At 58.3% G+C, this 56,727-nt stretch carries 53 protein-coding genes (1 of these 53 only partly in view); 33 read left to right on the top strand and 20 right to left on the bottom strand.

Features of this window, described 5'->3' with window-relative positions; translation table 11 throughout:
* The 4 genes in view from U2949_RS06335 to U2949_RS06320 are tightly spaced (at most 6 nt apart) and all read right to left on the bottom strand, a layout consistent with a single transcriptional unit that may run on beyond the window.
* Positions 1 to 744, bottom strand: the 5' portion of a protein-coding gene (locus tag U2949_RS06335) for an alpha/beta hydrolase (RefSeq protein WP_321286713.1). The gene continues 36 nt to the left of window position 1, outside the view; the window shows 744 of its 780 coding nt (coding positions 1–744); it begins with the start codon at positions 742 to 744; the stop codon falls past the left edge of the window.
* A 6-nt stretch (positions 745 to 750) separates the two neighbouring features.
* On the bottom strand, positions 751 to 1,902 hold the full coding sequence (locus tag U2949_RS06330) for an ABC transporter substrate-binding protein (RefSeq protein WP_321286711.1): 1,152 nt from the start codon (positions 1,900 to 1,902) through the stop codon (positions 751 to 753).
* Positions 1,899 to 2,684, bottom strand: coding sequence for an ABC transporter ATP-binding protein (locus U2949_RS06325; protein ID WP_026484031.1), 786 nt, complete (start codon positions 2,682 to 2,684; stop codon positions 1,899 to 1,901). The genes U2949_RS06330 and U2949_RS06325 overlap by 4 nt, the downstream gene beginning before the upstream one ends.
* Positions 2,685 to 2,687: 3 nt before the next feature.
* The gene (locus U2949_RS06320) at positions 2,688 to 3,740 is read right to left on the bottom strand and encodes a FecCD family ABC transporter permease (protein WP_021447070.1); all 1,053 of its coding nucleotides are present in this window, start codon (positions 3,738 to 3,740) and stop codon (positions 2,688 to 2,690) included.
* Positions 3,741 to 3,823: 83 nt separating this feature from the next.
* Here U2949_RS06320 and U2949_RS06315 point away from each other — a divergent pair, with 83 nt between their 5' ends.
* The 3 genes from U2949_RS06315 to U2949_RS06305 all read left to right on the top strand — a co-directional run bounded on the left by U2949_RS06315 (position 3,824) and on the right by U2949_RS06305 (position 9,309).
* Positions 3,824 to 4,579 (top strand): alpha/beta hydrolase, encoded by a 756-nt coding sequence (locus U2949_RS06315; RefSeq protein ID WP_321286709.1) that lies wholly within the window; start codon positions 3,824 to 3,826, stop codon positions 4,577 to 4,579.
* Between the two features lie 157 nt (positions 4,580 to 4,736).
* A complete protein-coding gene (locus tag U2949_RS06310; protein WP_321286707.1) occupies positions 4,737 to 7,937 on the top strand; it encodes a DEAD/DEAH box helicase in 3,201 nt (1,066 codons plus the stop codon).
* Positions 7,938 to 8,115: 178 nt separating this feature from the next.
* The gene (locus tag U2949_RS06305; protein ID WP_321286705.1) at positions 8,116 to 9,309 is read left to right on the top strand and encodes a multidrug effflux MFS transporter; all 1,194 of its coding nucleotides are present in this window, start codon (positions 8,116 to 8,118) and stop codon (positions 9,307 to 9,309) included.
* A 3-nt stretch (positions 9,310 to 9,312) separates the two neighbouring features.
* Here U2949_RS06305 and U2949_RS06300 read toward each other — a convergent pair whose 3' ends face one another.
* Complete coding sequence (locus U2949_RS06300) at positions 9,313 to 9,885, bottom strand: DMT family transporter (protein WP_321286704.1); 573 nt, start codon at positions 9,883 to 9,885, stop codon at positions 9,313 to 9,315.
* Between the two features lie 89 nt (positions 9,886 to 9,974).
* Here U2949_RS06300 and U2949_RS06295 point away from each other — a divergent pair, with 89 nt between their 5' ends.
* Entirely contained in the window at positions 9,975 to 10,871 is an 897-nt protein-coding gene (locus U2949_RS06295) for a LysR family transcriptional regulator (protein ID WP_321286803.1), read from the top strand.
* Between the two features lie 169 nt (positions 10,872 to 11,040).
* Positions 11,041 to 12,015, top strand: coding sequence for a FecR family protein (locus tag U2949_RS06290; protein ID WP_026484036.1), 975 nt, complete (start codon positions 11,041 to 11,043; stop codon positions 12,013 to 12,015).
* Positions 12,016 to 12,050: 35 nt separating this feature from the next.
* Here U2949_RS06290 and U2949_RS06285 read toward each other — a convergent pair whose 3' ends face one another.
* The 3 genes from U2949_RS06285 to U2949_RS06275 all read right to left on the bottom strand — a co-directional run bounded on the left by U2949_RS06285 (position 12,051) and on the right by U2949_RS06275 (position 15,041).
* The gene (locus U2949_RS06285) at positions 12,051 to 13,610 is read right to left on the bottom strand and encodes a TerC family protein (protein WP_026484037.1); all 1,560 of its coding nucleotides are present in this window, start codon (positions 13,608 to 13,610) and stop codon (positions 12,051 to 12,053) included.
* A 71-nt stretch (positions 13,611 to 13,681) separates the two neighbouring features.
* Positions 13,682 to 14,032: a hypothetical protein gene (locus U2949_RS06280; protein WP_257724136.1), complete on the bottom strand. Its 351-nt coding sequence runs from the start codon at positions 14,030 to 14,032 to the stop codon at positions 13,682 to 13,684.
* 145 nt (positions 14,033 to 14,177) lie between these two features.
* A complete protein-coding gene (locus U2949_RS06275) occupies positions 14,178 to 15,041 on the bottom strand; it encodes a pirin family protein (protein WP_321286701.1) in 864 nt (287 codons plus the stop codon).
* Between the two features lie 190 nt (positions 15,042 to 15,231).
* Between U2949_RS06275 and U2949_RS06270 the strand changes: the two genes are divergently transcribed.
* From U2949_RS06270 to U2949_RS06255, 4 genes are read left to right on the top strand one after another with little or no spacing between them, the layout of a single operon-like run.
* Positions 15,232 to 15,969, top strand: coding sequence for a sterol desaturase family protein (locus U2949_RS06270; RefSeq protein WP_026484040.1), 738 nt, complete (start codon positions 15,232 to 15,234; stop codon positions 15,967 to 15,969).
* Positions 15,966 to 16,880, top strand: a complete 915-nt coding sequence (locus U2949_RS06265) for a fatty acid desaturase (RefSeq protein ID WP_035274980.1) — start codon at positions 15,966 to 15,968, stop codon at positions 16,878 to 16,880. The genes U2949_RS06270 and U2949_RS06265 overlap by 4 nt, the downstream gene beginning before the upstream one ends.
* A gap of 14 nt (positions 16,881 to 16,894) precedes the next feature.
* Positions 16,895 to 18,805: a beta-ketoacyl-ACP synthase III gene (locus tag U2949_RS06260; RefSeq protein ID WP_321286698.1), complete on the top strand. Its 1,911-nt coding sequence runs from the start codon at positions 16,895 to 16,897 to the stop codon at positions 18,803 to 18,805.
* A gap of 3 nt (positions 18,806 to 18,808) precedes the next feature.
* Positions 18,809 to 19,741, top strand: a complete 933-nt coding sequence (locus U2949_RS06255; protein ID WP_026484042.1) for a DUF6999 family protein — start codon at positions 18,809 to 18,811, stop codon at positions 19,739 to 19,741.
* Between the two features lie 94 nt (positions 19,742 to 19,835).
* Here the strand turns inward: U2949_RS06255 and U2949_RS06250 are convergent, their stop codons facing one another.
* Complete coding sequence (locus U2949_RS06250; protein ID WP_257724131.1) at positions 19,836 to 20,678, bottom strand: branched-chain amino acid aminotransferase; 843 nt, start codon at positions 20,676 to 20,678, stop codon at positions 19,836 to 19,838.
* Between the two features lie 108 nt (positions 20,679 to 20,786).
* Between U2949_RS06250 and U2949_RS06245 the strand changes: the two genes are divergently transcribed.
* Positions 20,787 to 21,707, top strand: a complete 921-nt coding sequence (locus tag U2949_RS06245) for a LysR family transcriptional regulator (protein WP_026484044.1) — start codon at positions 20,787 to 20,789, stop codon at positions 21,705 to 21,707.
* A gap of 10 nt (positions 21,708 to 21,717) precedes the next feature.
* On the opposite strand, the gene U2949_RS06240 is transcribed toward U2949_RS06245, so the two are convergent.
* On the bottom strand, positions 21,718 to 22,821 hold the full coding sequence (locus U2949_RS06240) for a DUF418 domain-containing protein (RefSeq protein WP_026484045.1): 1,104 nt from the start codon (positions 22,819 to 22,821) through the stop codon (positions 21,718 to 21,720).
* Positions 22,822 to 22,899: 78 nt separating this feature from the next.
* On the opposite strand from U2949_RS06240, the gene U2949_RS06235 reads away from it, so the two are divergent.
* The 4 genes from U2949_RS06235 to U2949_RS06220 all read left to right on the top strand — a co-directional run bounded on the left by U2949_RS06235 (position 22,900) and on the right by U2949_RS06220 (position 25,562).
* Positions 22,900 to 23,487, top strand: a complete 588-nt coding sequence (locus tag U2949_RS06235; RefSeq protein ID WP_257724130.1) for a TetR/AcrR family transcriptional regulator — start codon at positions 22,900 to 22,902, stop codon at positions 23,485 to 23,487.
* Positions 23,488 to 23,595: 108 nt separating this feature from the next.
* On the top strand, positions 23,596 to 24,210 hold the full coding sequence (locus U2949_RS06230; protein ID WP_026484047.1) for a GrpB family protein: 615 nt from the start codon (positions 23,596 to 23,598) through the stop codon (positions 24,208 to 24,210).
* Positions 24,211 to 24,278: 68 nt separating this feature from the next.
* The gene (locus tag U2949_RS06225) at positions 24,279 to 24,713 is read left to right on the top strand and encodes an acetyltransferase (RefSeq protein ID WP_026484048.1); all 435 of its coding nucleotides are present in this window, start codon (positions 24,279 to 24,281) and stop codon (positions 24,711 to 24,713) included.
* Positions 24,714 to 24,791: 78 nt separating this feature from the next.
* On the top strand, positions 24,792 to 25,562 hold the full coding sequence (locus U2949_RS06220; RefSeq protein ID WP_321286693.1) for an APH(3')-II family aminoglycoside O-phosphotransferase: 771 nt from the start codon (positions 24,792 to 24,794) through the stop codon (positions 25,560 to 25,562).
* Positions 25,563 to 25,715: 153 nt separating this feature from the next.
* On the opposite strand, the gene U2949_RS06215 is transcribed toward U2949_RS06220, so the two are convergent.
* From U2949_RS06215 to U2949_RS06175, 9 genes are all read right to left on the bottom strand, one after another.
* Complete coding sequence (locus U2949_RS06215; protein ID WP_026484050.1) at positions 25,716 to 26,486, bottom strand: 2-keto-4-pentenoate hydratase; 771 nt, start codon at positions 26,484 to 26,486, stop codon at positions 25,716 to 25,718.
* Positions 26,487 to 26,492: 6 nt separating this feature from the next.
* Complete coding sequence (locus U2949_RS06210) at positions 26,493 to 27,158, bottom strand: aspartate/glutamate racemase family protein (RefSeq protein WP_026484051.1); 666 nt, start codon at positions 27,156 to 27,158, stop codon at positions 26,493 to 26,495.
* Positions 27,159 to 27,165: 7 nt separating this feature from the next.
* Entirely contained in the window at positions 27,166 to 27,804 is a 639-nt protein-coding gene (locus U2949_RS06205) for a flavin reductase family protein (RefSeq protein WP_060186140.1), read from the bottom strand.
* A 1-nt stretch (position 27,805) separates the two neighbouring features.
* Positions 27,806 to 29,068, bottom strand: coding sequence for a Zn-dependent hydrolase (locus U2949_RS06200; RefSeq protein ID WP_321286689.1), 1,263 nt, complete (start codon positions 29,066 to 29,068; stop codon positions 27,806 to 27,808).
* Positions 29,065 to 30,432 (bottom strand): dihydroorotase, encoded by a 1,368-nt coding sequence (locus tag U2949_RS06195; protein WP_009462747.1) that lies wholly within the window; start codon positions 30,430 to 30,432, stop codon positions 29,065 to 29,067. Before U2949_RS06195 ends, U2949_RS06200 begins: the two co-directional genes overlap by 4 nt.
* 122 nt (positions 30,433 to 30,554) lie before the next feature.
* Positions 30,555 to 32,063: an amidohydrolase family protein gene (locus U2949_RS06190; protein ID WP_257724123.1), complete on the bottom strand. Its 1,509-nt coding sequence runs from the start codon at positions 32,061 to 32,063 to the stop codon at positions 30,555 to 30,557.
* 2 nt (positions 32,064 to 32,065) lie between these two features.
* Positions 32,066 to 32,884 (bottom strand): ABC transporter permease, encoded by an 819-nt coding sequence (locus U2949_RS06185; RefSeq protein WP_021447064.1) that lies wholly within the window; start codon positions 32,882 to 32,884, stop codon positions 32,066 to 32,068.
* Positions 32,884 to 33,645, bottom strand: coding sequence for an ABC transporter ATP-binding protein (locus tag U2949_RS06180; protein ID WP_045930687.1), 762 nt, complete (start codon positions 33,643 to 33,645; stop codon positions 32,884 to 32,886). The genes U2949_RS06185 and U2949_RS06180 overlap by 1 nt, the downstream gene beginning before the upstream one ends.
* A gap of 67 nt (positions 33,646 to 33,712) precedes the next feature.
* Positions 33,713 to 34,726, bottom strand: coding sequence for an ABC transporter substrate-binding protein (locus tag U2949_RS06175; RefSeq protein WP_009462736.1), 1,014 nt, complete (start codon positions 34,724 to 34,726; stop codon positions 33,713 to 33,715).
* Between the two features lie 150 nt (positions 34,727 to 34,876).
* On the opposite strand from U2949_RS06175, the gene U2949_RS06170 reads away from it, so the two are divergent.
* The 19 genes from U2949_RS06170 to U2949_RS06080 all read left to right on the top strand — a co-directional run bounded on the left by U2949_RS06170 (position 34,877) and on the right by U2949_RS06080 (position 55,620).
* Positions 34,877 to 35,785, top strand: a complete 909-nt coding sequence (locus tag U2949_RS06170; RefSeq protein ID WP_009462734.1) for a LysR family transcriptional regulator — start codon at positions 34,877 to 34,879, stop codon at positions 35,783 to 35,785.
* A gap of 253 nt (positions 35,786 to 36,038) precedes the next feature.
* Positions 36,039 to 36,977, top strand: a complete 939-nt coding sequence (locus U2949_RS06165) for a substrate-binding periplasmic protein (protein ID WP_321286683.1) — start codon at positions 36,039 to 36,041, stop codon at positions 36,975 to 36,977.
* 87 nt (positions 36,978 to 37,064) lie between these two features.
* Entirely contained in the window at positions 37,065 to 37,796 is a 732-nt protein-coding gene (locus U2949_RS06160) for an amino acid ABC transporter ATP-binding protein (protein ID WP_009462730.1), read from the top strand.
* An 8-nt stretch (positions 37,797 to 37,804) separates the two neighbouring features.
* Positions 37,805 to 38,476 (top strand): amino acid ABC transporter permease, encoded by a 672-nt coding sequence (locus U2949_RS06155; protein ID WP_026484058.1) that lies wholly within the window; start codon positions 37,805 to 37,807, stop codon positions 38,474 to 38,476.
* Between the two features lie 12 nt (positions 38,477 to 38,488).
* On the top strand, positions 38,489 to 39,157 hold the full coding sequence (locus U2949_RS06150; RefSeq protein WP_026484059.1) for an amino acid ABC transporter permease: 669 nt from the start codon (positions 38,489 to 38,491) through the stop codon (positions 39,155 to 39,157).
* 14 nt (positions 39,158 to 39,171) lie between these two features.
* The gene (locus U2949_RS06145) at positions 39,172 to 40,077 is read left to right on the top strand and encodes a dihydrodipicolinate synthase family protein (protein ID WP_021447062.1); all 906 of its coding nucleotides are present in this window, start codon (positions 39,172 to 39,174) and stop codon (positions 40,075 to 40,077) included.
* A 988-nt stretch (positions 40,078 to 41,065) separates the two neighbouring features.
* Entirely contained in the window at positions 41,066 to 41,623 is a 558-nt protein-coding gene (locus U2949_RS06140; protein WP_321286679.1) for a methylated-DNA--[protein]-cysteine S-methyltransferase, read from the top strand.
* A 125-nt stretch (positions 41,624 to 41,748) separates the two neighbouring features.
* Complete coding sequence (locus tag U2949_RS06135; protein WP_321286677.1) at positions 41,749 to 43,239, top strand: aldehyde dehydrogenase family protein; 1,491 nt, start codon at positions 41,749 to 41,751, stop codon at positions 43,237 to 43,239.
* A 63-nt stretch (positions 43,240 to 43,302) separates the two neighbouring features.
* Entirely contained in the window at positions 43,303 to 44,175 is an 873-nt protein-coding gene (locus tag U2949_RS06130; RefSeq protein WP_051316325.1) for a transporter, read from the top strand.
* Between the two features lie 31 nt (positions 44,176 to 44,206).
* Complete coding sequence (locus tag U2949_RS06125; RefSeq protein WP_321286674.1) at positions 44,207 to 45,379, top strand: amine dehydrogenase large subunit; 1,173 nt, start codon at positions 44,207 to 44,209, stop codon at positions 45,377 to 45,379.
* Position 45,380: 1 nt separating this feature from the next.
* Positions 45,381 to 45,923, top strand: coding sequence for a MauE/DoxX family redox-associated membrane protein (locus U2949_RS06120; RefSeq protein WP_009462709.1), 543 nt, complete (start codon positions 45,381 to 45,383; stop codon positions 45,921 to 45,923).
* Positions 45,924 to 45,932: 9 nt separating this feature from the next.
* Entirely contained in the window at positions 45,933 to 46,574 is a 642-nt protein-coding gene (gene mauD / locus U2949_RS06115) for a methylamine dehydrogenase accessory protein MauD (RefSeq protein WP_009462707.1), read from the top strand.
* Positions 46,558 to 47,106: an aralkylamine dehydrogenase light chain gene (locus tag U2949_RS06110; protein WP_021447059.1), complete on the top strand. Its 549-nt coding sequence runs from the start codon at positions 46,558 to 46,560 to the stop codon at positions 47,104 to 47,106. Before mauD ends, U2949_RS06110 begins: the two co-directional genes overlap by 17 nt.
* A gap of 138 nt (positions 47,107 to 47,244) precedes the next feature.
* A complete protein-coding gene (locus U2949_RS06105) occupies positions 47,245 to 47,745 on the top strand; it encodes a cytochrome c family protein (protein WP_021447058.1) in 501 nt (166 codons plus the stop codon).
* Positions 47,746 to 47,855: 110 nt separating this feature from the next.
* The gene (locus U2949_RS06100; RefSeq protein WP_026484065.1) at positions 47,856 to 48,812 is read left to right on the top strand and encodes an AraC-like ligand-binding domain-containing protein; all 957 of its coding nucleotides are present in this window, start codon (positions 47,856 to 47,858) and stop codon (positions 48,810 to 48,812) included.
* Between the two features lie 115 nt (positions 48,813 to 48,927).
* The gene (locus U2949_RS06095; RefSeq protein ID WP_257724120.1) at positions 48,928 to 49,731 is read left to right on the top strand and encodes a hypothetical protein; all 804 of its coding nucleotides are present in this window, start codon (positions 48,928 to 48,930) and stop codon (positions 49,729 to 49,731) included.
* 31 nt (positions 49,732 to 49,762) lie between these two features.
* The gene (hemE, locus tag U2949_RS06090) at positions 49,763 to 50,839 is read left to right on the top strand and encodes a uroporphyrinogen decarboxylase (protein ID WP_026484067.1); all 1,077 of its coding nucleotides are present in this window, start codon (positions 49,763 to 49,765) and stop codon (positions 50,837 to 50,839) included.
* A gap of 285 nt (positions 50,840 to 51,124) precedes the next feature.
* Positions 51,125 to 53,218: a primosomal protein N' gene (locus U2949_RS06085; protein ID WP_321286670.1), complete on the top strand. Its 2,094-nt coding sequence runs from the start codon at positions 51,125 to 51,127 to the stop codon at positions 53,216 to 53,218.
* Between the two features lie 326 nt (positions 53,219 to 53,544).
* The gene (locus tag U2949_RS06080; RefSeq protein ID WP_026484069.1) at positions 53,545 to 55,620 is read left to right on the top strand and encodes a UvrD-helicase domain-containing protein; all 2,076 of its coding nucleotides are present in this window, start codon (positions 53,545 to 53,547) and stop codon (positions 55,618 to 55,620) included.
* A gap of 315 nt (positions 55,621 to 55,935) precedes the next feature.
* Here the strand turns inward: U2949_RS06080 and U2949_RS06075 are convergent, their stop codons facing one another.
* On the bottom strand, positions 55,936 to 56,172 hold the full coding sequence (locus U2949_RS06075; RefSeq protein ID WP_022983381.1) for a hypothetical protein: 237 nt from the start codon (positions 56,170 to 56,172) through the stop codon (positions 55,936 to 55,938).
* Positions 56,173 to 56,727 lie beyond the last annotated feature (555 nt).

The raw sequence follows: 56,727 nt of genomic DNA, 5'->3' as shown, positions 1-56,727 counted from the left end.
GGTGGCTTGTGCCAGCACATGGCCGTGACCGGCTCCGGGCATCACATGCAGATTGGCCTGCATGCCTTGAGCTTGCAAGTGTGCTTGCAGTTTTTGCATGGTGGGCAGGGTAGGCACACCATTTTTGCGTCCTTCCGGTCCTGCTGCCTGAGCGCTAAGCGGATACCAGGCCTCGGAGGCACCGGCCAGAATATCCACCTGTACCGGCTTGCCCAACTGCTCCAGCAAAGTCCAGATCAGGGGATCGCGCCACCACAAGGACGGGCTGGCGCACAGGTAGTGCTGGATGGGCAGGCTGTGCTGACTAAGGGCATACAGCACAAACAGGCCAGCGTAGGAATGGCCGTACAGGCTGATGCGCGAACGGGTCAGCGCGGGTTCTACTCGTTGGGCCAAGGCCAGAGCCATGCGCACTTGTTCGATCATGGCGGGTGCGCCACCGGCTTGCCACTCGGGAATGCGCGGATCTTCCCATAAGCCGCCGTCCGGGCCGGGCGGGGTGTAGTCCAGGGCGCGATACCGTGTGATCTGATCGCGATCGCCTTGATAGCCCAGCGATAGAATCGCGCAGTGCTGCAAGGCGGGGTGGCCGCTTTCTTCCAGCAGGGGCAAGGTCCACTGACCATCAAGCAGGCACAGCAAAGGCACAGGGCCTTGTGCAGGCTTTCCGTCCGGCAGGCGCAGCAAGACGTGATGGGGATGACCGCCCGCAGGCGGCAGTTCCAGTGGTATCAGACGAGACATGAAGGCTTAGGGGGCGGGCTTCAGATCAATCATGTAGGAGCCTTCCATCGGCACGGTCAGAAAGCGCTGGTTTACCTCTTCCAGCGTTTTCAAGGCCGAGACCCCTTCAAAACGATCCGGGTGAATCCAGGTTGCCAAGGCCTCAATGAAAATCATGTGCAAAGGCGAATCGTTGAAGGCATGCCAGATGCCGTGGCTATTGCCGCTGCGCACGGCTGGCAGGGCCTGCAGACGATTGCCGTCAATAATGGCTTGCAGGCTCTTACGAGCCTGGTCTTCGCTGACGCCTGTGCCAATAGCCAATCCGCCAGAGGTGGTGCGCTTGCCTGCGCCTGTGCCCGTAGCCACATAGACCACAGGCGCGCGGGAATTGATGTATTCAAAATTCAGCTTGCCGGTGGAGCTTTTCAGGACATCCGCGCCAATATTGTGGCCGCCTGCATAGCTGATCATGTCGTTGAAGGTGCCTGCGCCGGGCGAGTTGCAGCAGTCCGTGCTGCCTGCATGGGCATGCACAAAAACGGGCGGGTGATCTTCCTTGGGCAGATCAGCCAGTCGCTGGGCAACGCCCTGCATGTGTTCTTCGTAAAACTGGATGAACTCGTCGGTGCGTTCCTTCTCACCCACGGCGTAGCCCAGTGCGCGCAGGCTGGGTACGGTGTTCTCCAGCGGGTTCACAAAGAAGTCGATCACAATGACGGGCACTTTGGCGGCAGTCAGGCGCTGGATCAGGGCTGAGTCGCGTGTGTCCTGACCGGGAGTCAGGCCCGCAAAGGCAGCCGTCAGCACGACCAGATCCGGACGCAGGGCCAGGGCCTGTTCGATCGAGAAGGTATCTGCCGTATGGCGACCCACAATAGGGATACTGGCCAGTTGCGGGTAGCGCTTCAGATAGGTCTCGTACTCGTTGGAGAAGGAGGTTTTGAACTCGTCCGACCAGCCTGCAATCAGGTTTGCTGGCTCTGGGTGGACCAAAGCCAGTACCGGGAAGTGACGCGCCTGGGTCAACACAATGCGTTTGGCGGGGCCAGGCAGGGTAACGGTACGACCCATGGCATCGGTAACTTCGATGGACTGGGCCTGCACGCTCAAAGGCAAGAGCAAGGTCAGCGACAGCAGCAGGTGGCGCAGGATGTTCATGGGTTCTCCGAAGGTCATAGCACAGGCTCTTGCAGCCCGTCGATAATGATTTGCAAGGTGCCCTGCGAGCAGCTCTCCACGCGGGCACGTACGCCATAAGCCTGGGCCAGCGAGTTGGGGGTAATCACCTTGGCAGGCTCGCCTTGCGCCAGCAGTCCACCGCCCTCAATCATCAGCGCATAGTCGCTATGGCGCAGAGCTACGTTCAGGTCATGCAGCACGATCAGGGTGATCAGATTGTTGTCGTGGGTTTCCTGGGCCAGCAAGTCCATCACGTGGAATTGATAGTTCAGGTCCAGAGCCGACAAGGGTTCGTCCAGCAGCAGCAGCTTTGGCTTGCGTATCAGGGCTTGTGCCAGGCCCACCAGCTGTTTCTGGCCGCCCGAAAGCTGGTCCAGATAGTGCATGGACAAGTGCGCAATGCCCAGGCGTTGCAGGATGTGCATGATGTGCTCATGATCCACATCGCGGGCGTGGCCACCAGGGGCCGAGGCATTGGCCGCCACCAGTACGGATTCAAACACACGCAGGTGGACCGAAGCGGGCAGGGATTGGGGCAGGTACACCACTTTTTGGGCGCGCTGCTCGAAGCTGACGCCGCTCAGCTCCTGACCGTCCAGGAGGATCTCGCCGGTGGTGGGCTTGAGCAGCCCCGCCAGGGACTTGAGCAGGGTGGATTTGCCGCTACCATTGGGGCCCAGCAAAGCCACCAGCTGACCGGGCTGCAAAGGCTCGATGGTCAGCTTGGACAGGATTTCGCGTTTGCCGTAGGACAGGCTCAGATCGTGGACTTCAAGCATGGTTCACTTTATTTGGCGTCGCAGCACAACGCCCAGGAAGAAGGGCACACCCACCAGCGAGGTGACAATGCCGACCGGAATAATGATGCCGGGCACAATGTTTTTCGAGGCAATCGAGGCCAGGGACAGAATCACCCCACCCACCAAGGCACTGCCGGGCAGGTAGAAACGGTGATCTTCACCAAACAGGCGGCGGGCAATATGCGGCGCAATCAGGCCCACAAAGCCGATAGTGCCCACAAAGGACACGGCCAGTGCGGCCAGCAAGCTGATACGCAGCAAGGACACCAGACGCAGGCGCGAGACATTGATGCCAAAGCTGGTGGCGCGGTCTTCACCCAGACGCAGGGCGGTCAGTTTCCAGGTATCACGCAGGGACAGCGGCAGAATCAGCGCAAACACCGCCAGCATGATGCCAACCTTGCCCCAGGAGGAGCGCGACAGGCTGCCCATGGTCCAGAACACCAGCCCTTGCAGGGCTTCGGCGCTGGCCACAAATTGCACCAGCGAAACCAGTGCGTTAAAGGAGAACACCAGCGCAATACCGAACAGCACCAGGTTGGCGGTACTCATGGCGCCCCAGCGGGCCACCGCGTCCAGGAGCATGGCCGACAGCAGGGCAAAAATAAAGGCATTGGCGGCAATGGTCCAGGCCTGCGGAATACCGGGAATTGACAGGTCCAGCACAATTGCCAGGGAAGCGCCAAAGGCCGCCGCCGAGGAAATCCCCAAGGTAAAGGGGCTGGCCAGCGGGTTATTCAAAATGGTCTGCATTTCCGCACCGGACAGGCCGAGTGCCAAACCAATGGCCATGGCCATCAAGGCATAAGGCAGGCGGATTTCCCAGACGATGACGCGGGTGGTCGGGTCGGACTGTTCCGGGTTGAACAGCGCGTGGCTCAGTTCTCCCAGGCTAAGACCCGAGGGCCCCAACATGAAATCGGCCACAATCGAGGCCAGAATCACAAGAACCAGGGCCCCAACAAGGAGCCAGCGACGTCTGAGGATGTGTTGATAGTCGGCCAGCGCAGGGGCCGGAACAGCAGATGTGGACATTAAGTGTCTGAATGATAACCGTTTACATAGAAAGAAAGTATAGTTCATCAGCCGGGCTTTGGCGCCCTTACCGCGATTCTTTTATGCAGCTTGAACATCTGGATTTTCTTTCCCCATTGGGCCGACAGTATCGTCTGACTTTGGCCTGGCCGGACGTGCCAGCGCCTGCGCAGGGCTGGCCATTGCTGTGCGTGCTTGATCTACCGCAATTTGAAGCGGTGCTGGCCACCTGTGAAAAGCAGGCTCCACAAGCCTGTGCCGTGCTGGGGATAGGTTATGGCGCGGAGGTCTGGCGCGATCAGGACTTCACCCCCGCGCTCAATGGAGAAGCGGGCCACGCGCCGTATTTTCTGGCCATGATGCAGGACGTTTTCTTGCCCTGGGCCTACGCACAGGCTCCTTTGGATGCGCAGCGGCGTTTGCTCTGCGGCCATTCCCTGGGTGGCCTGTTTGCCTTGCAACTGCTGTATCAACAGCCAGAATTGTTCGATGCACTGGTGGTGTCCAGCCCCTCGGTCTGGTGGGGGGAGGGCTATCTGGCTCGACTGCTGGCCCAACCCTTGCCCAAAGCCGCTATGACGATGCCCGTACAGTTCTCCGTTGGCGAGTTCGAGCAAAGCCTGGGCCCGGCAGAGGAAGCCATGCCCGAGGACAAGCGCGAGCTGCGTCGTTTACGTTTGCAAGAGCGCCGCATGGTGGACGGCACCCGGGAGTTGGCACAGGCTTTGGCGCAGCAACAAGGTGGCGAGCCGCGTTTTCGCATCGTGCCGGGCTGTAATCACAGCCAGTCCGGTTTGGCAGCCTTGCCGCAAGGCTGTCTGGAATGGCTGGCTGAGTAGCCCTGTATTTTCTTGCCCACAAAGACGTTCAGCACGGTGATTGCCTGTATCCTCTGAACGTCCCGGAGCAGACCCGTATAATGCTGCTCATGCTTGCTTGAACCGGCTTTTCTGCCTTTCTCGTTCTCTTCTTCCCGTATTTTCAGGTCCCCGCCCTATGGCTGCGCGTCGCGCTTCGTCTGTTTCCGATTCTCCCGTTCCCACTCAAGCGGGCTTGCTGCTCCATCCCCAATGGCTGGATTACCCACGTCTGGAAGGTGTGGCTCGTCAGGTCGCCAAGAAAGCGCGTTTTCAGGACCGGGCAGGCATACGGCGCGTGTGGCTGAAAGCCTGGCGCTTGCCGCAGGACGCCGCCTTTTTCAATCAGATCATCGCCGCCGAACTGAGTTTGAAGGATGCGGACCAGCGCCTGCAGTCCCAAGGTGTGCCCGAGGTCGTGATTCGTACCCTGCGCCTGCTGTATCAAATGAGCGTGGACAAGCTGGAAGCGGATATTTATGAAGCCTTGCGCGAACAGCTGCTTGAACAGCGCGCTCAATTGGCTGGAGCGATTGCCTCCCAGTCCTTGCCTTTAAGCGAGAACTGGCCCGAGGCCGAGCGCGGCCCGCGCTTGCAGGCTTTGGTGCAAGCCTGGCAGTCCATGCCTTTGGCGCAGACCTATTTGTGGCAGTTACAGGCCGAACAGCGCGATCGCGAGCAACGCAGTCAGCGCTGGGAGCAGGCCCAAAAAGAACGTGAACAAGCGCGTCAAAAAGAACAAAACGACAAACAGCGCAAGTTCAATCAGGCCCAGGAGCGTTTGACAGCCTGGCTGAAAGAGCAAGGTTGCGAGCCGCAACGCATCACCCCGGAGGCCTTCGAGGGCCTGCAAGCCGGGGAACCTGCTCATTGGTTCATGACGGTATATGGCCGCAATGCCAGTGCCGCTGTCCTGACCCAGGAGTTCAAGCTGGATGCCGAGCAGCAGGAGTTTTTGCTGCAGGCTCAAGCCCAACGCCAGGAACGTCAGCGCGAGCAACGCCAGCAGCGTTGGGCCTGGGAGCAGGAGTGCATAGGCTCGGAAGAGACCATGGCCTTGCTGGGCATCACTCGTCAGGAATACGAGCTGTGGCTGGCCGATCGCCGCTTGCCCAGCACCAAGCTGGAAGTACGTAGCGGAGCCGCTGGCGGCCGTGACCGTGTTGCCCATCATCCGGATTTGCTGGTGGCCATCGACCAGAACCAGATTGAACAATGGCGCGAGCAACATGCCAGCACCTTAAGCAATCGTGAACGTGCGCAGTACCAGCGAGCCGCCGACCGTGCCCGTACGCAATGGCGTCAGCAACAAGTGCTGAACCAGATCAAGAAGCAAGAAGAGTGCGATTACGAAATTGACCCGGAAGATCCACTGCGCCTGTGGTGGCACAAGGATTTGTGGCTGGCGGTGAATGTGCCCGTAGCGGGCGAGCGTCAGCACTGGCGCGCCAATGTTCGTATGCAGGCCGCCGTGCCTTTGCCACGTACCGGCTCGGAGCTGGATCGATTGCCCGCTCGTGTTTCGGTCTTGTTCAACACGGCAGCTCAAAACCGTCTGTCCCAGCGTCTGGAAGATTCGCTGGATGCGTTTTTGCAAACCCAGCGCCCCCTGATTGATGGCTCGTCCTTTCTGGAACTGGCCAAAGCCTTGCGCATGGCTCTGGAAGAGGGCATCGAGCAAAAAGAAATCGAGGCCGGGGATTTTGAAAAGCGTCTGCTCAATGGCCCGGTGCGCCGCATCCTGGAAAGTGTGGAGCAACAGCGTGCCCAGGACCTGATGCGCCTGGGTGACTTCCCGGAGATGTTCAGCCTGGCCCGTGGCATCCGCCGCCATCTGGTGTTCCGCTTGGGTCCGACCAACTCGGGCAAGACGCATGAGGCCCTGGAAGCTTTGATGGAAGCCCGATCCGGCGTGTATCTGGCCCCGCTGCGACTGCTGGCCATGGAAGTGCGCGATCGCCTGATGAATGCTGGTATCCCCTGCAATCTGGTGACGGGCGAAGAGCGCGTGATGGTGCCCGGTGCCCAGCACACCGCCTGCACGGTCGAGATGATGGACCCCACGATGGAAGTGCGCGTGGCCGTCCTGGACGAGATTCAAATGCTGCAAGACGAGCAGCGCGGCTGGGCCTGGACGGCGGCCTTGGTCGGTGTTCCGGCCCGTACCCTGTTTGTCTGTGGTGATGCCTCGGTCTTGCGTCCGTGCGAGCGTCTGGTGCGCTCCATGGAGGAGACCATGGAGCTGGAATTTACCGAACGTAAAACTCCACTGGAGGTCATGCCTTACCCAGTGGAGCCGCCACGAGCAACAGGCAAGCAAGGGCGTCATGAAGCGCCGTGGCGGGGGCGCAAAGATCGTCAGCGTGAAGCCCAGGGTGTCTCCAAAGGCGACGCGGTGGTGGCCTTTACCCGTAAGGACGTACTGACGCTCAGTGCTCGCTACCGCGCTCAAGGCTGGAAAGTCGCCACCATTTACGGCGCGCTGGCTCCGGAAGTACGCCGCACCGAGTCCGAACGTTTTTCCCAAGGCGAGGCCGATGTGCTGGTGGCCACCGATGCGATTGGCATGGGCTTGAACTTGCCGATTCGCCGCGTTTTGTTCTCTACGGTTCACAAGTTCGACGGCCGCTCCATGCGCGCCCTGAACGCCACCGAAGTGCGCCAGATTGCCGGACGGGCAGGCCGCTACGGTCTGTACCCCAAAGGCTATGTGGGAGCGATGGACAAGCAGGACTTGAACCATATCCGTACCCAATTGCAGAGTGATGCTCCCAGTGTGGATTTGCGCTTGCCCATTGCACCCAGCCCCGAGCACGTGCAGGCGCTGGCGTCCTTATTGGATAACAACAATATTGGCGCGGTGCTCCAGTACTTTGCGCAGAAAGTGGCTTCTGATAGCCCCTTGTTCCAGACAGCGGGCTTGAAAGACGCCATCGAGCTGGGCTTTTGTGTAGACCGTCTGGCCCCCAAGCTGGAGTTGCGTGAGAAGTTCACCTTTGCCTGTGCGCCGGTGTCCGTGGACAAGGATACGGAGCTGGATTACTTCAAGCGTTGCCTGTCAGCCTACGTGGCGCAACGTCCCATGGCCTTGCCACCGGCGCCGTCCTGGTTGAAATCCGCCAGTCCCTCTCGCCTGGAAGATGCCGAATTGCTGAGCAAGCAGATCAGCCTATATGCCTGGTTCAGCATGAAGTTCCCGCAAGTGTTTGACCAAGGCCCCTGGTTGCCGGAAGTGCGCTCCCAGGTCAGCCGCTTTATTGAGCGCAGTTTGCTGCACCAAAGCGGTTTCGGGCAGACCAGCCGCGAGGCTTTTGGTACGCCATCGCCGGGCCGACGCTGATTCGTTTTAACTCGTTTGCTACCGGATCGGACCGAACGGAAACGGGCCGCGTCGATCCGGTTTATATCGTTTGATACACTATGCCCTGTGCGGACGTGTCCGTACGGTCCGGTTAAGGGGTACCATGCCCCTATCCCTGCGCCGATTCTGGCGCCCTCCCTGTTTTCCAAAGCTATCTATGAATTACCGCAAGCTGACCTTGGTGTTGGCGGCGTTGGCGATGCTGGGGCCTTTTGCTACCGATGCCTATCTGCCGTCATTTCACCGTATCGGTGTTGAATTTTCCGTTGACCAGTCAATGGTTCAGCAGACCTTAAGTCTGTACCTGTTTGGTTTTGCCTTCATGAGCCTGTTCTGGGGCATGCTGTCCGACAGCTTCGGGCGGCGTCCCGTGATTCTGGCCTCACTGATCCTGTTTCTGATCGGGTCGGTGGGCTCGGCGCTGGCCCCCAGCTTTTCCTGGCTGTTGTTCTTCCGTTTGATTCAGGGCTGTTCGGCAGGTGCCGGACGTGTCGTCGGTCAGGCCTTGGCGCGCGACTGTGTACAAGGGGTGCAAGCTCAGCGCTTGTTTGCCCACATCACGATGGTCTTCAGTCTGGCCCCGGCGCTTGCACCGGTCATGGGCGGCTATTTAAGTAGTTATTCGGGCTGGCGCTCGGTGTTCTGGATGCTGACGGTGCTCAGTATTGCCCTGATCGCGCTGTGCTGGCGGCAACTGCCTGAAACCTTGCCCGTGGCCTCGCGCCAGCCCTTGAAGCTGTGGGTAATTCTGGCCAATTATGCACGCGCCTTGAGCAATGGTCGCTTCGTGCTGGCGATTTCCGCTATTGCCTGTGCGTTTGGCGGCTTTGCCTTGTACATTTCGTCGGCGGCCAGCTTTGTGATTGGTGTGCTGGGTCTGACAGAAACCGCCTTTGCCTGGCTGTTCCTGCCCTTCATTGGCGGTATGCTGGGTGGCTCTATTCTGAATGCCCGCTTTGCTGAAAAGCTGGCCCCGGCACGCATGATTCGTCTGGGCCTGTCCATCATGCTGGCTGGTGCGACCTTCAACACGGTGTACAACCTGCTGTTCCAGGCTGAAGTGCCTTGGGCCGTGATGCCTATTTTTGTGTACGCCTTTGGCATGTCCATGGCCTTGCCGGGCATGACGGTGGTGACTTTGGGCACCTTCCCCACCATGCGCGGCCTGGCTTCCTCGGTACAAAGTGCCTGGCAAATGCTTTTGTTTGCCACCGTTTCCGGTGTGGTGGCTCCACTGCTGTTCGATAGCGGCTTGTTGTTGGCCTTGGGCATGTTGTCGGCGGCTGCCTTGTCGGCCGGGTTCTGGTGGTGCAGCCAGTTCCGTTCCAAATCGGCCGAGGCTTCCGCCTAAGCCCTATGAAGATCGGGTGCTGTTGTCAGCGCCAGCGCGTTGAGCCTGGCTTGGATTGTTTTCCTGAGCGCCACTGTGATCTGCAGTGGCGCTTTTGCTTTCAGCCGCCGCAGGTACGGAAGGCGTAAACCATTGCACCAGGCCCATACCAGCTAAAATCAGCAGCACGCCTAGAATGCGTCCCATATGTACAGGGCGTGGTGTCAGGCCCATCAAACCGTAGTGGTCGATCAGCATGGAGCTGAGCATTTGCCCGGCCACCACACAGACAATAAAGCTGGCGGCGCCCATGCGTGGCGTCAGAATCAGGGCGGCGCTGATGTAAATGACCCCGCCAACGCCACCCGTCCATACCCACCAGGGGGCATGCGCCAGTTGCGCGGTCAGGGGAGCGGGGGCGCGCATCAGCCAGATTGTGGGCAGTACCAGAGCCGCACTGATACAGAGCGACACCAGTGTGGCCCAGAGCGGATGCCCCAGGACCTTACCCAGAACGGCATTGCTGGCAGCTTGAAACGGCACGGCCGAACCGGCAAAGACAGCCACCAACATACTGAACAAAGCGGTACCGGGCATGAGCGTATCTCCATAAGAATCAAAGCTCTATCTTGCACTATTCGCAATTCTTATTGAAATTAATAGTGTGCACAGTCATTATTCGTTTTATGGATGAACTGCGCCGTATAGACCTGAATTTGATGCTGAGCCTGCATGCCTTGTTGACCGAGCAGCATGTGACGCGGGCTGCCCAGCGTCTGCATAAAAGCCAGCCTGCCGTGAGCCATGCCTTGGCGCATTTGCGTCAGGTGTTCAACGATCCCCTGCTGATACGTCGCGGCTCCCGGCTGGAACTGACCGCGCTGGCCTTGCAGTTGCAGCGTCCTTTGGAGCAGGCTTTGCAGCAGCTCAATGGCCTGCTGGATGCGGGTGGCTTTGATCCAGCCAATGAACAACGTGAATTTCGCTTGGCCATGTCGGATTACGGCGCGCAAATTGTCTTGCCACCATTGATGCGCCGCCTGCGTCGTGACGCACCGGGAATTCGGCTGGCGGTCAGCCAGGCCAGCCGGGAAGCCATGCTGGCCCAGCTGCGTGATGGCGAGATTGATCTGGCTCTGGGCGTGTTCTCGGAAATTCCGGCCAGTTTGCAAGCGCAGACCTTGTTTGAAGAACATCTGATCTGTATTGCGGATCGGGCCAGTCTGGCCAAGGGGCAGGCTCCTGCTCTGGAGGAGTGGTTGCAGCGTCCGCATGTGCTGCTGGCCATGCGTCCGGGTGGGGAAAGCGAGGTCGACAATGTCTTGAACCGGCGCGGACTTAAACGGCAGATCGCGCTGTCCTTGCCGCATTGGAGTGCTGCTGCTCAGGTATTGGCGGGTACGGATCTGATTTTGACGGTTTCCAGCCGCAGTGCCGAACATCTGCGCGAGCAGGCTGAACTGGTGTTTTTCCAGCCGCCGCTGCCGGTTCCCTCGGTATCCTTTCAGCAAGTCTGGCATAGCCGTCGTCACCTGGATCCGGCTCACGCCTGGCTGCGCCAGCAGTTGATGCAGTGCTGCTAACCCTGGTCTTTACCCTTTATGACTGCCTGTCGCTTGACGATAGGGCCTGCAGTTTCCGACAATTTATGTTTGCTCTTGAAGATCAGCTTTTATCCGTTTAAACGGTTGGATAAAACGTTTTGGATTGCGACTGTCAGTCCTTGTGTAGTGCTTTTTGAATTGATTGTTGATGAACCCTGCTAATGCCTTGAATCTGGATGAAGACACCTTGCACAAGGAGGCACGAGCCTGGGTCAGCCGCCTGAAAACGTCCTCGCTGACCTCTCGTCAGGCCCGGGAACTGCGCCGCTGGTGTGGGCGCAGTCCTTCGCACGCCTCCGCTTTTGCGCACGCGCGCGAAATGTGGGATGCCATGCCCCAAGATCGTGAAGAGTGGCTGCGCGAAGCCAAGCTGATGAAGAAACGCGGCCACCAGCCTGTGCGCCGTGCCTTGCTGGGCGGTTTGCTGGTGGGCGGCGGTGTGTATCTGGTGGCCAAACCCCCCATGCAGCTATGGCCTTCGCTGGCCGATTTGCGCGCCGACTACCGCACGGGGGCCGGTGAGCAGCGGCGCGTGCAGTTGCTGGATCATGTCTGGCTGGATATGAATACGCGCAGTCGCTTGAACGTCAGTGACGACCCGCATCTGGGCCGCATTGTGGCTCTGCTCGATGGTGAAGTGGAAGTGCGCCAGTCCGAGCGCTCGGCCTCGGCCTGTACGGTGTTTGCTGGCGCCGGCTCCATTCAGACCTTTAATGGCCGTACCAATATTCGCTATCTGGATGGCAAAACCGAAGTTACTTGTTTGTCCGGCAGCGCTCAGGTGGATTTTGGAGGACAAGGCTATCGTTTGGGGGCCGGGGAGCAACTGGTGTATGGACGCCATGCCATCAGTTCGGTACAAACGGTGGCGGCGGAGGACTTCCCGTCCTGGCGTCAGGGCCGTCTGACTTTTCATGAGCATCCTTTGTCGCAGGTGCTGGCCGAGCTGAATCGCTATTGGGCAGGGCATCTGATCCTGCGTGACGCAAGCTTGGGGTCTGTCCTGGTCAGCTTTGCCGTCAACCTGGATAACTTGCCCGAGGCGCTCGACATTTTGCAGCAGTTATATGGCGTGGCGGTGACGCGCTTGCCTGGCGGAATCGCTCTTTTAAGCCGAGCCTGATTGAAAAAGGCCCGCTGTGAAGCGGGCCTTTTCTTTTACTCTTGTGTCTGCTCAGGTTCCTGCAAGCGGCTGACGTGTACCGTTGCAATACGACGTTGGCTGACTTCGGTAATCTCGAAGCGCAGGCCGTCTGCCTCAACGACCGTCCCTACCGTGGGCAGGGAGTCCAGACGCTCCAGCAAAAAGCCGGCCACGGAATTGAAGCTGCTGTCTTTCAAAAGCAGGTCGTCCGCTTCCACGGCTTGGGCCAGCAAGAGCAGGTCTATGCTGCCATCCACTTGCCACAGATTGGGGCCAATCTGCTGAATGGCGGGTTGTTCGTCCTCGTCGGGGAACTCGCCGGCAATGGCCTCCAGAATGTCGATGGGGGTCAGCAGGCCTTCAATCGCGCCGTACTCGTCCGTTACCAGCACGAACTGGCCATTGGACTGCTTCAACATGGCAATCGCACTGAGTACATCGGTGTGTTCGTGCACGATGATGGGCTCACGCAGATCCGGCCACAGTTTGACCTGCGGGTAGTCGTCCAGATCGGCCAGCAAATCCTTGGCGCGAGCTACACCCACCACCTGGTCCAGATCGCCCTGACACACCGGCAAGAAGCTGTGCGGGGTAGAGCGCAGTTGCTGGCGCAAGGTGTCGGCGGAGTCCTCAAGGTTGAGCCAGGTAATTTCCTGACGAGGCGTCATCAAGGAGCGAATCGGGCGTTCGGCCAGGCTGAGCACACCGCTGACCATATTGCGCTCTTCTGTGCGGAAAGCCTGCTCGTCCAGTTCCAGCTGACCATCGTTGCCGCTGTCGTCCTTGTCTTCATTCTTGCGGTTGCTCAGCATGCGCAGTACGGCTTCCGCGGTACGGTCACGCAAAGGACGGCGTGACTGCGAGCGTTGCAGACTGCGGCGGGCAATCTGGTTGAAGAACTCGATCAGGATGGAGAAACCAATGGCCGCGTACAGATAGCCCTTGGGAATCTTGAAGCCCAGGCCTTCGGCGGTCAGCGTCAGACCAATCATCAGCAAGAAACTCAAGCACAGCACCACCACGGTGGGGTGGTTGTTCACGAAGGTGGTCAGTGGCTTGGAGGCCCAGATCATCAGCGCAATCGAGATAATGACGGCTGCCATCATGACGGGCAGTTGATCCACCATACCCACGGCAGTAATCACGGCATCCAGCGAGAACACGGCGTCCAGCACCACAATTTGGGCTACCACGACGCCAAAGCTGGCATAGGCCTTGTTGGTACTGGAGTGATGATCGCCACCTTCCAGACGTTCATGCAGTTCGCTGGTGGCCTTGAACAGCAGGAACAGACCGCCCAGCAGCAGGATCAGGTCGCGCCCGGAGAAGCTGAGCGGGCCAATGGAGAACAGTGGCGTGGTCAGGGTGACCAGCCAGGAGACGATAGTAAGCAGACCCAGGCGCATGATCAGCGCCAGCGACAGGCCGATCAGGCGAGCACGGTCGCGCTGATGCGGAGGCAGTTTATCGGCCAGAATCGCGATAAAGATCAGGTTGTCGATGCCGAGAACAATCTCCAGCACCACCAGAGTTAATAAGCCGACCCAGATGCTGGGATCGAGTAGCCATTCCATGATGTTGTCCTGTTAGACAGATAAATAAGTGCAAAAAAGCAAAGAAGCAGGGCGTCGCGGCGCGTCAGGCGTCAGACGCGGGGCGGACGGTGCTCCGGGGCAAATTCGCAGCAAATTGCTGGCAGGGAATAGGTCGGACAAGCCGATGGCCAGGCATGCAGCCAGAAAGACTGAACCGGGCAGGGCAAGGGGGTATCCGCGTGGTCGGCATACTGTTGCATGGGCGTGTGCGCCAAAATGGCGCTGAGCTGATGCAAAGGATGATGGGCGGATGAGACACGGCGTTCCACAGACTCGGCTGCATCGGATTCGTGTTGAGCGAATAAAGCCGATTGACCACCTTGCACGGTTGCGTGGTAGTGGGAGCTGTAAGCCTGTAGGGGAAGGATAAGAAGCAAGACGACGACGAACCAGCGTCTCATAGTGTCTAAGGGAAGTCGATGACGGTTCAGTATATCGTATGCGGGCTGGCTCAATGCAAGTGTGCTGTGATGATGGATGGTCAGGTTGGGGTGGCAGGGGCCGCCATCGGGGCGCGTGGCAGCTTGGAAATAGTAGAGGGAAAGCTCAGCCCAGGCAGCCAAACCGGCCCTGATCAAAGTCGGCAATTGCCTGGGTAATTTCCTGTTGTGTATTCATCACAAAAGAGCCGTAGGTCAAAACGGGCTCATCAATGGGCTCGCCGCCCAGCAACAGCAGCTGGCTGTCGCTTTGGGCATGCAGCCGGATGGTCTGGCCTTCCAGGCTCAACAATACGACCTGAGCGGGGCGCACTAGCGTTTGCTGGTTCACCTGTACTTCGCCGTTTCGCACCAGCAAGCTGGTGTTCCAGCCCTCGGGCACCTGAAAACAGGCGTGATGCCCGGCCTTGATCTGTATGTCCCATAACAGGAGCGGGCTGTGATGTCGGGCTGCGCCGGGCTGCTCCCGGTATTGCCCGGCAATCACTCGTATCTGTCCCGCCTGATCGGGCAGGGCCAGAACGGGAATGTCTGCGCTGGGCAGAGATTGCTGGCTGGGTGGCAGGGTTTTCGCACAGGCGGGCAGGTTGACCCAGAGCTGCACCATTTCCCAGGTACCACCCTGACGGGCGAACGGCTCGGAGTGGCTGGCCTGATACAGCAGGCCGGAGGCCGCACTTAGCCATTGCACATCGCCCGGACCCAGAATGCCGCTATGACCGGTGGAGTCGCGATGCTCCAGCTCGCCCTGATACACCAGCGTGACGGTTTCAAAGCCGCGCTGCGGGGAGCCATGGACCTTGTGTCGACGGCTACGGGCCGGGTAGGGGGTGGGGACGGCGTAATTCAAGCGCAGAAAGGGGCTGTGCCGGTCCGCGTGGTCCTGATGGCTGAACAAGGTACGCGCCGCCAGGCCATCGTCACCCGCCAAAGAGGGGCATGGACTGAGGATGCTGGCGACCTTTTTCATGGCATGGGTTCCGATTGAAAGTGCATGCCTTCAAGGATAGGGGCGAAACCCCGCTATGATTAGCCCCCGCTATTGCAAAACTGTATTGCTTGGGCGGGCTGGACGAATGTGAGCAATTAGTAACCAAATTAACAAACGTAATCTTCCTGACCGCGCTAGCATTAGCGCACTTTGTTACGTAGAGAGTGGAATGGGGCAGGCTTTTCAGGCCTTGAGCGTCTGGCAGGTAATGGGCGTGGGCTTATTGTTCTTCGGCGGCATTTACGTGCTGTTTGCACTGGGCACCTTGGCGCTGACACATTGGCTTTTACCTGCCTTGGGTTGGGGACGCCCCCTGGACACGCGCCCTTTGCGTCCTGGCCAACTGCGCCGGGAACTGAAGCAATCCGGCACGGCCATTCTGATTTTTGGCACTGGCATGATTTTTCCCTGGGGCTTTTTGCAGCTAGGCTGGGCGCATTTGACGCCTGATGCCAGCGCGACCCGCATTGTTCTGGAAATTCTGGCTCTGGTGATCTGGAACGACGTGCATTTCTGGATCAATCACCGTCTCTTGCATACCCGCTGGTTGCGCCGTTATCACGGCCCGCACCATTCTTCCGTTGTGGTGACGCCGTTCTCCACCTACAGTTTCCACCCGCTGGAGTCGATCATGCTGGGCAATGTGATTTTGCTGCCCATGGTCGTGCATGACTTCAGTTTCTGGTCGCTTTTGTCCGTGCCCTTGTTCAGCCTGTTTTTCAACAGTATCGGCCACTCCAATTACGACTTTTTCCCCCATGTCTCCAGCCGCCATTGGCTGGCGGCCAGCCGTCGTCACCAACGCCATCACGCGCAGTACAACGGCAATTACGGTTTTCAATTCAGCTTTATGGATCGCCTGTTTGGCACCCGCTTGCCCGATCGCCCCGAGGAGGCGCGGGGATGAGCGCTGCGTGGCGTTTGCGTCAGCCGCGCGATTGGCAAAGCCTGCTGTACCTGATTGCCTACCCTGTGCTGGTGGTCGCGCTGTGGCGGGGCGGTTTCTCCTGGATTCTGTATGGCTTGCTGCTGTTCCTGACGCTGGGCGTTGGCGTCATCAACCACAACCATCATCATCTGCGCATGTGGCGGGGGCGTCTCCCCAATCGCTTGACGGACTTCTGGCTGACCCTGGTACAAGGCCATCCCGCTTGCGTGTTCTGGCCTGCGCACGGGCGCAATCATCACCGCTATAAACATGGTGAAAAAGATGTGGCCCGCACCTACCGCTTCTGGCGGGGCGACACCAACGACACGCTGGGCTGGCTGATGCACCCCTTTGAGGCCGTGCCTGCGCTGTACCCCACAATTTTTGGCTGGCTGGGCAGCCTGCGCCGTCATTGGCCTGGCGTCTGGGCCTATTGCATGGCGCAGTACGGCGTGTGGCTGGGAAGCTGGGCGCTGGCCCTGACGCTGGACCCAGTAAAAGGCTTTTTGTACGTGATCCTGCCGCAGCTGCACGGTTTGCACTGGCTGCTGACCACGAATTATCTACAACATGCCCATGCCGATGGCAGTCATGAGGGTCGTCATGGCGAGCAACTGGCCTATGCCCGCAATTTCGAGGGTCTGGTCAATCCCTTGCTCTTTAATATCGGCCTGCATGTGGCTCACCATGAGCATTCGCGTACGCACTGGTCCGAGCTGACCCGGCTGCACGACACCGAATACCGAGCCCGCACCCCGGACGCCTTGAACGAAGGGGGGCTGGTGCCTTATATGCTGCGTGTTTTTGTGCTGGGCCTGTTCATGCCCCGCTACCGCAGTCAATCCTTGAACGCCGTGGGCCAGACGGAGCGTCGGCGTGATTCCGTGTAATCAGGAGTATTTCTATGCCCGTGGCCTTTGAGCACGTTGTTATCCATCAGGCCCAGTGGTTTATGCCCGGCGAGCCGGTCGATAACACCGCAATGGATAATTTTATTGCCCCCTTGAATCGTATTTCGGGACGCATCAAGCAGCGCATTCTGGCCGAGAACGGTATTCAGCAGCGCTACTACGCCATTGGTGAAGATGGCAGCACGCGCTGGAGCAATACGGCCATGGCCGCTAATGCCGTGCGTGCGTGCCTGGAGCAGGCGGGTTTAAGCATGGCTGACGTGAGTTTGCTGGCCAGCGGCTCCTCGGGCGGGGATTTGTTGATGCCCGGCTTTGCCAATGCCATTCAAGGTGAGTTGGCCGCACCTCCACTGGAGGTGCATTCGGTCCACGGAATTTGCGCCGCTGGCGTGACCGCCTTGCAGGCCGTTGCCCAGGGGATCGAGCTGGGTGCGCACCGTCACGGTATGGCCGTGGCCAGTGAAATGCCATCGCGCTTGTTCCGCCGATCGCGCTTTGCCTCGCAAGGCTATCAGGCGGACTTTGACTCACACTTCCTGCGCTGGATGTTGTCCGATGGTGCGGGCGCGGCCTTGTTGAGCCATCAAGATCAGGTTCTGCCCACAACGCAGCCCGGCGTCCGCCTGCGCCTGCGCTGGATTCATCAAAAATCCTTCTCGGGTGATTACCCGGTTTGCATGCAGCTGGGAGCAACGCGTGATTCCACCCGCAGCCATCTGGATTACGACTCCTGGGCCGAGGCCGAGCAAGACGGTGCCTTGTCCCTGCGCCAGGACATTCGCCTGCTGCCGCATCTGTTCGACATCGGCATACACGAATACGTAAAACTGGTGCGCGATGGCTGGGTGGACCCCGAGCGCATCAGCCATTTCCTGTGCCATTACTCCTCCGAAAAATTCATCCCCGTGGTGGCAGATTTGCTGGAACAGGCTGGGCTGGGCATTCCTGCCGAGCGCTGGTACAGCAATCTGCGCTGGCGCGGCAATACGGGCGCAGCGTCCATTCTGATCATGCTGGCCGAGTTCATGCGCGACCGGACCTTGACGCCCGGCGAGCAAATCCTGTGCTACGTGCCCGAGTCTGGCCGCTTCATGACGGCCTACATGCTGCTGGAAGTGGAAGCCTGCGATGCACCGGCCCCGGCTGTGTCTTACCCGTCTGCCAAACAGTCGGCTCCGGCCTCGGTGGATCAGGTGGATATTGCCCCGCCGCATGACCCGGCCACCGCTCCGCAAGGTTTGCGCGATCTGCTGACGCAATTGGCCCCGATCTGGCACGACTATCGCTCCCAAGTGTGGCGTACCCCCTTGTTGCGCAGCCTGCACGACGGTTCGATCCGCATGCAGGATTATCAAAAGTGGATGGCGGACTGGATTCCCCAGGTACGTGAAGGCGCCAAGTGGATGCGCGAAGCGTGCGATTCCCTGTCGCCCACCTATGCTCCGTTGGCCGAGCTGATTCGTTTGCACGCCGGCGAAGAACAGGACGACTTCAAGATCCTGTTTGAGGACTATCAACACGCCGGTGGCACCGCGACCGATATTGAGCAACTGAGCCGTAATCCCGGCGGTCAGGCCTTGAACTCGTATCTGCATGCGCTGGCGGCTAGCCAGGACCCGATTGGCTTGCTGGGTGCGATTTATATTATCGAAGGCACAGGTCAGCGCATCGTGCCGGCCTTGTTACCCCTGCTGAAGTCCTCGCTGTCGCTGGAACCGAATATGTACCGATTCCTGCATTATCACGGCATGAACGACGAGCATCATCTGGCCCGTTGGCTGGTGGCGGTGGAGCTGGCTCTGGATTGCGATGAAACAGGCCGCGCCGAGCAGATTATTATTGAAACCGCACGTCGTACCGCCGCTCTGTACCTGATGCAGTTCCAATACGCGAAAGAGTTTTAAGTCATGGATCAAATCCCGGATTTCTTAAGCAAGCCGCATGACCCGCAGGACCCCAATCCGTGGCGGGCCCTGTATCTGGATCGCAGCACACCCCTGCCTGATGAAGTGAAGCAGGCCTGGCTAGCCGACTCCAGTTCGTCGTCGCGCCAGTACCTGCTGCCATTCCTGCGGCCATTGGCGCGCCTGATGATTATTGTGATTCAGGTCGTTAAAACCTTTTTGCCGCGCAAATGGTCACATTCGGGCCTGCTGCATCGCATTCTGGTGTGGGGGCTGAAGCGCTTTGTCTCGCCCCAGGCCAACTGGCTGATTCTGCGTCACTTCCATTTGGGATCACAGGTGCTGGCCTTTATCGCGGCCAATTCACCCACCAAGGTGCCGACCACGCCGCTCACCCCCATGAACATCGACGAATTGCGCGATCACACCTTTGTGAAGCACGATTTGAATCTGTTCAATTTCGTGATCCGGCTCAATCAGACCTTGCGGGACAATAATCAGGAAATCGGCCCGCCGGAACGCGTGGATTTCTCCATGATTCAGCCTGTGCCTTTGGCGCTGGACGATATGCCGCAAGGTCCGCTGAACAAGATGGACCTGCAAAGCGCCATCGAACTGTTCACGCCCCTGTACCAGTTGCTGCTGACTGATAACGACTTCTGGCGTGCGGCCAATTCCCTGCAGCTGGACGAGACCATCGGGATTTACGCGGCCAAGATTTTGCAGGCACCCGAGCATTTGATTCTGGTGAACAATGGTCATCCCTTGGTGCCCATGTCGACCTTGCGAGCAGGCTACCGCTTGGTGCTGCACGGTCTGTCGACAGAGATGCTGCATAGCTTGCTAAATCAGATGAAGCAGGCGCAAGCGCAGCAGGATAGCGGGCAAGCGCCAGACCTGGCGCAAGACAATAGCGCAGCGTCGCCTGAAGTGTGAGGTAGAAAAAACGGCTCAATAATGAGCCGTTTTTCTATTGGGCATACGGCCCACATCCAGTCATGCTGATCGCCTTCTGGCAATGTTGCGAGACTTAGTTGCGCTTGGTGTAGGCCATGTACAGCTCGTGGGCACGGGTTTCAATCGGGCCGCGCGCGTAATGGCGATCGTCAATGCGATTGCAGTGCAGAACCTTGCCGTAGTTGCCGGTACTGAAGACTTCGTCCGCATCCAGCACGTCTTGTGGTGTCAGGCTGGCTTCACGCACTTCAATGCCATCGTCACGCAGCAGTTGCATGACACGTCGGCGGGTAATGCCGTTCAGAAAGGTGCCGTTCAGCTCGGGTGTCAGCACTACGCCGTCCCGCACAATCCACAGATTGGCAACAGCAAATTCGGCGATCTTGCCTTTGGAGTCCAGCACGATGGCGTTGTCAAAACCGCGTGCACTGGCCTCGCGCAAGATGCGCTGGGTATTGGGGTACAGGCAGGAAGCCTTGGCATCGGTAGGTGCCATGGAGGGGTCCGGGCGCAGGAATTCACTGAAAGTGGCGCTAAAGCCGCTGTCGTCCGGCATGGGGGATTCAAAAATATGAATGGCTAATTGGCTGGTGGCTGGATCGGGCTGGATGAAACCGCCGGGCGCGAAATACAGGAGCTTGATGTAGTAATCCGTGCTGTGGGACAGCTTTTTCAGGCCCTCGCGCACCAGGTCCACGGTTTGCTGCGGCGTCATCACCGGCTCCATGCCCAGGGTGACGGCAGAACGGTTCAGGCGCTCACAGTGCAAGTCCAGATCCGGAGTATGGCCCTGAATAGAACGGGCACCATCAAAGACAGTGGTGGCCATCCAGAAAGCATGGTCCGTCGCGCCAATCAGGGGTGCGCTGGTGCTGCTCCATTGACCGTTGGACCAGGTGATTTCATTTTTACTCATGGGGCTTTCCTCCTAATTTTGTTGGGACGTAGTGGCAATTTATCTTGCCGTTGTACTATTTCCAATACACATAATAGAGAGCAAAAAACGACTTGAGGTGGTGTCAGCGTGCTATCTGATATTTACAAAACATATAACTGGACGCTGGCCGAGCTGCATGCTTTCTGCCTGATCTGTGAGTGCCAGAATCTGAGTCAGGCGGCGCTGCGCATCGGGATCAGCCAGTCGGCTATTTCCTTGATGGTGCAGCGTTGGCGACAGGCTTTGGGCGACCCTTTGTTTGTACGGGCGCGCTATGGCGTCGCGCCCACGCAGATCGCCATTGCGCTGCGCGAAAAGCTGCAACCTTTGCTGGAAGAAGTGGGCATTGCCTTGACGCAAACCCAGGGCTTCAACCCTGCTCAGTCTACGCGCATTTTCAAAGTTCATATGACGGATATCGGCCAGCTGGTTTTTCTGCCGGGGCTGAATAATTTTGTCGCCAAACACGCGCCGGGTATTCGTCTGGTCATCAAGAATCTGGGCTGGGAAGCGCTGGAAAGCGGCTTGAGTTCGGGCGAGATTGATCTGGCGATTGGCTCCTTGCCCATGATTAAAGGGCGGGTGCATTCGCGCGTGTTTCGTCATGAGCGTTATGTGACTGCCATGCGCAAGGGCCATCCGCTGGCCAAAAACGAGCTGGATCTGGAAGCCTTTGTGGCGGCTGATCATCTGGCCATTGATGCCACCAGCAGCGGGCATTCTCTGGTGGAAAATGCCCTGCGTGCGCTGGATATGCGGCGCAATATCAGCCTGATCATTCCCCACTATCTGGCCGCCGAGCAGATTCTGGTCAACAGCAATTATTTGCTGACCGTGCCCAATGTAGCGGTGCTGTCTTTTCAGGACCCCGCCGCCTTGCGCATCGTGCCTACGCCGCTGGCTTTACCCAGCTTTGATGTGCGCGTGCATTGGCATGAGCGCAGTCGGCAGGATGAAGGCGTGCGTTGGCTGCGTACGGCTATTTCCGATTTGTTCGAGCAGCGTTAACACAACTGTTTTAGTTTCGTTTGGACCTATAGGTGATACGTCGTAACACCGCCTCCAAGGGGCCTCGTCCCCAGCGCTGGGCGATCAGACCTGTCAGGCTCATGGCCAGCAGAGCCAGGCCAATGGCGATGACTAGCAATGCCGCATTGCCAAAGGAATCAAACAGGTCCAGGCCATAGCTGCTGAAAATCAGACCAGCCAGAATACCTTGGCTGACATAAGCACTAAGCGAATTGCGGCCCGCTTCAATCAGCACATTGGGCAGGTTGAACCATTGTCCGCAACGCAGCAGCAGGTACAGATACACCGTGGACAACAAGGGCGCGCCGATTGCGATGCTGAAAAGGCCTATCAAGCCCATCAGATTCTCTTCGTTGGACACGCTGGCGCTAAAGAGGTTGATGACCAGAGCCAGTGGCAAGAGCCAGGGCAGGGCGCGGCCCAGCTTTTGTTGTCCAGGGCTATGGGCTTCAAAAAAGTTGCTTTTGGCCGCGGCCAAGCCCATCAACATGGCTCCAAAGGCCAGCGGACCCTGGTAAAGAAACAGGAAGAAAAAGGACTCCGGCCACTCGTTGATGCGTGCCAGTGTTGCTTCGGTGAAGGCGCCACCCAGTGAGTACACCGGGGCCATGTCTTCGGCATCCGCCAGCAAATAAGCGATCAGTGCCAGACTGACAATTTCCACCAGCACCATCAACAAGGCCACCTTGATCAGCCCGCGTGGAGCCAGTTTGCGCAGCGGCCAGATCAGCACACCCAGCACGGAGTAAAGCAGCAAGATGTCGCCGGTAAAAACCAGCGTCGCGTGCAGGCAACCCAGCACGGCCAGGCCGAGCATGCGGCGGAAATAACGACTGCTCAGGGGGACGCCAGCACGTTCAGCGGAACGTGCCTGGATTTCTATGCCCCAGCCAAAAATCAGCGAGAACAGCAGAAAGAATTTGCCCTGAAACAGAAATTCGATCAGGAAGGCCGCCATGTGGTCATAGGCGGGGGACGTGGCTGTCGGGTCACTGTCGGTCAGTGCCAGATAGGGCAGGTTCACTACACAAATACCGATCAGGGCAGCGGTGCGAATCAGGTCGATGGAGGAGTTGCGAGTGGCTGAAGACATGGATGTTTATTGATTGAGCGCTTGTTCAATGCCATAATATTGAGCGCTTGCTCAATGTGTCAATAGGGAGGGAAGGGGATGAGTGAAAAAGAAGACAGTGCCACACGAATTCGACAGGCCGCTGTGGAGATCCTGCTGGAAGTGGGGGTACGTGCCGCCACCACTCGTATGGTGACCGAACGGGCTGGTGTGGGCCGTGGACTTTTAAACCATTACTTTCGCTGGTCCGAATTGCGGGCCGAGGCCTGGGGCGAGATCTTTGACCAGTTGCTCGATCAGGAAGCACAAGGCTCGCAAGAGCCGCAGGTCTTGATGGAAAGCTACCTGAGCACAGCCTTTGAGCAGAACAATCGCATTTACTGGTTCTTGTGGATTGATGCTACCGATCTGGCCAAAACCGATGCCGCCTTGGCGATGGTGATTACACGGGTACACAGCCGAATGCTGGAGCAACTGGCCTCTTATCTGAGACGAGGGGCCGAGCAAGGGCTGTGGCAGGCACCCGACCCCGAAGGCATCGCGTTACGGCTGTCTGCCTTGTATGACGGCCTGGCCAATATGTTGCTGACGGATTTTACCGATTTGAGTTCGGAGCAAGCTGAACAACATTTGCGGCATTTATTTTTCCTGGAGACCCGGCCGATTCTGGCGGGCAGTGCAGGCTAGGCAGAGACAGTGCGTGGCTGGTGGGTGGATAGCCCTGACGAATAACGATGGATCTGCCCGGCTCACAAGGCTGAGGGTACAAGGTCCGTCGTATCAAGGAGAAGTTGTTTGAATAATCAGAACAAAAACGTGTCTGTACGGGCAATGGAAAACATCACCACCTTCGAGGATGGCGATCCCAATGAGAATCCTTGGGTGGCAGGCCAACCCAAAGCAGAGCTGATCGAGGTTCAGGCTTACGATGCGAACTGGCCTGTGCTGTATCAGCGTTTGAGCCAGGACATTCTGGGAACCCTGGGTAACAAGGCCGTGACCATTGCGCACGTAGGGTCGACCGCCGTGGTGGGCCTGCCTGCCAAGCCTGTGATTGATATTGATGTGCTGGTGGCGGACCCGGAACAGGAAGAGGACTATGTGCCTGCCTTGCAGGCCTTGGGCTACGAGCTGAGCATACGCGAGCGTTCCTGGTATCAGCACCGTATGCTGCGTCAGGAAGAGCCGCGCGTGAACCTGCATGTGTTTGGCCCGGATTGTCCCGAGCATATTCGCCATATCCTGTTTCGGGATTGGCTGGGCACGCATCCCGAGGATTTGCAGCGGTACGCCGAGGCCAAAATGCAGGCTATAGAAGGGGCTGAAACGGTGCGGGACTACAACCAGAGAAAGCAGGCTGTGGTTCGGGATATCTACCGGAAAATCTTCGAGTCCCAAGGTCTGCTGTAACCCTGAGATGTTTTCTCGGGGGTGATCCTCCCGCTGAAAACCAGATGAACCCCTGAAAGGGAAAGAGGATGAATATTCGCCATTCGCGCCCGGAGGACGGGCAACGTGTTGTTGAAATCTGGCGCAAGGCCGTTGATGCCACGCACGACTTTTTATCCGCTCAGGATCGTCAGGAAATTGATGAACTGGCCTGCGGTTTTCTGCCTCAGGCCAGTTTGTGGCTGGCGGTGGACGAGACGGATTACCCGCTGGCGTTCATGCTGATTGATGAAGGCCATATGCAGGCCTTGTTTGTGGACCCGGACAGCCGGGGCACGGGTGTGGGCAAGGCTTTGGTGCTGCACGGCTTGAGCCTGCATCCCACCATGACCACCGATGTGAATGAACAGAATGGGCAAGCTGTGGGCTTTTACGAAAAAATGGGCTTCAAGCGTATTGGCCACTCGCCTGTGGATGATCAGGGCAAGCCTTATCCGCTGATTCATCTGCAATATCAGGCCTGATTGGCATCGCTGTTTGATTCCCTGGGTGTGATCCCCGCTCCCTGTTTTTAGCGACTGTTTTTAGCAAGGTTGTTGAGTATGAGTTTTCCTGCTGCCTGGCAGACCCGACTGGCCGCCGCCAAGGTGCAACGTCAAACCATAGGAGAGTCCGGAGCCGATGTCTGGCGTCTGGATTGGCCCGATGGCTCCTGTCAGTTTGTGAAGGCAGAGGATGATCTGCCCTTGGCCGAACTGCCCGATGAAATCGAGCGCCTGCGCTGGATGCACGCGCAAGGTCTGCCTTGTCCCGAAGTGCTGGATACGCTGGTCGCAGATGGCCGCCATTGGCTTCTGATGAGTGCCGTGCCAGGGCGTGATCTGGCCTGTACAGAAGGCCTGTCTCCCCAGCAAACGGTGGAGTTATTGGCTTCGTCCTTGCAAAGCCTGCACCGCTTGCCACTTGAATCTTGTCCCTTCGATCATCGCCTGGAGCACCGTTTGGCTGATGCCAGCGCACGGGCGAAAGCGGGCCTGATTGATGAAGAAGATTTTGACGATGAACGCCAGGGCATGCCGGTTCAAAGCCTGCTGGACGAGCTGTATGCCAGCCGCCCCATGCAGGAGGATCTGGTGGTTACCCATGGAGATGCTTGCTTGCCCAACTTCATGGTGCATCAAGGGCAGTTCAGTGGCTTTATCGACTGCGGACGCCTGGGCGTGGCGGATCGTTATCAGGATCTGGCGCTGACGGCGCGCAGCATAGAACGCAATTTGGGTAAGGAGTGGCTAGCGCCTTTCTTTGCTTTGTACGGCGTGGAAATGGATGCCGAGCGCATCGCTTTCTTCTGCCTGTTGGATGAGTTTTTTTAAACCCGACTGGTCTTTGTCTCCCAAGGTCAGCCACTATTGGCAAATCGGCTTTGCACGCGGTATTCCCTAGAGCAGCAGTGCAGAGCTTGTGCAGCCTGAGGAGAAGCTCTGTCGGGCAAAACCAGCGCCGTTTCGGACGCTGGCAATGTGATCTTAGGCGCAGATAAAGTTCAGCTCGCCGATCCCCTGAATGGCAGCCTGAATCCGGTCGCCGGGAGCGGCATACAGCATGGGCAAACAGGTGCCCGTAATGATGATCTGCCCTTTTTGCAGCCCGCCAAGATGGTGGCTGCCTTGATTAGCCAGCCAGATGAGCAGTCGTGTCAGCTCACCCGCCGGATTCTGGTTCGGGCCTTGCAGCAAGGGTTGCTGCCCCACTTGCAGGCGTGCCCATTCAGGTTGTAACAGTGCCATATCCTGCGCGGCGACGCCTTGCGGCTGATAGACCAGCGCACCGTGGCTAGCCAGATCGGCCAGGGTGGACAGACGGCCTACGGTGTCACGCTGCGCAAAGCGGGACTCCACAATTTCTACGGCTACACAGATCTGGCTGACCGCCTGCCAGATGTGTTCCATGGAATACGGTGCCTGACCGGGTGGCAAGTCCTGTCCCAGAACCAGGCCGATTTCCACTTCTATGCCGCGCAAGGACAGGTCCACACCGGCAGGTACATCCGGGCTGGCGTAACGAAAACGCCGGGGCAGGGGGGCGCAGGTAGGCGGGGCCACGCTATTGGCCGCGCCGACTTTCCAGCCTCCTATGGGGCCCAGAGTTTCCATTTGCACGGCCTGGACACGATAGGCCTGATCAAAAGACATAGGGCGCAGTGCCTCGGGCCAGTCCTCAATGGGACGGTGTTCTTGGCGAGCCTGGAGCAGACGTTGGGCCGTTGCGAGACAGCCTGGTTGCAGAGGGGCGTTCATCAAGGCTTACCAGCCTAATAAGCAACGACCCAAGGCAACCGCAACGGTGGCCTGCGTGGGCTCCACAACGGCAATGCCCAAAGCTTGTTCCAGCGCCTCGCGCTGATTGGCCATGCCAGCACAACCCAGCACCACCACATCAGCACCGTGCTCATCGCGCAGGCGCTGGCCGACTTCTGTCAGACGTTGCAGGGCTTTTTTCTCGTCAGCCAGCTCCGACACGCCCATATTGATAGCCAGGTCGGCGGCCAGGCGATCAGTTACCCCCATTGCACCAAAGTAGCGCAGGTGACGCGGGATGGAGGCTTGCAAAATGGACAGCACCCCAAAACGCTGACCCAGTGACAAGGCGGTCAGCACGCCGGTTTCGGCAATGCCCAATACAGGCACATCCACCGCTTCGCGCAAGGTGTACAGGCCGGGGTCGCTAAAGCAGGCCACCACATAAGCAGCGGCGTCTTCCTTGACGCTCAGGGCCTGGGCGCGCAAGTGAGGGATCAGGGTGTCAATATCGGTTTGGCTTTGTACACCCGCCGGGCCTTGGGGCAGGCGCAGGCAGGAGATGGCCGGGCCATCGGCCAGACGTAGAGGCCGGACAGCACGGTCCAGGCCATCCGTTACGATCTGGCTGGAATTGGGGTTCAGAACGTAGATATGAGGGCGACGGTTCATGATGTTTTTATGTTTGGGTGGGCGGTAGCCCGTTTTGGTGGCTTAGTTTTTCTGACTGAAAGCGGCCTTGCAGTCCGACATACCAGTCAGAACCATGCATGCGTCCGATTGGGTCGTAAGCATCGATATCAATGCGCCCTTCCGGCGTCAGGATGGCGTCGTCGCAGTGCAAATGCAGGATTTCGCCAATGACGATATGGCGTAGCGGGCCCAGGTCCAGCGCGGTGTGCAAGCGGCATTCAAACTGCACTGGGCATTGGGCGATACGGGGCGGCTGCACTTGCACGCTGGGGGCCAGATCCAGGCCCGCTTGCAGATGTTCGGCCTGCCCGGTCGGGTACGCAATGCCGCAGATATTCATGGCGCGTGCCATCTTGGCGCTGATCAGGTTCACCACAAACTGACCGGTGGCCAGAATATTGCGGGTGGTGTCCTTCAGGCCATCGGCAGAGTGCGCATCGTTTTCCAGGCCCAGTGCCAGTACGGCAGGCTCCGAGCCCATCACATTGAAAAAACTGAAAGGGGCCGTGTTCACGCGCCCCTGCTGGTCACAGGTCGTGACCAGGGCAATGGGGCGCGGCAACACGGTGTTGACCAACAAGCGGTAGCGTTCGCGTTCGCCAAGCTGATCACAGGACCAGTCCATGTCAGCTCTCCAGGCTCTGGTCCAACATGACAACGGTCTGATACAGAACCCGCGTACCGTCCAGAAGCTGCTCGGACGTAATGGATTCTTCAGGGCAATGGCTGCGACCATTCAGGCAGGGAATGAAGATCATGCCCATGGGGCCGCTGGGTGCCATGTAGACCGCATCATGACCGGCGCCGCTAGGCATGACCATGCTCGGGTATCCCAAAGCGCTGGCAGCCTGCTCGATGATGCTCATCACCTCGGGCGTGCAGTCTGTGGGTTTGGCCAGGCTAACTTGCGCCGCGTCCAGACCCAGGCCCATGGCCTCGATTTCCGGGCGCAACTGGGCCAACAGTTCCTCGGTGAAGTTCTGCATCAGCTCCTGGCGGTCGCTGCGTACCTCCACCATCATCTCCACCCTTCCGGGTACAGCATTGGAAGCGTTGGGTGTCAGGTTCAGGTTGCCAATGGTGGCGACCAGATAGTCTGGCCCACCCAGCGCAAGGCGGGCCTTGCGGTCCACTTCACTGATGATCAGGCTGGCACCGACCAGGGCATCACGACGTATGTCCATGGGTGTGGTGCCGGCATGGTCCGGACGACCTGTGATGATGATGCGATGGCGGCAAATGCCCACGATATTGCTGACCACGCCAATGGGCAGATTGCGCGATTCCAGCACCGGCCCTTGTTCGATATGCAACTCGACAAAGGCAGCGGTATCACCGGGGGCGCGACGAGCCTGGGCCAGCTCCTGGGGGCGGCCACCGATGCGGGCAATGCCCTGCGCCAGTGTTTCGCCCTGTGGATTGCGTTCGGCCAGCATGGCTTCGGACAAGACCCCGCCCATGGCGCGGCTGCCTACGCAGGACACGCCATAGTCGCTGGGCTCCTCAGACAGAAAATCCACTACTTCAAAAGGATGGTCCAGCTGGATGTTCTGCTCATTCAGGCAGCGGGCCACTTCCAGTCCGGCCAGCACGCCGATGATGCCGTCGTAGCGTCCGCCATACATCACGGTGTCGCAGTGCGAGCCAGTCGTAATCGGTGCCAGTCCGGGCTTGCGCCCTTCGCGGCGACCAATCAGATTGCCCGCGGCATCCATGCGTACGGTCAGGCCCGCTTCTTCGAACTGCTTCAGCAACCACTGACGCGATTGCAGAAACAGATCGGAGAAGGCGCGGCGGGTCCAGGGCTGGTCGGGCAGCGTGAACGCGGCCAGCTCCTGGGTGCTGCGCCACAGGCGCTCCTGATTCAACAAGGGCATGGCCAGGCTCATGACAATTCGCCTGCCTTGTGCGGACGGATGAACTGACCGTCGCCCGCTGCGTTACGCACGGTTTTGCCATCCCAGGCCAGTTGGCCGCGCACATAAGTGGCTTCCACACGCACTTGGAACTCGCGGTCCTCGAAGGAACTCCAGGTGACGGCAGACAGGCTGGTGGACGGGTCGAAACGGTAGGTTTCGGGCTTGACGATCACGATATCGGCGTCTGCGCCCACATTCAGCGAACCCTTGCGGTGTTCCAGCAGGAAGTGTTGGGCAGGACCCCAGCACAATTGCTTGACGACCATGGTGGGGGAAATGCCATGCTCGGCGCAGCCGGTCCAGAAGGCAGGCAGCAGGGTTTCCAGACCAGGACCACCAGAGGAGTTCTGGAACACATTGTCAAACTGCTTGCGCTCCAGGCCCCAGCTGACGTGGTCGGAGGACACGAAGGTACATTCGTCGTTGGCAATGTGGGTCCAGAGCAGATCCATTTCCGCCTTGGGGCGAATGGGAGGGTAGTGCTTGGTCTTGGCACCGAAGCGGCGGGTGTGTTCTTCGTGGTTCAGCATCAGGTACTGCACGCAGGTTTCAATCGACGCTTTGTGACCTGCCTGACGGTACATATTGCAGATCTCAAAACCGCGCGACAGGGACACGTGCACAGCGTGGGCACGGGCACCGGTCTGGGCACCAATTTCATAAATGGCGCTGGTAGCCAGGTTTTCGATCAAAGGGGTGTGAGCGCGAAGGAAAGCGTCCCAGCCTGTATCACCGGCTTCGACCATGCGCTTGATGTTCTTGCGTGTCAGCTCCTGATCCTGGTTGTGCACACCGCAGGCCAGGCCGGAGGGGGCAATCAGGCGGAAGGCTTCCATCAGGATGTCTTCTTCCACGCGCGGAAAGCGGTTGGGGCTGGCTTCAAAGGTAGAGAATTTGAAACCGCAAACGCCGCCTTCAATCAGGCCAGCGGCTGCTTCCAGACCGTGCTGGTCGTTTAATGTGCCGTAGCAGGCCACGTCTACGTGGCAATCGCTTTCAATGCGGGCAATCTTGTCTTCCAGCTGCGGGCGGGAAGCGACGGGTTCGGGATCGTCGTACGGCATTTCCACCATGGTGGTCACGCCACCGGCGGCGGCAGCGCGCGAGGCCCAGCCCAGCCCTTCCTGATTGGCCTGGCTGCCGGAGTGCACCTGGCCGTCCAGCACGCCGGGCATCACCCACATGCCACGCGCATCCACATGCTCACGGGCCGAAGGAGCCGCGCCAACACCGCGGGCTGCTACTCGGCCTTCACGCACGGCAACCCAGCCATCAGTGATGATGCGGTCGCGTTCAACAATATTTCCTCGTACTACCAGATCAAAGTCGCTCATTATCTTCCTCCTTGGATGGCTCGGACCCGCGCATCTCGCGTGCCCGCAATCGTGTTCGTTTCCATGATTGAAGCAAATCCAGTCATGAATGTCGTATGCCTATTTATCGGTAAAACATAACGTCATGTTAAGTCTTGCTTGGAGTGCGCCCAGCGCTGCACGTGATAGCGGTCGTGGCCCAGGCACAGGCAGAACGAACCTACGGCTTTGGCCAGTTTTTCCGTGATGTGGCGCTTGTCGTAGGTATTGCGTGTGATGCGTTCCTGGGCCTGCTCCACTTGCTGGCGCAGGCGAGGCATATTCACTTGTGTTAACTGTCGGTCGCGCACGGCAAACTGGCCGTCGACCATTACATGGCGTAGTGCCAAGCCGTCTTCCAGATGCACCAGTTGATTGACCGTGTTGTTATGTGGAATCCAGTTGATATGGGCCAGATCCAGAAACACGATGTCGGCCTTGCGACCCGGCTCCAGTCGCCCCAACTGTTCGCCCATGCCCAGACAGCGGGCGCTGCCTTCGGTGGCCGCGTATAGCGCTTGTTCGGTGGTGACCCAACGCTCGGTATCCGGGCCGCGTACCTTGGACGAGAAGGAGGCGAGACGCATGGCTTCGTACATATTCTGGTTATCGCCGCTGTTTGAGCCGTCCGTGCCCAGACCCACGGTAATACCGCGTTCCAGCATGGAGTTCACGTCGGCAATCCCATTACCTAAACGCATATTGCTGCCGGGGTTGTGGGCCACCATGGCTCCGCGCACCGCCAGAATGTCCAGATCGCGCTCGTCCAGCCAGATGGCGTGTGCCAGGGTGAAACGGGGCGAGATCAGGCCCAGCTTGTCCAGATGCTGAACGATGGTGGTGCCATAGCGTTTCATGCCGGTCAGGGCTTGCACATAGGATTCGCCGACGTGGCTGTGCAAGCCGATATTGCGCTCCGCGCTGATTTCACCGCAGGTTTGCAGGAACTCGTCCGAACACAACATGGGAATGGTCGGGGCCAGTGCCACGCGAATGCGCTCGGGGTTGCGCTGCTGGTCCAGAAAGTCCGTCAGGCCTGATAGCGTGGCCCGGAACGACTGCGGTGCCAGTTGGGCCACAAACTTTTGCAGATCCTCCGGCAGGGCTTCGATCAGGCCGGGGACGGATTGGTAGAAAGACAGGTCTGCCATCATGGGCGCTACCGTGGCTCGCATACCGGCATCCACATAGGCCTGGGCGACGGCATTCATGCCTTCGGCTGTGGGCACGGGCACTTCGGAGTACAGGTCGTAGCTGGCTGTACAGCCTTTAAGCAGCATTTCGGCTGCGTTCAGCTGGGTACTCAGGTATTTGTCTTCCAGATGGCGGTCGCCATTGATCCAGGGGCCAGCTGTTAATAAAAGCTCCAGCGACCAGCGATCCCCCATGGCCTTGGCATAGGTGCCGTGGCCGTGGGTGTGGGCGTTGATCAGGCCGGGGTGCAGCAATTGGTCATCCGCTTGCACCACCGTGGCTTCAGACGGCGCGGGCAGGCCGGGCGGGCCCATGGCTTCGATCTCGCCATTCTTGATCAGAATGTCCAGAGGTTCGGCCTTGGCTTGGGCGTGGGCCAGCACCAGGCCCCCACGGATGACGGTATAACTTGATGTCATGATCAGCTCCGATTGTCCTTGATTGCCCAAGGGAACAGGATGCGTTCGGCGGCAGAAATCACCTGGAAGAACACAATGCCCAGCACGGACAAGATCGCCATGGCGCCAAAGGCAACCGGTGTCTTGAAGAAAGCCGTAGAGGTGGTGATCAAGTAGCCCAGACCTTGGTCGGCTGCCACAAACTCACCCACCACCGCGCCCACGACGGACAAGGTGATGGCCACTTTCAGGCCCGAGAAAATAAAAGGCACGGCAAAGGGCAGGCGAATGCGGAAAAACTCTTGCAATCGGGTGGCGCGGCAGGCACGGACCAGCTCGATCAGCTCGGGCGGGGCCGCCAGCAGGCCGGAGGTCATGGAGATCACCAGCGGGAAGAAGGCCACCAGAAAAGTCACCACGACGCGTGGCAGCTCAGTGGGTCCAAAGATAATGACCAGAATTGGAGCCAGGGCCACCTTGGGGATGGACTGGGTCAGGATCAGCAGCGGGTAGATGGCCTGCTCGAAAAAGCGCGAGTAGGTAATCAGTACGGCCAGCGGAAAGCTGATCACAATCGACAGCAAAAAGCCCAGCATGATGGTGCGCGTGGACACCAGCGTGTGCATCAGCATGGCCTCTTTCATTTGCATGGAATCGGCCCAGATGCGCGAGGGGGCAGGCACCAGGTATTCAGGGATATCAAACAGGCGGCTGGCCAGCTCCCACAGGATGACCACGGCAATCAGGGTGATGGCCGGGACGGTAATTTCATTGAAATCGCGCAGGCGCAGTCGTCGCTTGCGCACGGGCGCGGCGCCCAGGGTTTGAGTTTGCTCGCTCATCAAGCCACCTCGTGTTGGAAAATGAGTTCACGGACGGCAGCGGCACAGCGCGTAAATTCGGGCGTGCCCACCAGGGAAAAGTCGCGTTCGCGGGGCAGGTTCACGTCCAGAATTTCGGTAATCTGGCCGGGGCGCGGCGACATGACCACAATGCGGTGGCCCAGCATGACGGCTTCGGAAATTGAGTGCGTCACAAAGACAATGGTTTTGGGGTCTTCGTACCAAAGGCGCAGCAGCTCCAGCGTCATGGTTTCACGTGTCAGCGCGTCCAGGGCGCCGAAGGGTTCATCCATCAGCACGACTTTGGGGTTGTGGACCAGGGCGCGGCAAATGGCTACGCGTTGTTGCATCCCACCGGACAATTGCTTGGGGTGGTGGTGCAGAAAATTGCCCAGCCCGGCGGTAGTGAGCAGGCGCGTGGCGCGGCTGCGGGCCTGATCGTCCAGGCGACCCATGATGCTCGATGGCAAGAGGGTGTTGTCCAGAATATTGGCCCAGGGCACCAGGGTCGGGGCCTGGAACACAATGCCGGTGTCCTGGCGGGGGTGGGCAACGATTTCATCATCAATGCTGACGGTGCCGCTTGTGGGCATCAGCAAGCCTGCAATCAGGCGTAGCAGCGTGGATTTCCCACAGCCCGAAGCGCCGACAATGGCAATGATTTCGTTGTCCTGGATGTCCAGATTGATTTGTTTCAGCGCCTGAGTCTCTCGCTCGGTATTACGACCGTAGATCAGGTTGACGTCTTGAATGCGTATCACAATGCGCTCCTAGGCGCGCGCCGGCCCGCCTGGGCCAAGCCGGAGCACGCGCGAAAATCAGTTCAGCTCAGGGCTTGGCCGTGCCGTTGGCCTTGACGATGAACTGGGTGTCGTAGGCTTGGTGATAGTCCCAGGCGGGATCCAGGCTTTGGGCTTCTGCAACGGCCTCGTAGGTGTTTTTCATGCGGCCTTCTTCCAGACTGCCTACTCCGTGCTCGGCACTGAAATCGGTGTAGATGTAGCCCAGCACCGCGTTCAGGTTGCCCATGCAGTCATCAAGGTCGATTTCCGGATTGGCCTTTACGTGGGCCTGACAAGCCGTGTCCGGGTCCTTGCGGGCGGCTTCCCAGGCTTCGATGGTGGCGTCCAGGAAGTTCTGCACCATTTGTGGGCGCTCGGTCAGTGTCTTGTCGGTGGCGAATACGGACAGGGCGTAGATGTTGAAGCCCTGGTCGCTAAAGGGCAGCACCACGATTTCCTTGCCAAAACGCTTGGCCTGCTTGTTCTGGTAGTAGTAGTTGGTGGCCAGGAAAGGAGCGGCGTCCACTTTGCCGTTGATCAGCAGCGGTGCCATGGAGGAGCCGTCAACGGTCACCCACTGAATCTTGTCGGGATCGGTGTTGGCCTTGCGCGCCACCATGGGGAAGTAAAGCTTGTGGCTGTTACCGGGCGAGACGGCAATTTTCTTGCCTTCCAGGCCGGAGAAATCGGTAATGCCCGAGTCTTTGCGCACAAACAGGGAATGGGCCGAGTGCGAGAAGGTGGAAGCAATGGCCTTGATGGGAGTCTGGCTGTTCTGACGCGAGGTCAGGATGGCGGAAATATCGGCCAAGCCAATATCGGCCGCGCCGCCAGCCACTTTCAGAACCGTGTCACCCGAACCGGTGCCACGGGTAATCTTCAGGTTGATGCCGTGTTTTTCGTAAATCCCGTTGGCAATGCCGGAGTAATACGGGGCATAGTCGCCGGTGGGGATGAAGTCCAGCATGAGATGAACGTTGTCAGCGGCGTGGGCGGCGGGCGCAGCGGCGGCCAGTCCCAAGCCCAGCACCGCCAGGGTGCGAGCAAGCAGGGTTTGCATGATTTTGTCTCCGTGTCGTAGTTATGAAGCCGCTCTGTAAGCCCGTTGCGATCAAGGCGCGCCGGGATGGCAGCTTGAAAAAATTGAAACATAGGCAAATCAAAATGTCTTATGCTTATTTGTGCTCGAAACATAAGGCTACGTTAAGGGATGCTGCTCAATCTTCGTCAAATCGAGGTTTTTCGCGCGATCATGCTGACCGGTTCCATCAGCAAGGCGGCGCAATTGCTGAACGTGTCGCAACCAGCCATCAGCCGCCTGCTGTCCTATACCGAATCGCGTATTGGTCTGGTGCTGTTCGAGCGCATCAAGGGGCGTCTGTACCCCACGCCCGAGGCGCGTCGGCTCTATCAGGAAGTGGAGCAGGTTCATAACAGCGTGCAGCGGGTAAACGAGGTGGCCACCGACCTGATCGAAAAGCGCCACGGCAGCTTGCACATTGCCGTCAGCCCCAGTCTGGGCCAGACCTTGATCCCCATGGCGGTGACGCGTTTTCGCCAGGCATTCCCGGACGTGAAGGTGTATGTGCGCACGCTGATTTCCAGTGATCTGGTACAGGCTTTGGTCACCCAGCAGGCCGAGGTCGGTGTGGCTATCGTGCCGCTGACGCATCCCAGCTTGCATGCCCAATCCATTTATGAAAACCATCTGGTGGCGGTGTTGCCAGCCAGCCATCCGCTGGCCGACAAGCAGGAGCTGGACGCCAGCGATCTGGAAGGACTGGACCTGATTGGTTATGGCAATGACACCCCTTATGGCCAGATGGTGCAGCAGTTATTTGGTAACCGTCCGGGTGTGCCGCAACTGGCGGTAGAAGTGCGTTTGACGCATATTGCCTGTGCCATGGTGCAGGCTGGAGCCGGGATTGCAATTGTGGACGAGCTGGCCGTGGCAGGCCGGGTCTGGCCGGATGTGGTGGTACGCCCCATTAATCCGCGTACCACCATGCCTTTGCACATGCTGCATTCCAATGTGGTACCGGTGTCGCAGTTGGCGCACGACTTCATGGAAGTGGTGATTTCCACAGCCTCCCGAGGCATGCGGGCAGGCTGGGCCTGAGTGATTCATCCATAAATAAACCATCCCCCCACGCTGCGCCTTCGCTTGGCGGCCTCTCCAGGGGGGGACTTACCCTTATCACGGGAAGCTGTCGGGAAATGTGCGTGTTCGCGTATTGCGCCGCGTATAAGGGGTACGGGTATTTGCTTAACCCTGTGTTATGAAGGGTTAATAAAAAAGCATATGACATCAAGGTTTTGCCAATCCTAGAATTAAAGCACTACAAACAGAAAATGGATGGCAAGGAGACCTTATGCAAGGCGTATACACAATCGCCCCGTTGGCTGCGGCTGTATCCCGCAAAAACACCCTGTTTCGCTGGGGACGTGTCAGCAGCAAAGCTGGCTTGATGCTGGCCACATTGGCTGCCGGCGTGGCCTTGAGCCTGCCCGCTCATGCGGTCAACCCCAATCAGGGCAAGATGTTCAAGGTGGCTGCAGACGTGGGCCTGGTTCCGTTTTTCATGCGCGGCACCGATGGCAAGCTGGATGGCTTTTCCAATGATCTGACCCAGGAAGTGGCCCGACGCATGGGTTACGAGGGGGCGGAGGTCATCGACACCCCGTTTTCCGCTATTTTTGCGGGCTTGTTTTCCAGTCGCTACGACATGGTGGCGGCTCCCACCAACACCACACGTGAACGTGCGGAGCAAATGCTGTTTGCCGAGCCGTATATGGCGGGCGGCCTGAGCTTTCTGGCTAAAAAGGGCGCGACCGTCAATGCACTGGAAGACCTGAAAGGCAAGACTATTGCCGTCAATAACGGCAGCTTCTCGGACCGCTGGTTGCAGGACAATCAGGAAAAATACGGCTACAAGATCCAGCGCTTCAACAAGAACACGGATGCCGTGCAGGCCGTGGCTATTGGTCGCGCCTTTGCCAATATGTCCGAGACTCCCTTGGCACGCTATATCGCCACCCAAACCCCCGCACTGGCCCCGGTCTACGACATGACCACCGAGGCTAACTACGCCTTTGCCTTCCGCAAGGACGACACGGCCCTGCGTAATCGCGTGGATGAGGTGCTGGAATGCATGAAGCAGGACGGCTCCCTGTCCAAGCTGCATGTGAAGTGGTTTGGTACGGAACCCAATGCTGGTACAGCCATGACGGTGATTTTCCCCGGCTATGGCGTGCCCGACTTCCCTGGCTACGAGCCCACCGAGCACACCCCCGACTGCTCCCGTCCTTAAAAGCGCCTTCGCGCTGTTTCTCTAGCTATATGGCCCTGCAGGGGCCGGTCCCCGCCTGCCCGACTGGCAGGCGGTCAAGGAGCGACCATGAGTGAAATTGTCCGCATCCAGGGCTTGCGCAAATCGTTTGGGCAGGCCGAAATTCTTAAAGGCATAGACCTGAGCGTCAACACCGGCGAAGTTGTCGTGATGATTGGCGGCTCGGGCTCGGGCAAAAGTACCTGTCTGCGCTGCATCAACCGTCTGGAAACCCCTACCAGCGGCACGATTGTGGTGGCTGGCAGTGATGTGACCTGTCCGCGCACCGACCTGAACCAGGTGCGCCAGAACATAGGCATGGTGTTTCAGGGCATACACCTGTACCCGCATATGACGGCGCTAGGCAATGTGATGCTGGCGCTGCGCAAGGTGAAAAAAGTGCCCAAGGCGCAGGCCGAAGAGCAGGCCCGCCATCATCTGGAACAGGTGGGTCTGGCCCAGCGTATCGAACACTATCCCAGCCAGTTGTCCGGCGGCCAGCAGCAGCGGGTGGGCATTGCCCGCGCGCTGGCGCTGGAGCCCAAAGTCATGCTGTTTGACGAGCCTACCTCGGGTCTGGACCCGGAGCTGGTCGGTGAAGTGCTGAACGTGATGAAACGCACCCGCGATGCGGGCATGACCATGGTGATTGTCACGCACGAAATGCAGTTTGCCCGCGAAGTAGGGGACCGCATTGTGTTCATGGACCAGGGCGTGATTCTGGATCAGGGCAGTCCCGATGAGATTCTGTGTAAGCCGCGTCACAAGCGTATTCAGGATTTTCTGAGCCGCATGAACTGAGGCTGGCCATGGATCAGATAATTTATTACTTCTTTAACTGGACGCTGATCAGCCCCTATTTGCCCGAGATCATGCAGGGCTTTTGGGTCACGCTGCAAATGGCCGTGATGACCGTGGTTCTGGGCACTGTCCTGGGCCTGGGTCTGGCCGTGTTGCGCTGCTACGGCTGGCGTCCCGTCAATATCTTGATGACCTTGTATGTGGACGTGTTCCGTGCGATTCCGCAGCTGGTCATTATTGTGCTGGTGTTCTTCGCTTTGCCGTCCCTGGGGATTGTGATTGAGCCCGTACCCGCTACGGTGCTGGCCTTGAGCCTGGTGTTGTCTGCCTTTGCAGAAGAAATCTTCTGGTCCGGCATTGCTTCAGTGCCTACGGGGCAGTGGGAAGCGGGCCGCTCCACCGGCATGGGTTTCAGTCAGACGCTGTTTGCCATCATCCTGCCGCAAGCCGTGCGCCTGGCGATCCCACCACTGACCAATCGCGCTATCGGGATTACCAAAGGCACCACCTTGGGTTCGGTGATTGCCGTGCCTGAGCTGCTTAATGTGTCCAGCAATATCCAGTCCAACATCGCCAACCCCACCGCCTTTACGGCCGGGGCCATTTTGTTCTGCCTGATTTTCTTCCCCTTTGTCCATCTGACCAGGGTGCTGGAACGGCGCTATGCGATCAAGTCGTAGGAGTGACGCGCTATGGAACTGATCGATACTTTTCTGAACCCGAAGATTATTGCCGCCAGCTGGCCGCTGCTGATGCAGGGCCTGTGGCTGACGGTCAAGCTCTCCCTCATCATCGTGCCGCTGGCGGCCTTGCTGGGTTTGATCATTGCTTGCCTGCATTACCAGCAGCATCGCTGGCTGAACAGGCTGATCCTGCTGTACGTGGATTTCTTCCGTGCCTTCCCACCTTTGGTGCTGCTGATCTTTATTTACTACGGCCTGCCGTTCCTGGGCCTGCCTCTGAATGAGTTTTCCGCCACGGTGCTGGCGCTGGTTTTGAACAGCAGTGGTTACTTCGCGGAGATTTTCCGTGCCGGGCTGGAGTCGGTGTCCCCCGGACAGAACGAGGCGGCGCGCTCGACCGGCTTGAACGCCCGTCAGGCCATGGCCTATGTGGTTGTACCCCAAGGTGTGCGCAATGTGATTCCGGATCTGGCCAGCAACACATTGGAAGCCATCAAGCAGACCTCGATTGCCTCAGCCGTGGCCTTGCCTGAACTGCTGCGTTCGGCCCAGATCGTGCAGGGCGAGACCTATAGTCAGACGCCTCTGGTAGCCGCTGCGCTGATTTATTTCATTCTTCTCTGGCCCTTGGTACGCATGATTTCGCGTATGCAAAAGCCATTTGTTATTCCACGTTGAGCCTAAGCGTAATTATGAAAAATAAAGGTGTCTTTTCCATTTGCCCCACTCCCTTCAAGCCGGGTGGCGAGCTGGATTTGCAAAGCCTGGTCAGTCTGGTGAATTTCCAGCTGGAAGCCGGTATTCACGGCTTGGCGATTTTGGGGGTGATGGGTGAACTGCACAAGCTCAGTACCTTCGAGCGTCGGCGTGTCATTGAAACCGTCGTGGCGGCAGTGCGCGGTGCGGTGCCGGTGTGGGTGGGGGTGCGGGCCATGGGAACGGCAGCGGCGGTGGAGCAGGCTCGCAGCGCTGAAGATCTGGGGGCCGATGCGATTTTTGTCGCTCCCTTGGCGGGGGCTGATGACGATATGCAGGTATCCTTTTACCGCCAGATTGTGCAGGCCATTCGTTTGCCGGTGGTCATCCACGACTTCCCGGAACTGTTCGCCGCCCGCATCAGTCCAGCCTTGGCTGTGCGTTTGAAGGCAGAGGCGGGTGTGTCCATTCTGAATTCCGAAGACCCGCCCGTCGGACAGAAGATTACCGCTGTGCGGGGTCTGTCGGGTGATGCCTTGCCTATCTTGAGTGGTCTGGGTGGCATGCATTTTCTGGAAGAGCTGCAACGGGGGGCCGATGGGGTGGTCACCGGCTTTTCCTTCCCGGAGATTCTGCTCAAGGTCTATGCCTTGCACCGTCAGGGTGAGCAGGAAGAGGCCGCGCGTGTGTTTGACCGTTATTGTTCGCTGATCCGTTACGAGTTTCAGCCTTTGGTGGCGCTGGCCTTGCGCAAGTATTCCTATATGCGCCGTGGCATCATCGCCTGCGATGCGACTCGTGATCCGGCGACGGCTCTGGACCATATCAGCCGGGACGAGTTTGAGGCTGTGGTGCGCCGTGTGGGTCTGGACTTGTCTGCAACGGGTGTGCAAACCGTTTAAACCTTGCTGTTCTTGTTGTGTTTGCTGTACTTGTTGTAATTGCCGGATAAACATCGAGAGCTACCTCGCTGTTTATCCGTTTTTTATTTTCTGCTTGCGCCTTTTCTTCTTCTTTGTTGGCCTTTGTAGAGCGGAGCTGTGTTCGAAGCAGGAAGCTGGCGAGATAAGGAAATAAGGAGCGTAAACGAGGCTGCATGTTTAGATTGTGTCTCGTGAAAACGCCGGTCCGGGCCGGGGGCCGTCCTCCGGGCTTGGCTCCTTGCCGGTGCTGCGCACCGGTGCCCTGGTCAGGCTTGCTATTCGGGCGCGCCCTGAACTCGCGAAAGTGCCTTGTCCACAGGACAAGGCACAAGCATTTCGCTCAAACAGCAGGGCGCTTGTACCCCGAATAGCAAGCCTGCCTGCGGCAAGAAGCCTGAATCGCCCAGAGGACGGCCCCCGGCCCAGACCGGCTCACAATGACTATCAATATGAGCCCTTCCTCCTCTTGGAGTCTGGCGGTATGTGGCTCTTTGGGTTGCTGTCGCGGTGTGAGGGACTTGAGGAGGGAGAGGTTTGCGTGTGGATCGTGGCTCTCAATAGTTAGCGGTGGGTGTGGGGGGACGCAAAAATAGGAGCCAAGCACTAACTATTGAGTGCCAGGCACTTCATGGGAGCATGAACCTTGCTCAGGATATCCCGCTCAACAAAATGTTGTGCGTAATCGGGAGTTTGTCGTGCGTCTTTGACGCCAAAGCCAATGCGCTTGTCACGGTGATTGTTGTTGTCTCAGTCTCTTGTTCTTTTAGGTTTTCTTGTTCACTCAGGCGCTTTTACAGGCGCATAAGGAGTTGGTACAAGGACGAGAGGTGCTGCGGCCAGGCGGCTTTGGGCTGAAAAGCCTTTGACCAGGAGTTGGCCTCTAGCCTGCCTGGGTGTTGCCAGGGTTTTTGAAGTGGCTGGAGCCGCGCAGTATGATCAGACATTCTGCCCTTGGATCGGGATTGCCATGTTTGCCTATGTCGGGCTGCGTACTGCCTGCTTTGATACGCCTTTAGGGGTGATGCGTCTGCTGGTGGACGCTCAAGGAGCCTTGCTGCGTCTGGACTTCGAGGAAGAGACCGTACATGGTCTGACACCCGAGCAACTGGCCGGGCTGATCCCGGAACCTGCTTTGGCCGAGCCCGTGCAGACTCAACTGGACGCGTATTTTGCCGGCAAGCTGCAGCAGTTTGATCTGCCTTTCAGCCTGCAAGGGACCGAGTTTCAGCAACAGGTCTGGCAGGCCTTGCTGACTATTCCCTATGGTCAGACCTGGACCTATGGCCAGATGGCCGAACATCTGGGCCGTCCCAAGGCGGTCCGGGCTGTGGGCCAGGCCTGCGGCCTCAATCCCATCAGCATCATCGTGCCCTGCCATCGCGTGCAGGGTGCCAATGGCATGTTGACCGGCTTTAGCTCCGGCTTGCATCGCAAGGCCAGTTTGCTGGACTTTGAACGCCGTGTGCATTTGACTGGCACGGGCTACATTCAGGCCAGCATGCCCGCCCAGCTGGATTTGTTCTAAAGCAGAACAGGGCTCACTCCGTACCCAAATCAACAAGCCCCCGTGCACAGAATCACAAGTCCGGGCTTGTCCTCGTCCCTATACTGGATTCGTTAAGAATCAACTATTCCGTGTGGAGACAGACTATGGGGCAGGACGTACAAGCCGAGCGCAAGGCGATTCGCGAACACATGATTATTGACGGCAAACCCGTCACTGAATCTCAAGGGCCCACGATTCCCGTCTACGATCCCGCAACGGGACAAGTGATTGCGCACCAGCCCGAGGCCGGTGCTCAAGGCGTGGATCTGGCCGTGCGTGCTGCGCGCCAGGCTCTGGAGCAGGGCGAATGGGCTCAGATGTTGCCCGCTCAGCGCGAGCGCCTTTTGTTGCGTTTGGCTGATTTGATTGAATCCCACGCGGATGAGCTGGCTCGTCTGGAAACCCTGAACAACGGCAAGCTGCTGTTCTTCTCCTACGGCCTGGAAGTGGCTGCCAGCGCACAATGGCTGCGTTACATGGCTGGCTGGGCAACCAAGATGAATGGCGAATTGCTCTCGCCTTCCATCGGCTTTCCTCCCGGCGTGAAATATCACGCTTACACCCGCCAGGAACCAATCGGTGTTGTGGGCGCCATCGTGCCCTGGAACTTCCCGCTGCTGATGGCGGTGTGGAAAATTGCTCCCGCCATGGCCGCCGGTTGTACCGTCGTTCTGAAGCCTGCTGAAGAAACTCCACTGACCGCCATCCGTCTGGCCGAACTGGCTCTGGAAGCCGGTTTCCCCGCTGGTGTGATCAACGTGATCACGGGTCGTGGCGAAAGCACCGGTGCGGCTTTGACGGCTCACCCTGGCGTGAACAAGATTTCCTTTACCGGCTCCACGGAAGTGGGCAAGTTGATTGGTCATCAGGCCGTCAACGACATGAAGCGCATGTCCTTGGAGCTGGGCGGCAAATCCCCCGTGGTCATCATGGACGATTGCGATGTGGACATGGCCATTCAAGGTGCGGCCAACGCCATCTTCTTTAACCAGGGCCAGGTATGTACCGCCGGTTCGCGTCTGTTCGTGCAAAAAGGCATTTACGAGCGCGTGGTCCAGGGCGTAGCCGATCTGGCTTCTTCCATGACTCTGGGCTCGGGCTTTGAGCAGTCCACCCAGATTGCTCCGCTGATCTCGGCACGTCATCAGCAGCGCGTGCAGAACTACATCGATGTGGGTCGCCAGCAAGGCGGTCGCATGTTGGCAGGCGAGGGTGCTCGCCCCGAGCAGGGCTACTTTGTACGCCCCACCGTGTTTGCCGACGTGGCTCCCGATGCCCGCATCATGCGTGAAGAAATCTTTGGTCCCGTGGTGGTCGCGACCCCGTTTGACACCGAGGCGCAGGCATTGCAGTTGGCCAACGATACAGACTTTGGCCTGGGTGCCAGCGTCTGGAGTCAGGATCTGGCCCGCGTCCAGCGGTTGACCGCTGGTATCAAGGCCGGAACTGTGTGGGTCAACACCCACAACATGCTGGACCCCAGCATGCCCTTTGGTGGCTACAAGCAGTCCGGCCTGGGTCGGGAACACGGGCGCGCTGCGGTAGAGGCTTACCTGGAGACCAAATCGGTCTGCATGGCCTACCCGGCAGCCTAGCTAGGGATAAAGGCGCGAACACAATAACGATACCGTTCGCGCCTCTTTGAGGAGACAACAATAATGTATGCAATTTTGCAGCGGACCGCTCTGGCCTTGGCCTTGAGCGGCGTCAGTGCCGGTGCCGCCCTTGCGGGCGACCCCAGTGCGCGGGACTGGATTCCTGCTCCGGTAGGGACCAACATCCTGGCGGTCTACATGATGGGCCTGAAGTCTCACGGTTTTTATGATCAGGGTTCACGAATTGGCGATAGCCCCAAGCTGAATGTGCAAGGCATGATTTACCGCCAGATGCACTTTCGCGAACTGGCCGGCAAAACAGTGCAGTACGAGCTGATCGTGCCCGGTTTTCGCAACACGCTGGATGTTCCAGGACAAGACCGCGATCGCATGACCGGTATTGGGGATGTGACCGCCGGTGCTGCCGTGTGGCTGCATAACGATCCGGAGAACCGTTTCTGGTTCGCATGGGAGCCTTTCATTACGGCGCCCACAGGTCGTTACCACGGCTCGCAGGCCGATGTGTCCTCCGGCAAGAATCGCTGGAGCACCATCCAGGACTTTGCGATTGTGAAAGGCTTTGGGGAGTCCTCCTTTATTGAAGGCGTGGCGGAGTTCGAGTTCTTTGGCAACAACAAGAACTACTACGGCCAGACCCTGAAAAAAGATACGGCAATCCGCCTGATGGCCCTGGTTTCAACCAACCTGACTGAAAAGACTTACGTGGGTATGCGCTACCGCTACGAGACAGGTGGACGTGAGCGGGTCAATGGCCAGACCACGGCGACGCGTGCACGTAACCACCAGTTGGCCGCCGAGATCACTCACCAGTTGACCGACGCTCACCAGGTGCAATTGCAGTACATCCATGATTTGAAAGTCGAGAATGGCCCGCGCATGCGCGGCCTGCAATTCCGTTATGCCTATGCGTTCTGACAGCGTGGACGCCCATGAGGAGAGACATCCAATGAAGTCTAAATTTAAATTAACGACCGCCGCCGCCATGTTGGGGCTGATGGTACTGGCCGGTGGCGCGCAGGCCCAGGACAAGCCGCGCGAAGTTCTGACAGGTGGTCACAGCGTGTCTGCCCCGCAGGAAAACCGTATCTACGTCATGGACTCGGTGTTCATGCACCTGACCGAAAGCCGTGTGCACGTTTATGACTACACCAACGGCAAGTTTCTGGGCATGGTACCCACCGCCTTCAACGGCCACGTGCAGGTGTCCAACGACGGCAAGAAAATCTACACCATGACCACCTATCACGAGCGCATTACGCGTGGAAAGCGCTCGGATGTGGTGGAAGTGTGGGATGCCGACAAGCTGACCTTCGAGAAGGAAATTTCCCTGCCACCCAAGCGTGTGCAAGGTCTGAACTATGACGGCCTGTTCCGTCAGACGACGGACGGCAAGTTCATCGTGCTGCAAAACGCCTCGCCAGCGACCTCGATTGGGATCGTGGACGTGGCCAAGGGTGATTATGTGGAAGACGTCACAGCTGCCGCCGGTTGCTGGAGCGTAATCCCCCAGCCCAACCGCCCACGCAGCTTCATGACTATTTGTGGCGATGGTGGCCTGTTGACCATCAATCTGGGCGAGGATGGCAAAGTCGCCAGCCAGTCGCGCAGCAAGCAGATGTTCTCCGTGAAGGACGATCCGATCTTTATCGCTCCCGCCCTGGACAAGGACAAGGCTCACTTCGTGTCCTACTACGGCAATGTCTACAGTGCGGATTTCAGCGGTGATGAGGTCAAGGTAGATGGCCCCTGGTCCCTGCTGAACGACCAGGACAAGGCCAAGAACTGGGTGCCCGGTGGCTACAACCTGGTGGGTCTGCATCGCGCCAGCGGTCGCATGTACGTGTTCATGCATCCCGATGGCAAGGAAGGCACTCACAAGTTCCCTGCTGCCGAGATCTGGGTCATGGACACCAAGACCAAGAAACGCGTAGCCCGCGTGCCCGGACGTGATGCCTTGTCCATGACCATTGATCAGCAGCGCAATCTGATGCTGACCCTGGACGGTGGCAATGTGAACGTCTATGACATCAGCCAGCCTGAACCCAAGTTGCTGCGCACCATTGAAGGCGCCGCAGAAGCATCCTTGCAAGTTCAGTTCCACCCAGTTGGGGGTGTCTGATATGGACCCGGTCCTGACCTACGCCAGCCTGGCTTGCTTGGCCGTGCTGATGGGACTGGGGGCGCTGGATAAACTGCGTCACTTCAGCCTGTTCGAGGCAGCCGTTGGCGGTTATCGATTGTTGCCGGAAGTGTTGTTACGACCGTTCAGTGTGCTGTTTGTCGCTGCCGAGGCCTTGAGTGCGCCTTTGCTGCTGTGGCCAGCCAGTCGTTCGCTGGGGGCGGTTCTGGCCTTGTGCGTCCTGCTGGTCGCCACCAGTGGCATTGTGATGAACCTGCTGCGTGGCCGCCGCGATGTGGATTGCGGCTGCTCCGGGTTGGGTGAATCCTCCGGTGGTCTGTCCTGGTGGCTGGTGGCTCGCAATGCCTTGCTGGCTGCGCTGGCCGTGGCCAGCGGTGACTGGGCCATCAGCAGCGCCCGTGAATTGGTCTGGGTGGACGGTTTGACCTTCTTTGGTGCCACCTTGGCCTTGCTGGGCCTGTACTATGCGGCCAACCAGCTGATCGAATCCCATCTGAAATTCCAGAAAATGCAGAATTCTTAGGAGACCTAAATGACCGCTTTAATGATTTCCAACGTCATTTTATGGGTAATCGTACTGGCCCTGGTGCTGGTTGTACTTGCCCTGTCGCGCCAGATTGGCGTGTTGTATGAACGGGTTGCCCCCATGGGCGCCCTGACCATGGACAAAGGCCCACAGGTGGGTGATGCCGCTCCCGTCATGGAATTGCAGGACCTGCGCGGTCGTGCCGTTACCGTCGGCGTGGCTGGTCCGCGTAGCCAGTTGATTTTCTTCATGTCGCCTACCTGCCCGGTGTGCAAGAAGCTCTTGCCGATTCTGAAGTCCATTCAGGGCTCGGAAGGTCAGTGGGTAGATATTGTGCTGGCCAGTGATGGCGAGATGCCCGAGCATCTGGCTTTCTACCAGAAAGCACAACTGGACGCCTTCCCTTACGTCCTGTCCACACAGCTGGGCATGGGCTTTCAGATCAGCAAACTGCCTTACGCCGTCCTGATCGACGAGAACGGTGTGGTGCGCGGCAAGGGTCTGGTCAATTCGCGTGAACAGCTGGAAAGCCTGTTTACCGCCAAAGACCTGGGCGTGGCCTCGGCGCAAGAATACTTGGCCGGTGACTCGGGCATGAAGCAAGTGCAGGTATCACGAAAGGAGAACGTCAATGCGTTGGCTGGATAAATTTGGGGAGAGCCTCTCCCGTTCTGTGGCCCACAAGACTTCGCGTCGCAGCGTGCTGCGCTCGGTGGGCAAATTAATGGTCGGTTCGGCCTTTGTGTTGCCTGTATTGCCGGTGGCTCGCGCCGCCGGTGGTGGTGGCAGCAGCAGTGGTGCCGATCACATCAGTCTGAATCCCGATCTGGCGAATGAAGACGAAGTGAACTCCTGCGACTACTGGCGTCATTGTGCGGTGGACGGGTTCCTGTGCTCTTGCTGCGGTGGCACGACCACCACCTGCCCTCCGGGCTCGACGCCTTCGCCCATCTCGTGGATTGGCACCTGCCACAACCCGCATGATGGCAAGGACTACCTGATCAGCTACCACGACTGCTGCGGCAAGACCGCTTGCGGCCGCTGCCAGTGCAACACGCAGACCCGTGAGCGTCCTGGTTACGAGTTCTTCCTGCACAATGACGTGAACTGGTGCATGGCGAACGAGAACAGCACCTTCCATTGCACGACATCGGTACTGGTTGGCTTGGCTAAAAACTAAAAAAGCCCGTCGGGCTGCCAGGATTACGGGGGGAGCGGTCCTTGAGACGTCAGTTCTCTTCCGTATGGGCAGTCCCCAGGGTTTGCATAAGGTGCCGGGCGGCCAGGATGGCGTCCGGCCACTTAAGGAGGCATCACTGTGTGGACATCTTTGCGCCTGGCCTGTTTGGGCGCCGTACTCCTGGCGTTTACGCCTTGGGCCCATGCCCAAGAAGAGATGGCCGGAACGGGCGATTACCTGCAAAGTTCGCAGGCTTTCAAAGACTATATGCTGCAATGCGCAGGTTGCCATCGTTACGATGGCCAGGGCCTGACGCATCGGGGCATCCCCAATTTCAACCAGTCCATTGGCTTGTTTACACGCCTGCCAGCTGGACGGGACTATATGATTCGGGTGCCCGGTGCCTCGCAGTCGCAACTGGATAATGCCGATCTGGCTCGTGTGCTGAACTGGATTGTGGCCAAGTTCAGTCCGGAAGAAATGACACCCGATTACCGACCCTTTACCTCGGCCGAGGTAGGGGCATCGCGCCGGCATCGTTTTGATGATGTACTCAAGGCGCGTACGGAGCTAACCGTCAAGATGAACAGTATGGGTCTGGAGCCTGCGCCCTACCTGTACGGCTCCATGGATCGCTGATACAGCGGGTTAACGACCGTAGACGCTTGAATTTTTTAGGGCTATAAGAAAGGGGGCATATTCTGCCCCTTACCCCGATCAATTGTGTTGGCCGAAAGGGCACTCAGGCAATGTCTATGTTATTGCGCACTCCCTCTGCTTCTTTCAAGAGCCTGGCTGCTTGGCAGGAAGTGGTGTGCGCGTATTTTGTGCCCTTGGAGGTTCAGCCGGATTCTCGCCGTGGTTTCTCCAACCGGGCGGCAACCGATCGCATGGGTTCGGTCGATGTCATGGAACTGTGTACCAGCGCGCAGCGCGTGCGTCGTACCCAGGCCTTGGCCAGCCGCGCCGAGCAGGCACTGTACAAGGTCACCTTGCAGATCAGTGGCAGCAGCCAGATTCAGCAGGATAATCGCAGTGGCATCTTGCACGCCGGGGAGTGGGGCATTTATGACACCACCCGCCCTTACGAAGTGGCCGTACAGGATCAATCCCATTTTCTGGTCTTGCAGTTCGAGGAAGAGCGTTTGCTGCCTTGGTTGCCCTGGCTAAGCGATGCGGTGGCCCGCTCGTTCTCCGCCACGACAGGTCCGGCCCGAATTGCCATGGATATGCTGCGTTTGGGTTTGCAGGAGCGCGGGCACTTGTCGCCCTCGGCCTTGAGCGAACTGTCTCAAACCGTGATTCGCATGATGGCTCTGAGCCTGGCCGATGGCCGTCCGGTGACGACCGAGTCCGCCCTGGACGAAGTGCGGCGCGGGCAACTGCTGCAAATTCAGCAATACGTGCAGGACCATCTGGGTGATACCGGTTTGAATGCCCAGTCCCTGGCGCTGCAATTTCGCATTTCACGCCGCTATCTCTACAAGCTGTTCGAGCTGTGCGGGCAAGCGCCTGCCGACTACATCATGGCCGCCCGTCTGGAGCGCGCCTGTCAATTGCTGGTGGACGGCAAACCCGGTCGGCAGATCAGTGAGCTGGCCTGGCAAATGGGCTTTTCCGACGCGGCCGTGTTCAGTCACGCCTTCCGGCGACGCTATGGCGTATCGCCCAGCGAATGGCGTCGCAGCCGTATTTGCGGCGATTAAGTACAGCTACGTAGACGCAACTCCGACTTATCGCAGACGGGTCGGATTTCTATCCTAGAGGCTCATGATTATGGGGCGGCCGGTGTGGTTCGCCCGGCTTCTCAAGGACAGTCTTATGCGTCTACACCTCGATTGTGCGTTGCTGCACACCCAGCCATCGTGGGCTCAGAATTTACTGGCCATCATCCCGCCTTGCGAGCGTTTGCAGCTGCATGTTCTGCAGGCGCCACCACCGCCCCGTCCCGATCAGGAGTATTTGTTTTTGCGCAGCGCATCGGCCTTGCTGCTGCGTTTTGATGCCTGTCTGATTCCCATTGAAGCGGCCACCCTGATTCACGTGCGCCGAGCCTTGTCGGCAGCCCAAGGTCATTTGCCAGTGCCAGTCTTTGGTTTGCTGCGGGGTGCCATCAAGGCCGCGGCCCTGACAGACCTGCTGGAACTGGGCCTGGCAGACTACGTGCGCGAGCCTTTATGCCTGGACGATTTGCGTGCCCGCATCAATCGTCAGCGTTTGCAGACCTCTTCCCACGCTTTGAATGAACCGGGGCTGCCGGGTCGGATACACTATAGGGTGCAGGAAAACCAGGATCTGGTCCTGCACCCCGGCCCAACGGAGCAGCGTCTGTCGCAAACGATCTTGCAACAGGAAGGGACAACGCTGGAAGCCTATGCCGCTGCGGTAGCCTCGCGCTACGCCAGCAGCCAGGAGTCTTTCAAAGTAGCCAAGGGACGGATAGTGGCCCGCTTCGAGCAGGCTTATATCCATGCCGCCCTTGATCGCCATAGCGGCAATATCGCCATGGCGGCCCGCTCCGCGCAAAAGCACCGGCGTGCTTTCTGGGCACTGATGCGCAAACACCATATCGATGCAGCACGCTTTCGATCCGCGTCAAACCCAGACGACGAACACGATGGTTAAAATTAACAGGCATTTTTCAATAGGGATTGCCGTGTCTTTACCTCAATTAAAAAACGATGTCTTCCTGCGCTCGCTGTTGCGCGAACCTGTGCCTTACACCCCCATCTGGCTGATGCGTCAGGCCGGGCGTTATTTGCCTGAATACAATGCCACCCGTGCTCAGGCTGGCTCTTTCATGCAACTGGCTCAGAATCCCGAGTTTGCCTGCGAAGTAACCTTGCAGCCCCTGCGTCGTTTCGATCTGGATGCCGCCATTCTGTTCTCGGACATCCTGACCGTGCCACACGCCATGGGTCTGGGTCTGGATTTCGTTGCTGGTGAAGGCCCGCGTTTTGCCCGTCCTGTACGTAACGAAGCCGATGTCATGGCGCTGGAAGCGCCGGACATGTCCAAGCTGCAATACGTGTTTGATGCCGTATCCCTGATCCGCAAGGAACTGGACGGCAAAGTACCGCTGATCGGCTTTGCCGGCAGCCCCTGGACCATCGCCTGCTACATGGTGGAAGGCCAGGGCTCGGACGACTACCGTCTGGTGAAAAGCATGATGTATCAGCGTCCGGACCTGATGCACCGCATGCTGGAAATCAACGCCCAAACCACCTGCGACTACCTGAACAATCAGATCCGTGCCGGTGCACAGGCTGTGATGCTGTTCGACAGCTGGGGTGGTGTCTTGTCCGACTCCCTGTTCCAGGAGTTCTCCCTGGCCTACACCCGTAAAGTGGTTGATGGCCTGATCCGCGAGCATGACGGCAAGCGCGTTCCTGTCATCGTCTTTACCAAAGGCGGCGGCATGTGGCTGGAAGATATTGCTGGCTGTGGAGCTGATGCCATGGGTGTGGACTGGACGGTGAACCTGTCCCGTGCGCGCGCTCGTATTGGTGACAAACTGGCCTTGCAAGGCAATCTGGACCCCATGACCATGTTCGGTGGCGAAGAAGCCATCCGCCGTGAAGCCCGTCGCGTTATTGATGACTTTGGCCCTGTAGGTCAGGGCGGTCACGTGTTCAACTTCGGCCACGGTATTTCGCGTTTCACAGACCCGGAAGCTGTGGGCATTCTGGTCGACGAAGTGCACTCCTACAGCCGTCGACACCACAGCGTTTGATAGCCTTTGCGCACGGGCTGTCGCAGCTTGTGCGCAAAGTTATGCACACAGACAGGGCTGGGTTTGAGGTCTTTATATTTAAGGTTTAATTTCAATACCCAGTTTTAATTAGTTGATTTCTCTGCGTTTTATCCTTATTTCAGAGATATTGAAAATTAAATTGTATCTGTGCTTGCTTCTTTGTATTTTTTGTCCATGTCATTTTCCCCAAAGTTATCCACAGGTCGCTAAGCTCTTGACTTATCAGGCTTTCAGCCAGGCCAGCCCTTTTTTGAACCACCATCCATGACCGCCACTCCTGACGCTATTTCTGCATCGGCAAGCACCGGACCTTTCTGGCTGCATGTGGCTTTGGACGTTCCCCTGGATGGGGTGTTTGATTATCAGCACCATGAGCCCGTCCTGATCGGACAGCGGGTCATTGTGCATTTTGGGCGGCGGCAGATGATAGGCGTGGTGGTGGCTTTGCCTGAGCAACCTTCCTACCCGCCCGAGCAGGTCAAAGCGATCGATCAACTGCTGGATGACTTGTCGCCCTTCCCGCAGGACTGGTTGCGGATGGCGCGCTTTGCGTCTACCTACTACCACCGCCCGCTGGGCGAGGTCATGATGCCGTCCTTGCCAGGGCCTTTGCGCAAACCCTCTGCCTATCTGGGCAAGCGTTCCGCTGGTGGTCCGGTATTGCGCATGGCCAAGCGCAAGGAAAAGAAGGTGGAGCCGGTGGACAGCGACGTCCTGCCCGTGCTCAATGCCGAACAGCAGGCTGCGGTAGATGGCATTGTGGCGGCCAAACCCGGTAGCTGCATGTTGCTGCATGGCGTAACGGGTAGCGGGAAAACCGAAGTCTATATGCGGGTGCTGGAGCAAGTGCTAGCCGCCGGTCGGCAAGTCCTGTTCATGGTGCCCGAAATCAATCTGACACCTCAGTTCGAGCAGGTCTTGCGTGCTCGTTTGGCGCGCGTCTTGCCCGGCGATGTGCTGGCTGTCTTGCATAGCGGTCTGTCCGAAGGTGAACGGCTGCGCTCCTGGTTGCGCGTCAACAGTGGTCAGGCGCGTATTTTGTTGGGAACACGGCTGTCCATTTTTACCCCCATGCCCGAGCTGGGCCTGATTATTGTGGACGAGGAGCACGACGCTTCTTACAAGCAGCAAGATGGCTTGCGTTACTCTGCTCGGGATCTGGCCGTGTGGCGTGGCTACGATCTGAAAGTGCCGGTGGTATTGGGTTCAGCCACCCCTTCGCTGGAAAGCTGGAATCATGCCCGACAAGGGCGCTATAGCCTGTTGAGCCTGCCCAAGCGTGCGCGAGAGGTTTCCTTGCCCCGAGTGCGTCTGGTCGATACCCGCCATTTGCGCCTGGAGTCGGGCTTTTCTCCCCAACTGCTGGATGCGCTGGAAGCATGTCTGGAGCGCGGCGAGCAATCGCTGGTTTTCATCAACCGACGTGGCTACGCGCCTGTGCTGCATTGCGCCTCTTGCGGCTGGCTGTCTCAATGTCCGCGTTGCACGGTGTACACCGTGCTGCATAGGCAAAACGGCTTCAAGCACAATCTGCAGTGTCACCACTGCGGCTATCAGGCTCCTGTGCCGCGTGCTTGCCCAGATTGTGGTGATCAGGACTTGCAGCCCATGGGCCGGGGTACCCAGCGTATTGAAGAGTTTCTGGGCGAGCGTTTTCCGAATGCCCGACTGGTGCGTATCGACGCGGACAGCACCCGCTTGAAGGGCAGTGCGCAGCAATTGTTCGAGCAGGTGCATGCGGGTGAAGTGGACATCATGGTGGGGACGCAAATGGTCGCCAAGGGCCATGACTTCACCCGCTTGAGCGTGGTGGGTGTGCTCAATGCCGATGCCACCTTGTTTGCCCATGATTTCCGTGCACCCGAGCGCTTGTTTGCCCAGTTGATGCAGGTGGCTGGGCGGGCCGGTCGCCATACCGAAGGGGCGGATGTCATCATCCAGACGGGCTACCCGGAGCAGGCCGTTTATCAAAGTCTGATCAAGCACGATTACATAGGCTTTGCTCAAAGCGCCTTGAACGAGCGCGAGTCCGTGGGCTTGCCGCCTTTTGCCTATCAGGTGCTTCTGTCTGCCGAAGCGCCGCAATTGGCAGATGCGATTCGATTGCTGACCCAGGCACGTCGTTTGCCTGAAGAATATCCGAATGAATTTCCGGGCGCGGATCAGGTTTTCCTGTACGATCCCGTGCCCTTACGTGTTTTGCGCGTGGCCAAGGTGGAGCGCGCCCAGTTGCTGTTGGAAAGCGCCCATCGTCCGGCCTTGCAAGCCTTTGTGCGCTATTGGGGACCCCAGGTCGCGCAGTTGGCCAAGCAGCATAAAGTGCGCATTACGATTGAGGTCGATCCCCTCGAGATTTAAGATTCTTCAGGCTCATGTATATGCAGGACGGTAGGAGCATCTTCAGTACATCAGGGTGTATCCTTGTGCGCTATGCAGCTATGCAGCTATGCAGCTATGCAGCTATGCAGCTATGAGCCAATAGCCATGAAGCTGTGGAGCGATGGCTGTAGGGTGATGATTGCTCTGCCGTTGCCATGCCGCTGAACCTCGCTGCTGCTGTGTCTCTGTGTCAGCCTTTCGCTTGTCATCAAACCGCACTCGGCCTGGCTGGGATGTCACTTTTAGTTCTGCACGTTGTTTGGCGTTGAACCTCGTTTTCTTGCCTAGTATTCACTGATTCCACCATGTCCACCTCCGTAACTACTCCAGGCCATACCGTCCCCACCGACCTGAACGCCATGCAGCGTCAGGCCGTGTTGTATATGGATGGGCCCTGTCTGGTGCTGGCTGGAGCCGGTAGTGGCAAGACGCGAGTCATTACGCAGAAAATCGCCTATTTGCTGCGCGAGTGTGGGTACACGGGCCGACAAGTGGTCGCACTGACCTTTACCAATAAAGCCGCGCGTGAAATGAACGAGCGGATTCGCGCCCTGGTAGACCCCAAGCTGCTGCGAGGGCTGACCGTCAGTACCTTCCACTCTCTGGGCCTGCGCATGTTGCGTGAAGAGGCGCAGCATGTGGGTTTGAAACCCCGCTTTTCCATTCTGGATTCCAATGATGCGCTTGCCATCATTCAGGAGCTGCTGGCCACGACAGACAAAGGGCGTCTGAAGTCCGTCCAGCAGGAAATCTCCTTGTGGAAAAACGCCTTGATGGGGCCGGACGATGCGGAGCGTGCCGCGAACTCTCCCAGCCAGATCGAGGCGGCCCGTATTTACCGCGACTACGCCGCCACCTTGATTGCCTATCAATCAGTGGACTTTGATGATCTGATCCGCCTGCCTGCGCAGTTGATGGAAGAGAATCAGGAAGTACGCGAGCGCTGGCAGCGTCGGGTGCAGTATCTGCTGGTGGACGAGTATCAGGACACCAATCTGTGCCAGTACCGCCTGGTGCGTTCTCTGACTGGTCAGCGCAATATGTTTACTGTGGTGGGGGATGACGATCAGGCCATTTACGCTTGGCGTGGCGCTACTGTGGAGAATCTGGCGCAGCTTCCTAGCGATTATCCTGATCTGAAAGTGGTGAAGCTGGAGCAGAACTATCGTTCGGTGCAGCGCATCTTGCAGGCCGCCAATAATGTCATTGGCAATAATCCGGTGGTGTTCGGCAAGAAGCTCTGGTCTGATCTGGGCTTTGGGGAGCCCATCCAGGTTCACGTAACGGACGACGAGCAGAACGAGGCCGATTCGGTGGCCATGCGTATTTCGGCTGAGCGCTTCGAGCGTCAGGCCGAATGGCGGGATTTTGCGGTGTTGTACCGGGGTAATCATCAGGCTCGAATTTTCGAGCAGGCGCTGCGTAATCTGCGTATTCCCTACACGATCTCGGGTGGGCAAAGCTTCTTTGACAAGGCCGAGATTCGCGACATCCTGTCTTACTTGCGGATCGTTGCCAACGAGGATGATGATCCCGCCTTCATTCGTGCTGCTACCACGCCCAGACGCGGGATTGGGCAGGCAACCTTGCAGGTATTGGGCCAGTTCGCGGCGGAGCAAAAGCTGTCCTTGTATTCGGCCGTTTCTCAAATCGCTCTGACGGACCGTTTGCCCGAGCGCCAGTTGGAGCCTTTGAGTGTCTTTGCTCAGTTTATTGGTCGTATTCAGCAACGGGCAGACCGGGTAGAAAGCGAGCAGGAAGGGCATGACACGGCCGTCAGCGAATTGCTGGACGAGCTGCTGCGGGCCATTGATTACGAGCGCTATCTCTACGATATGTTCGACGAACGCCCGGCGCAGACGCGTTGGGAAAACGTGCTTGAATTGATTACCTGGCTGAAGTCCAAAGCGGCGGATGACGAACTGAGTCTGAATGATCTGGTGCAGCGAGTTGCCCTGATCACCATGCTGGAGCGGGGCGAAGACGAAGACCCGGATGCGGTGAAGTTATCCACGCTTCATGCCTCCAAGGGTCTGGAGTATCCGCATGTGTTCTTGGTGGGGGTGGAAGAAGGTCTGTTGCCGCACATCGGGCGCGATGACGAAGATATAGACCCGGATAAGGAAGCCGATATTCTGGCCCAGCGTATTCAGGAGGAGCGACGTCTGATGTACGTGGGGATTACGCGGGCTCAACGTAGCTTGCGTTTGAGCTGGTGCAAGAAGCGCCGGCGTGCACGTGAAAATCTGGTGCGGGAGCGGTCTCGCTTTATTGATGAGATGAAGATCGAAGACCCGGGTGCGCAGGAGGATCCGGCACAGGCGGCGTTAAGTCCCAAGCAGCGGCTGGATATGCTGAAGAACTTGTTGAACAAGTCTTGAGTAGTTTTTCTTGATCAAGGGCGATTGAGTTCTGGGCCTATGTTTTGTCAGGGGCCTTAGTTTTGAAGGCCAGCTTTTGCTGGCCTTTTTTATGTCTTGCGGCGCTGGATGAAGCGTTCACTTGTCGTGATCTTTGGAGGGGAGTACGCTGTGAGGTGCTTGCGTTCAGTGAGTCAGGGTCATGGGCGGTGCATGAAGGTGCGCCCTTGGAAAGGTGGCTTGGGCGAACGCAGAAAAAACAAAAGCCTGCTAAATCAGCAGGCTTTTCAACATCAAGCGGTGTTTTGCTTGAGCGTTACGACGGTGATGCGTGGCTTACCAGTAGCTGGCCGACATGCGGGAATCGCGGATGCGGGCTTCGTTCAAGGCACGGGTCAGTTCGACCATGTACTTGAACACCACGTTTGCGGCTTTGGAAACTTGTTTGGCCGCTGCTTTGGTCAGTGCAGTTAAAGACACGGATTCACCATTCTCCAGGGCATGCTGCATTACCCCACGCTCAACAGCATCACTCCAGTGAATGTAGTGCGAGTAAGTGGTCATGGTAGACATTTGCTTTCCCTTTAAGGTGAAGGTCTAAGTTACGAGTCCTCATTATAGGGTTTTCCCTAGTCTAAAAGCAAGGGTAAACCCTAGGGGTTGGGGTGGCTTGTGGTTTTTAAGGGAAAACCCTGGGTTTTCGGGGAATATTTTTTGGAATCAGGTGGTTAGGGGAGTGGGTTTGGGGTGAAGTGGCTTCCTTGCGGCAGCCCTTGCTGGCTGGGGACTGGGTCGGAGCGGAAGCTTGCCGGTGCTGCGCACCGGTACCCTTGTCAGGGGCTGTTGTAGGGCGCACCTTGAACTCGTTCGGTGGTTTGTCCCCCGGACAAACCACAAGCGCCGAACTCAAACAGCAAGGTGCTTGCATCCCTACAACAGCCCCTGACGGCGGCAAGCTCCCTGAATGCTCCAACCCAGTCCCCAGCCAGCAAGGGCTTCAGAATGGAGACAGCCAACAGCCAACAGCCAACAACCCACAACTAATCGCTCTGGCTGCTTCTTGCTGCAATCCATTGCCAGGCAAATAAAGCTGGCAGATATGGATGAAAGGCTCGTAGGCTAGTTGCA

It is taken from the genome of Alcaligenes phenolicus (assembly GCF_032063905.1).
Taxonomy (GTDB): Bacteria; Pseudomonadota; Gammaproteobacteria; order Burkholderiales; family Burkholderiaceae_B; genus Alcaligenes; species Alcaligenes phenolicus.
This window is presented reverse-complemented; position numbering and strand designations above follow the sequence as displayed.

Excerpts from the sequence above, each read along its gene's own strand:
- U2949_RS06080 (WP_026484069.1), top strand. The coding sequence starts at position 53,545 with ATGTCCACCTCCGTAACTACTCCAGGCCATACCGTCCCCACCGACCTG.
- U2949_RS06100 (WP_026484065.1), top strand. The coding sequence starts at position 47,856 with ATGTCTATGTTATTGCGCACTCCCTCTGCTTCTTTCAAGAGCCTGGCT.
- U2949_RS06235 (WP_257724130.1), top strand. The coding sequence starts at position 22,900 with ATGAGTGAAAAAGAAGACAGTGCCACACGAATTCGACAGGCCGCTGTG.
- U2949_RS06255 (WP_026484042.1), top strand. The coding sequence starts at position 18,809 with ATGGATCAAATCCCGGATTTCTTAAGCAAGCCGCATGACCCGCAGGAC.
- U2949_RS06160 (WP_009462730.1), top strand. The coding sequence starts at position 37,065 with ATGAGTGAAATTGTCCGCATCCAGGGCTTGCGCAAATCGTTTGGGCAG.
- U2949_RS06185 (WP_021447064.1), bottom strand. The coding sequence starts at position 32,884 with ATGAGCGAGCAAACTCAAACCCTGGGCGCCGCGCCCGTGCGCAAGCGA.
- U2949_RS06170 (WP_009462734.1), top strand. The coding sequence starts at position 34,877 with ATGCTGCTCAATCTTCGTCAAATCGAGGTTTTTCGCGCGATCATGCTG.
- U2949_RS06305 (WP_321286705.1), top strand. The coding sequence starts at position 8,116 with ATGAATTACCGCAAGCTGACCTTGGTGTTGGCGGCGTTGGCGATGCTG.
- U2949_RS06165 (WP_321286683.1), top strand. The coding sequence starts at position 36,039 with ATGCAAGGCGTATACACAATCGCCCCGTTGGCTGCGGCTGTATCCCGC.
- U2949_RS06310 (WP_321286707.1), top strand. The coding sequence starts at position 4,737 with ATGGCTGCGCGTCGCGCTTCGTCTGTTTCCGATTCTCCCGTTCCCACT.
- U2949_RS06285 (WP_026484037.1), bottom strand. The coding sequence starts at position 13,610 with ATGGAATGGCTACTCGATCCCAGCATCTGGGTCGGCTTATTAACTCTG.
- U2949_RS06125 (WP_321286674.1), top strand. The coding sequence starts at position 44,207 with ATGAAGTCTAAATTTAAATTAACGACCGCCGCCGCCATGTTGGGGCTG.
- U2949_RS06220 (WP_321286693.1), top strand. The coding sequence starts at position 24,792 with ATGAGTTTTCCTGCTGCCTGGCAGACCCGACTGGCCGCCGCCAAGGTG.
- U2949_RS06325 (WP_026484031.1), bottom strand. The coding sequence starts at position 2,684 with ATGCTTGAAGTCCACGATCTGAGCCTGTCCTACGGCAAACGCGAAATC.
- U2949_RS06195 (WP_009462747.1), bottom strand. The coding sequence starts at position 30,432 with ATGAGCGACTTTGATCTGGTAGTACGAGGAAATATTGTTGAACGCGAC.
- U2949_RS06240 (WP_026484045.1), bottom strand. The coding sequence starts at position 22,821 with ATGTCTTCAGCCACTCGCAACTCCTCCATCGACCTGATTCGCACCGCT.
- mauD (WP_009462707.1), top strand. The coding sequence starts at position 45,933 with ATGACCGCTTTAATGATTTCCAACGTCATTTTATGGGTAATCGTACTG.
- U2949_RS06225 (WP_026484048.1), top strand. The coding sequence starts at position 24,279 with ATGAATATTCGCCATTCGCGCCCGGAGGACGGGCAACGTGTTGTTGAA.
- U2949_RS06250 (WP_257724131.1), bottom strand. The coding sequence starts at position 20,678 with ATGAGTAAAAATGAAATCACCTGGTCCAACGGTCAATGGAGCAGCACC.
- U2949_RS06120 (WP_009462709.1), top strand. The coding sequence starts at position 45,381 with ATGGACCCGGTCCTGACCTACGCCAGCCTGGCTTGCTTGGCCGTGCTG.
- U2949_RS06275 (WP_321286701.1), bottom strand. The coding sequence starts at position 15,041 with ATGAAAAAGGTCGCCAGCATCCTCAGTCCATGCCCCTCTTTGGCGGGT.
- U2949_RS06145 (WP_021447062.1), top strand. The coding sequence starts at position 39,172 with ATGAAAAATAAAGGTGTCTTTTCCATTTGCCCCACTCCCTTCAAGCCG.
- U2949_RS06140 (WP_321286679.1), top strand. The coding sequence starts at position 41,066 with ATGTTTGCCTATGTCGGGCTGCGTACTGCCTGCTTTGATACGCCTTTA.
- U2949_RS06150 (WP_026484059.1), top strand. The coding sequence starts at position 38,489 with ATGGAACTGATCGATACTTTTCTGAACCCGAAGATTATTGCCGCCAGC.
- U2949_RS06300 (WP_321286704.1), bottom strand. The coding sequence starts at position 9,885 with ATGCCCGGTACCGCTTTGTTCAGTATGTTGGTGGCTGTCTTTGCCGGT.
- U2949_RS06260 (WP_321286698.1), top strand. The coding sequence starts at position 16,895 with ATGCCCGTGGCCTTTGAGCACGTTGTTATCCATCAGGCCCAGTGGTTT.
- U2949_RS06295 (WP_321286803.1), top strand. The coding sequence starts at position 9,975 with ATGGATGAACTGCGCCGTATAGACCTGAATTTGATGCTGAGCCTGCAT.
- U2949_RS06330 (WP_321286711.1), bottom strand. The coding sequence starts at position 1,902 with ATGACCTTCGGAGAACCCATGAACATCCTGCGCCACCTGCTGCTGTCG.
- U2949_RS06135 (WP_321286677.1), top strand. The coding sequence starts at position 41,749 with ATGGGGCAGGACGTACAAGCCGAGCGCAAGGCGATTCGCGAACACATG.
- U2949_RS06190 (WP_257724123.1), bottom strand. The coding sequence starts at position 32,063 with ATGACATCAAGTTATACCGTCATCCGTGGGGGCCTGGTGCTGGCCCAC.
- U2949_RS06205 (WP_060186140.1), bottom strand. The coding sequence starts at position 27,804 with ATGGACTGGTCCTGTGATCAGCTTGGCGAACGCGAACGCTACCGCTTG.
- U2949_RS06210 (WP_026484051.1), bottom strand. The coding sequence starts at position 27,158 with ATGAACCGTCGCCCTCATATCTACGTTCTGAACCCCAATTCCAGCCAG.
- U2949_RS06085 (WP_321286670.1), top strand. The coding sequence starts at position 51,125 with ATGACCGCCACTCCTGACGCTATTTCTGCATCGGCAAGCACCGGACCT.
- U2949_RS06075 (WP_022983381.1), bottom strand. The coding sequence starts at position 56,172 with ATGTCTACCATGACCACTTACTCGCACTACATTCACTGGAGTGATGCT.
- U2949_RS06155 (WP_026484058.1), top strand. The coding sequence starts at position 37,805 with ATGGATCAGATAATTTATTACTTCTTTAACTGGACGCTGATCAGCCCC.
- U2949_RS06270 (WP_026484040.1), top strand. The coding sequence starts at position 15,232 with ATGGGGCAGGCTTTTCAGGCCTTGAGCGTCTGGCAGGTAATGGGCGTG.
- U2949_RS06280 (WP_257724136.1), bottom strand. The coding sequence starts at position 14,032 with ATGAGACGCTGGTTCGTCGTCGTCTTGCTTCTTATCCTTCCCCTACAG.
- U2949_RS06110 (WP_021447059.1), top strand. The coding sequence starts at position 46,558 with ATGCGTTGGCTGGATAAATTTGGGGAGAGCCTCTCCCGTTCTGTGGCC.
- U2949_RS06130 (WP_051316325.1), top strand. The coding sequence starts at position 43,303 with ATGTATGCAATTTTGCAGCGGACCGCTCTGGCCTTGGCCTTGAGCGGC.
- U2949_RS06315 (WP_321286709.1), top strand. The coding sequence starts at position 3,824 with ATGCAGCTTGAACATCTGGATTTTCTTTCCCCATTGGGCCGACAGTAT.
- U2949_RS06175 (WP_009462736.1), bottom strand. The coding sequence starts at position 34,726 with ATGCAAACCCTGCTTGCTCGCACCCTGGCGGTGCTGGGCTTGGGACTG.
- U2949_RS06215 (WP_026484050.1), bottom strand. The coding sequence starts at position 26,486 with ATGAACGCCCCTCTGCAACCAGGCTGTCTCGCAACGGCCCAACGTCTG.
- U2949_RS06265 (WP_035274980.1), top strand. The coding sequence starts at position 15,966 with ATGAGCGCTGCGTGGCGTTTGCGTCAGCCGCGCGATTGGCAAAGCCTG.
- U2949_RS06095 (WP_257724120.1), top strand. The coding sequence starts at position 48,928 with ATGCGTCTACACCTCGATTGTGCGTTGCTGCACACCCAGCCATCGTGG.
- U2949_RS06320 (WP_021447070.1), bottom strand. The coding sequence starts at position 3,740 with ATGTCCACATCTGCTGTTCCGGCCCCTGCGCTGGCCGACTATCAACAC.
- U2949_RS06200 (WP_321286689.1), bottom strand. The coding sequence starts at position 29,068 with ATGAGCCTGGCCATGCCCTTGTTGAATCAGGAGCGCCTGTGGCGCAGC.
- U2949_RS06290 (WP_026484036.1), top strand. The coding sequence starts at position 11,041 with ATGAACCCTGCTAATGCCTTGAATCTGGATGAAGACACCTTGCACAAG.